At 64.5% G+C, this 57,671-nt stretch carries 49 protein-coding genes (2 of these 49 cut by a window edge); 37 read left to right on the forward strand and 12 right to left on the reverse strand.

Annotation, left to right across the window (positions count from 1 at the left end):
* Positions 1-299, reverse strand: the 5' end (the start) of a protein-coding gene (locus BTM36_RS17060) for a thiamine pyrophosphate-binding protein (protein ID WP_077237189.1). It extends 1,396 nt beyond the left edge of the window; 299 of the gene's 1,695 nt are visible here — the first part of the coding sequence; the start codon lies at positions 297-299; its stop codon lies off the left edge, out of view.
* A 208-nt stretch (positions 300-507) separates the two neighbouring features.
* Between BTM36_RS17060 and BTM36_RS17065 the strand changes: the two genes are divergently transcribed.
* The 4 genes from BTM36_RS17065 to BTM36_RS17080 all read left to right on the forward strand — a co-directional run bounded on the left by BTM36_RS17065 (position 508) and on the right by BTM36_RS17080 (position 7,112).
* Complete coding sequence (locus BTM36_RS17065; RefSeq protein WP_077237190.1) at positions 508-1,557, forward strand: Ku protein; 1,050 nt, start codon at positions 508-510, stop codon at positions 1,555-1,557.
* On the forward strand, positions 1,554-4,178 hold the full coding sequence (gene ligD / locus BTM36_RS17070; RefSeq protein ID WP_077237191.1) for a DNA ligase D: 2,625 nt from the start codon (positions 1,554-1,556) through the stop codon (positions 4,176-4,178). The genes BTM36_RS17065 and ligD overlap by 4 nt, the downstream gene beginning before the upstream one ends.
* Positions 4,179-4,359: 181 nt before the next feature.
* Complete coding sequence (locus BTM36_RS17075) at positions 4,360-5,478, forward strand: nucleotide excision repair endonuclease (RefSeq protein WP_077237192.1); 1,119 nt, start codon at positions 4,360-4,362, stop codon at positions 5,476-5,478.
* Positions 5,479-5,726: 248 nt separating this feature from the next.
* A complete protein-coding gene (locus BTM36_RS17080) occupies positions 5,727-7,112 on the forward strand; it encodes a hypothetical protein (RefSeq protein WP_174616866.1) in 1,386 nt (461 codons plus the stop codon).
* A gap of 73 nt (positions 7,113-7,185) precedes the next feature.
* Here the strand turns inward: BTM36_RS17080 and BTM36_RS17085 are convergent, their stop codons facing one another.
* The 5 genes from BTM36_RS17085 to BTM36_RS17105 form a co-directional block, all read right to left on the reverse strand.
* Positions 7,186-7,983, reverse strand: a complete 798-nt coding sequence (locus tag BTM36_RS17085; protein WP_077237193.1) for a transporter substrate-binding domain-containing protein — start codon at positions 7,981-7,983, stop codon at positions 7,186-7,188.
* A gap of 66 nt (positions 7,984-8,049) precedes the next feature.
* The gene (gene pdeM, locus BTM36_RS17090) at positions 8,050-8,706 is read right to left on the reverse strand and encodes a ligase-associated DNA damage response endonuclease PdeM (RefSeq protein ID WP_077237268.1); all 657 of its coding nucleotides are present in this window, start codon (positions 8,704-8,706) and stop codon (positions 8,050-8,052) included.
* Positions 8,706-11,312: a ligase-associated DNA damage response DEXH box helicase gene (locus BTM36_RS17095; RefSeq protein ID WP_254427025.1), complete on the reverse strand. Its 2,607-nt coding sequence runs from the start codon at positions 11,310-11,312 to the stop codon at positions 8,706-8,708. The genes pdeM and BTM36_RS17095 overlap by 1 nt, the downstream gene beginning before the upstream one ends.
* On the reverse strand, positions 11,284-12,981 hold the full coding sequence (locus BTM36_RS17100) for an ATP-dependent DNA ligase (protein ID WP_077237194.1): 1,698 nt from the start codon (positions 12,979-12,981) through the stop codon (positions 11,284-11,286). Before BTM36_RS17100 ends, BTM36_RS17095 begins: the two co-directional genes overlap by 29 nt.
* Entirely contained in the window at positions 12,974-14,035 is a 1,062-nt protein-coding gene (locus BTM36_RS17105) for a ligase-associated DNA damage response exonuclease (RefSeq protein WP_077237195.1), read from the reverse strand. Before BTM36_RS17105 ends, BTM36_RS17100 begins: the two co-directional genes overlap by 8 nt.
* A gap of 361 nt (positions 14,036-14,396) precedes the next feature.
* On the opposite strand from BTM36_RS17105, the gene BTM36_RS17110 reads away from it, so the two are divergent.
* The 3 genes from BTM36_RS17110 (at position 14,397) to BTM36_RS17120 (ending at position 16,928) form a co-directional block, all read left to right on the forward strand.
* The gene (locus BTM36_RS17110) at positions 14,397-15,338 is read left to right on the forward strand and encodes an HDOD domain-containing protein (protein WP_077237196.1); all 942 of its coding nucleotides are present in this window, start codon (positions 14,397-14,399) and stop codon (positions 15,336-15,338) included.
* Positions 15,339-15,848: 510 nt separating this feature from the next.
* The gene (locus BTM36_RS17115; RefSeq protein ID WP_077237197.1) at positions 15,849-16,589 is read left to right on the forward strand and encodes a transporter; all 741 of its coding nucleotides are present in this window, start codon (positions 15,849-15,851) and stop codon (positions 16,587-16,589) included.
* Between the two features lie 132 nt (positions 16,590-16,721).
* On the forward strand, positions 16,722-16,928 hold the full coding sequence (locus BTM36_RS17120) for a hypothetical protein (RefSeq protein ID WP_077237198.1): 207 nt from the start codon (positions 16,722-16,724) through the stop codon (positions 16,926-16,928).
* 362 nt (positions 16,929-17,290) lie between these two features.
* On the opposite strand, the gene BTM36_RS17125 is transcribed toward BTM36_RS17120, so the two are convergent.
* Positions 17,291-18,205 (reverse strand): LysR family transcriptional regulator, encoded by a 915-nt coding sequence (locus BTM36_RS17125; RefSeq protein ID WP_077237199.1) that lies wholly within the window; start codon positions 18,203-18,205, stop codon positions 17,291-17,293.
* Positions 18,206-18,411: 206 nt separating this feature from the next.
* On the opposite strand from BTM36_RS17125, the gene mdlC reads away from it, so the two are divergent.
* The 4 genes from mdlC to BTM36_RS17145 all read left to right on the forward strand — a co-directional run bounded on the left by mdlC (position 18,412) and on the right by BTM36_RS17145 (position 24,071).
* Positions 18,412-20,010 carry a benzoylformate decarboxylase gene (gene mdlC / locus BTM36_RS17130; protein WP_077237200.1) on the forward strand — a complete coding sequence of 533 codons (1,599 nt, stop codon included), beginning with the start codon at positions 18,412-18,414 and terminating at the stop codon, positions 20,008-20,010.
* 82 nt (positions 20,011-20,092) lie between these two features.
* Positions 20,093-21,544 (forward strand): aldehyde dehydrogenase, encoded by a 1,452-nt coding sequence (locus tag BTM36_RS17135; RefSeq protein ID WP_077237201.1) that lies wholly within the window; start codon positions 20,093-20,095, stop codon positions 21,542-21,544.
* 209 nt (positions 21,545-21,753) lie between these two features.
* Positions 21,754-23,133 carry an MFS transporter gene (locus tag BTM36_RS17140; RefSeq protein ID WP_077237202.1) on the forward strand — a complete coding sequence of 460 codons (1,380 nt, stop codon included), beginning with the start codon at positions 21,754-21,756 and terminating at the stop codon, positions 23,131-23,133.
* Positions 23,130-24,071, forward strand: coding sequence for a ketopantoate reductase family protein (locus tag BTM36_RS17145; protein WP_077237203.1), 942 nt, complete (start codon positions 23,130-23,132; stop codon positions 24,069-24,071). Before BTM36_RS17140 ends, BTM36_RS17145 begins: the two co-directional genes overlap by 4 nt.
* A 99-nt stretch (positions 24,072-24,170) precedes the next feature.
* On the opposite strand, the gene BTM36_RS17150 is transcribed toward BTM36_RS17145, so the two are convergent.
* On the reverse strand, positions 24,171-24,923 hold the full coding sequence (locus BTM36_RS17150; RefSeq protein WP_077237204.1) for an SDR family NAD(P)-dependent oxidoreductase: 753 nt from the start codon (positions 24,921-24,923) through the stop codon (positions 24,171-24,173).
* A gap of 182 nt (positions 24,924-25,105) precedes the next feature.
* On the opposite strand from BTM36_RS17150, the gene BTM36_RS17155 reads away from it, so the two are divergent.
* The 9 genes from BTM36_RS17155 to dld all read left to right on the forward strand — a co-directional run bounded on the left by BTM36_RS17155 (position 25,106) and on the right by dld (position 36,058).
* Positions 25,106-26,572, forward strand: a complete 1,467-nt coding sequence (locus BTM36_RS17155; RefSeq protein ID WP_077237205.1) for an aldehyde dehydrogenase — start codon at positions 25,106-25,108, stop codon at positions 26,570-26,572.
* A gap of 2 nt (positions 26,573-26,574) precedes the next feature.
* Entirely contained in the window at positions 26,575-28,101 is a 1,527-nt protein-coding gene (gene xylB / locus BTM36_RS17160; protein WP_077237206.1) for a xylulokinase, read from the forward strand.
* Positions 28,098-28,814, forward strand: coding sequence for a phosphoglycolate phosphatase (gph, locus tag BTM36_RS17165; protein ID WP_077237207.1), 717 nt, complete (start codon positions 28,098-28,100; stop codon positions 28,812-28,814). The genes xylB and gph overlap by 4 nt, the downstream gene beginning before the upstream one ends.
* The gene (locus BTM36_RS17170) at positions 28,811-29,650 is read left to right on the forward strand and encodes a MurR/RpiR family transcriptional regulator (protein ID WP_077237208.1); all 840 of its coding nucleotides are present in this window, start codon (positions 28,811-28,813) and stop codon (positions 29,648-29,650) included. Before gph ends, BTM36_RS17170 begins: the two co-directional genes overlap by 4 nt.
* 49 nt (positions 29,651-29,699) lie before the next feature.
* A complete protein-coding gene (gene rpiA / locus BTM36_RS17175) occupies positions 29,700-30,413 on the forward strand; it encodes a ribose-5-phosphate isomerase RpiA (RefSeq protein ID WP_077237209.1) in 714 nt (237 codons plus the stop codon).
* Positions 30,414-30,588: 175 nt separating this feature from the next.
* Complete coding sequence (locus BTM36_RS17180) at positions 30,589-31,668, forward strand: sugar ABC transporter substrate-binding protein (protein WP_077237210.1); 1,080 nt, start codon at positions 30,589-30,591, stop codon at positions 31,666-31,668.
* Between the two features lie 79 nt (positions 31,669-31,747).
* On the forward strand, positions 31,748-33,268 hold the full coding sequence (locus BTM36_RS17185) for a sugar ABC transporter ATP-binding protein (protein WP_077237211.1): 1,521 nt from the start codon (positions 31,748-31,750) through the stop codon (positions 33,266-33,268).
* Between the two features lie 40 nt (positions 33,269-33,308).
* On the forward strand, positions 33,309-34,343 hold the full coding sequence (locus BTM36_RS17190) for an ABC transporter permease (protein WP_077237212.1): 1,035 nt from the start codon (positions 33,309-33,311) through the stop codon (positions 34,341-34,343).
* Positions 34,344-34,351: 8 nt separating this feature from the next.
* Positions 34,352-36,058, forward strand: coding sequence for a D-lactate dehydrogenase (gene dld / locus BTM36_RS17195; RefSeq protein ID WP_174616867.1), 1,707 nt, complete (start codon positions 34,352-34,354; stop codon positions 36,056-36,058).
* 16 nt (positions 36,059-36,074) lie between these two features.
* Here dld and prpF read toward each other — a convergent pair whose 3' ends face one another.
* From prpF to BTM36_RS17210, 3 genes are all read right to left on the reverse strand, one after another.
* Positions 36,075-37,265: a 2-methylaconitate cis-trans isomerase PrpF gene (gene prpF / locus BTM36_RS17200; protein WP_077237213.1), complete on the reverse strand. Its 1,191-nt coding sequence runs from the start codon at positions 37,263-37,265 to the stop codon at positions 36,075-36,077.
* Positions 37,262-39,883: a Fe/S-dependent 2-methylisocitrate dehydratase AcnD gene (acnD, locus tag BTM36_RS17205; protein WP_077237214.1), complete on the reverse strand. Its 2,622-nt coding sequence runs from the start codon at positions 39,881-39,883 to the stop codon at positions 37,262-37,264. Before acnD ends, prpF begins: the two co-directional genes overlap by 4 nt.
* 73 nt (positions 39,884-39,956) lie before the next feature.
* Positions 39,957-40,679, reverse strand: coding sequence for a GntR family transcriptional regulator (locus tag BTM36_RS17210; protein WP_006464854.1), 723 nt, complete (start codon positions 40,677-40,679; stop codon positions 39,957-39,959).
* A gap of 262 nt (positions 40,680-40,941) precedes the next feature.
* Here BTM36_RS17210 and BTM36_RS17215 point away from each other — a divergent pair, with 262 nt between their 5' ends.
* From BTM36_RS17215 to nhaA, 9 genes are all read left to right on the forward strand, one after another.
* Positions 40,942-41,679, forward strand: a complete 738-nt coding sequence (locus BTM36_RS17215) for an IclR family transcriptional regulator (RefSeq protein ID WP_039876652.1) — start codon at positions 40,942-40,944, stop codon at positions 41,677-41,679.
* A gap of 119 nt (positions 41,680-41,798) precedes the next feature.
* A complete protein-coding gene (locus tag BTM36_RS17220; RefSeq protein WP_039876649.1) occupies positions 41,799-42,554 on the forward strand; it encodes a glutamine ABC transporter substrate-binding protein in 756 nt (251 codons plus the stop codon).
* A 194-nt stretch (positions 42,555-42,748) separates the two neighbouring features.
* The gene (locus BTM36_RS17225; protein WP_006464851.1) at positions 42,749-43,414 is read left to right on the forward strand and encodes an amino acid ABC transporter permease; all 666 of its coding nucleotides are present in this window, start codon (positions 42,749-42,751) and stop codon (positions 43,412-43,414) included.
* Complete coding sequence (locus BTM36_RS17230) at positions 43,414-44,187, forward strand: amino acid ABC transporter ATP-binding protein (protein WP_077237215.1); 774 nt, start codon at positions 43,414-43,416, stop codon at positions 44,185-44,187. The genes BTM36_RS17225 and BTM36_RS17230 overlap by 1 nt, the downstream gene beginning before the upstream one ends.
* Positions 44,177-44,839, forward strand: a complete 663-nt coding sequence (locus BTM36_RS17235; protein WP_077237216.1) for a HutD family protein — start codon at positions 44,177-44,179, stop codon at positions 44,837-44,839. The genes BTM36_RS17230 and BTM36_RS17235 overlap by 11 nt, the downstream gene beginning before the upstream one ends.
* 98 nt (positions 44,840-44,937) lie before the next feature.
* Positions 44,938-46,371, forward strand: coding sequence for a formimidoylglutamate deiminase (locus tag BTM36_RS17240; RefSeq protein WP_077237217.1), 1,434 nt, complete (start codon positions 44,938-44,940; stop codon positions 46,369-46,371).
* Positions 46,372-46,381: 10 nt separating this feature from the next.
* Complete coding sequence (hutG, locus tag BTM36_RS17245) at positions 46,382-47,182, forward strand: N-formylglutamate deformylase (protein ID WP_006464847.1); 801 nt, start codon at positions 46,382-46,384, stop codon at positions 47,180-47,182.
* A gap of 253 nt (positions 47,183-47,435) precedes the next feature.
* Positions 47,436-47,873 carry a universal stress protein gene (locus tag BTM36_RS17250; RefSeq protein ID WP_006464846.1) on the forward strand — a complete coding sequence of 146 codons (438 nt, stop codon included), beginning with the start codon at positions 47,436-47,438 and terminating at the stop codon, positions 47,871-47,873.
* Positions 47,874-48,091: 218 nt separating this feature from the next.
* Positions 48,092-49,276, forward strand: a complete 1,185-nt coding sequence (nhaA, locus tag BTM36_RS17255; protein ID WP_077237218.1) for a Na+/H+ antiporter NhaA — start codon at positions 48,092-48,094, stop codon at positions 49,274-49,276.
* A 91-nt stretch (positions 49,277-49,367) separates the two neighbouring features.
* On the opposite strand, the gene BTM36_RS27865 is transcribed toward nhaA, so the two are convergent.
* Positions 49,368-49,664 carry a hypothetical protein gene (locus tag BTM36_RS27865; protein WP_139347175.1) on the reverse strand — a complete coding sequence of 99 codons (297 nt, stop codon included), beginning with the start codon at positions 49,662-49,664 and terminating at the stop codon, positions 49,368-49,370.
* Positions 49,665-49,766: 102 nt separating this feature from the next.
* On the opposite strand from BTM36_RS27865, the gene BTM36_RS29275 reads away from it, so the two are divergent.
* The 8 genes from BTM36_RS29275 to BTM36_RS17290 all read left to right on the forward strand — a co-directional run.
* Positions 49,767-49,892, forward strand: coding sequence for a hypothetical protein (locus BTM36_RS29275; RefSeq protein ID WP_255411877.1), 126 nt, complete (start codon positions 49,767-49,769; stop codon positions 49,890-49,892).
* A 511-nt stretch (positions 49,893-50,403) separates the two neighbouring features.
* Complete coding sequence (locus BTM36_RS17260; RefSeq protein ID WP_006464843.1) at positions 50,404-51,348, forward strand: sugar ABC transporter substrate-binding protein; 945 nt, start codon at positions 50,404-50,406, stop codon at positions 51,346-51,348.
* Between the two features lie 148 nt (positions 51,349-51,496).
* The gene (locus BTM36_RS17265; protein ID WP_077237219.1) at positions 51,497-53,065 is read left to right on the forward strand and encodes a sugar ABC transporter ATP-binding protein; all 1,569 of its coding nucleotides are present in this window, start codon (positions 51,497-51,499) and stop codon (positions 53,063-53,065) included.
* 53 nt (positions 53,066-53,118) lie between these two features.
* Positions 53,119-54,108 (forward strand): ABC transporter permease, encoded by a 990-nt coding sequence (locus BTM36_RS17270; protein ID WP_006464841.1) that lies wholly within the window; start codon positions 53,119-53,121, stop codon positions 54,106-54,108.
* A 16-nt stretch (positions 54,109-54,124) separates the two neighbouring features.
* Positions 54,125-55,144 carry a LacI family DNA-binding transcriptional regulator gene (locus BTM36_RS17275; protein ID WP_077237270.1) on the forward strand — a complete coding sequence of 340 codons (1,020 nt, stop codon included), beginning with the start codon at positions 54,125-54,127 and terminating at the stop codon, positions 55,142-55,144.
* 10 nt (positions 55,145-55,154) lie between these two features.
* Positions 55,155-56,066, forward strand: coding sequence for a ribokinase (gene rbsK, locus BTM36_RS17280; protein WP_077237220.1), 912 nt, complete (start codon positions 55,155-55,157; stop codon positions 56,064-56,066).
* Between the two features lie 27 nt (positions 56,067-56,093).
* Positions 56,094-56,486, forward strand: a complete 393-nt coding sequence (gene rbsD / locus BTM36_RS17285; protein WP_077237221.1) for a D-ribose pyranase — start codon at positions 56,094-56,096, stop codon at positions 56,484-56,486.
* A gap of 138 nt (positions 56,487-56,624) precedes the next feature.
* Positions 56,625-57,671 carry the 5' portion of an AsmA family protein gene (locus BTM36_RS17290; protein ID WP_077237222.1) on the forward strand. Its footprint extends 1,020 nt past the window's final position, so only the first 1,047 of its 2,067 coding nucleotides appear in the window; the start codon lies at positions 56,625-56,627; its stop codon lies beyond the right edge, outside the window.

Raw genomic sequence — 57,671 nt, forward strand, 5'->3', positions numbered from 1 at the left:
CCGGAGATGGCCAGGACCGGGGCGTGGTCCTTGCGGGCTTCATACAGGCCCGCCACCAGGTGGTTGGCGCCGGGGCCGGTGGTGCCGCAGCAGACCGCCAGGCAGCCGGTCAGCTTGGCCTGGCCGGCGGCGGCCAGGGCCGCACCTTCTTCGTGGCGCACGCCTATCCATTCGATGCGCTTGTCGCGACGGATGGCATCGGTGAGGGGATTCAGGGCGTCACCGACGACGCCGAAGATCTGGCGCACCCCGATCTGGTACAGGGTGTCGATGAGGATTTCTGCAACGGTGGCGGACATGTCGGCTCCATGGACGAGGATGAGTCGTTCAAGGGTAAGACGCCATCCGGTGCTGCTGTATCGGTCTATCCGGTAAATCCGTGTAGGAGAAGGAGGAGAAGGGCGCGCGGCTGCGGCACATTCCTACGCCGGCTTCATCCGCCGGCCGACTGCGGCAGCGGGGCCGGGCACGCATAATCGGCGCATCAGCAAGACTGTGGAGGAAGCGATGCGACGCGCACTATGGAAGGGGGCGATCAGCTTCGGGCTGATCAATATCCCGGTCGAACTCTATACCGCCGAGAAGCACGATGAACTGGACTTCACGCTGCTGGACAAGCGTGATCTGTCACCGGTGGGCTACAAGCGCTACAACAAGAAATCCGGCCGTGAAGTGCCGTGGGAAAACATCATCAAGGGCTATGAATACGAGGACGGCAAGTTCGTCCTCATGTCCGACGAAGACCTGCGCCGCGCCAATGTGGAGGCGACCCAGAGCATCGACATCCAGAGCTTCGTGGAGCGCGAGCAGGTCCCCATCCTGTATTACGAGCAACCTTACTTCCTGGCCCCGGCCAAGGGGGGCGACAAGGCCTATGCGCTGCTGCGCGAGACCCTGCTGGCCAGCGACAAGATGGCCATTGCCCAGATCGTCATCCGCACCCGCCAGCACCTGGCAGCCCTCATTCCGCAGGGCGACATGCTGCAACTGATCACCTTGCGCTACCCCAGCGAATTGCGCGCACCGGACGACCTGCCGGTGCCGTCGCGCCAGTCGAAGAAGGCGGCGGTGACCCGGCAGGAAGTGGAGATGGCGCGCGCCCTGGTGGATCACATGTCCGCCGAGTGGGAGCCCGAGCAGTTCCATGACACCTATCGCGATGACGTGCTGGGCCTGATCAAGAAGAAGATCAAGAGCCGGCAGCCCCATGAGGTTGCCGAACCCGACGAAGCCGCCGCGCCCGCCCGCAGCGGGGCCAAGGTGGTGGACCTGATGGCGCTGCTCAAGAGCAGTCTGGACGGGCGCGGCAAGGCGTCGGCCAAGGCGCGCAAGAGCGGTCGCGACGATGCGGATGAAGAAGAGGGAAAGGAAGAGGACCAAGATAAGCCGACCCAGGGCGCCAAAGTCCACAAGCTGGCTGACCGCAAGCCTGCTGCCAAGCGTAGCAGCACCCGCAATGGCACCAAGGCCGCCGCTGGCACCACGAGCGCCAAGAGCGGCAGCAAAAGCAGTAAAAGCGCCAAAAGCAGCGGCCCCTCGCGGAGGGCACAGGCATGAGTGCTTCGTCCCTGGATCGCTATCATGCCAAGCGCGACTTCACGCTCACTCCGGAACCCTCCGGCAAAGGCCGCCGGTCAGCCCGGGCGGCCGAGGGCGGCTTGCACTTCTTCATCCAGCGCCACCATGCACGGCGCCTGCACTACGACTTCCGCCTGGAACTGGATGGCGTACTCAAGAGCTGGGCCGTTCCCAAGGGACCGAGCCTGGATCCGCATGACAAGCGGCTGGCCGTGCGGGTGGAAGACCATCCGCTGGACTATGGCACTTTCGAAGGCGACATTCCGGAACATCAGTACGGCGCAGGCCATGTGCTGCTGTGGGACCGCGGCCAGTGGCTGCCGCAGGGCGACGTGCACGCCGGCCTGAAGAAGGGCCATCTCAGTTTCGAACTCCAGGGCGACAAGCTGCAGGGTCGCTGGGCGCTAGTCCGCATGGGCAAGCCGGCGGCCGATGGCAAGGAAAACTGGTTGCTCATCAAGGACGATGACGATGCCGCCCGCAGCGGCAAGGCAGCCGCGATCACCGAATTGCGGCCGGAAAGCGTCAAGGATCGCGGTGACGAGGCTGGCGCAGGTGACAAAGGGCAGGAGAACCAGCGAGCGGCCCGGCCGAAGAAAGCATCCAAGTCCTCCAGGCAGCCACCATCCCGCGCAGAGGCAGCAGACGCCCAGCCACGCCCAAGCAAGCTGCCGGAGGTCATGGATGCGCAACTGGCGACGCTGGTGGATCAGGCGCCGCAGGGTGATGAATGGCTCAGCGAACTGAAGTTCGATGGCTATCGCGGCCTGTGCCGCATCGACGCCGGTCGGGCTGCCATCTTCACCCGCGAAGGTCTGGACTGGAGCCATCGCTGGCCGATCCTGGTCAAGGCCCTGGAACGACTGCCGGTGGACGACGCCTGGATCGACGGCGAAGTGGTGGCGCTGGACGAGAACGGGCGGATCAGCTTCGAGGCCTTGCAGACCCTGGCGCGCGGCGACCGGCAGCAGGCCAATGGCATCCGCCTGGCGCTGTATGCCTTCGATCTGCTGTTCCTGAATGGTCACGACCTGCGGGAGGTTCCGCTCCTGCAGCGCAAGGAATTGCTGCGCACCCTGATTCCCGGCGCGGATGAAGACGGACTGCTGCTCTACAGCGAGCACATCGTCGGTCATACCGATGAGGTGTTCCAGCACGCCTGCCAGCATGGCATGGAGGGCATCGTGGTCAAGCGCGCCGATGCCCCTTATACCGGACGTCGCGACCGCAACTGGCTCAAGCTCAAGTGCGAGCATCGCCAGGAATTCGTGATCGCCGGCTATACCGAGCCGGCTGGCCAGCGCAGCGGATTCGGTGCCATTCTGGTGGGCGTCCATGACGACAAGGGACAGTTGCAGTATGCCGGGCGGGTCGGCACCGGTTTCGATGATCGCCTGCTGGAGCAGCTGTTGAAGCAGTTCCGCAAGCTGGAGCAGAACCAGCCGGCCTTCGTCAACCCGCCGACGGGGCAGCAACGGCGCGGCGTACATTGGCTGGCCCCCAAGCTGGTGGCCGAAGTCAGGTTCGCGCAGTGGACCCGCTCGGGGATTCTGCGACACGGCAGTTTCCTGGCGCTGCGGGAAGACAAGCAGGCCCGTGACATCGTGCGCGAGACGGAGCAAGCCCTGGCGCAGCCGGCCGATGGCGGCGGTGACAACGATGAGGCCAGCAGCAACGCTGCGAGCAAGGCGGACCTCTCCCGACCCGTGACGGTCGCAGGGGTGAAGTTGACGCATCCTGGCAAGATCATCTTCCCCGATACCGGCCTGACCAAGCTGGAACTGGCCCGCTACTACCAGAGTGTGGCCGGGTTCATCCTGCCTGAACTGAAGCAACGGCCCTTGTCGCTGGTGCGCTGTCCGGACGGGCAGGGCGGCCAATGCTTCTTCCAGAAGCACATCGGTCAGGGGATGCCCGAGGCGATTGACGCCATCGAGGTCCCGGAAGGCGAGGGCAGCGCCCGATACATGATGGTCAACGATGTTGCCGGCCTGGTTGCGACGGTGCAGATGGGCGTGCTCGAACTGCATGCCTGGGGCGCCACCGGCCGTGCGCTGGCCAAACCGGACCGGGTGGTGTTCGACCTCGATCCAGCACCGGATGTGCCCTGGGCTGCGGTAGTGGAGGGCGCACAACTGGTGCGCGGCCTGCTGCAGGAGATAGGCCTGGCGTGTTACCTGAAGACTTCCGGGGGCAAGGGCCTGCATGTGATGGTGCCGATCCGTCCTGATCATCGCTGGGACGTGGTCAAGGACTGGGCGCACCGGGTGGCTGCCCATCTGGCCCGGGTGCTGCCGGACCGTTTCATTGCCCGCATGAGCAAGGCGGCGCGTCAGGGCAGGATTTTCATCGATTACCTGCGCAATGCCCCGGGAGCGACCACCGTGGTCGCCTATTCGGTACGCGCCCGGGCGGGGGCACCGGTGTCGGTGCCGATCACCTGGGAAGAGCTGGAACAGGGCATCACGGCCGATCATTTCAAGGTCGCCACCATGCCGCAGCGACTCAAGGACCTCCAGGACCATGATCCCTGGGCCGGCTTCGGCAAGGCCAGGCAGCGGCTGAGCAAGGCCATGCTGGACGCCTTCGAGCCCGTCTGAACCGGGTTCGTGCGGTGGCGGCGCTGTGGCCGCCAAGCTGGGCAGGGCGGCAATGTCCTACACGATCTTCATCTTCCTGCCGACTGTGGGCGCGGCGGGCCAACTTCATAATTCACTTTAACTTCAAGGCCTGGTGCATCCGGGCCTTTTGCAAAACCCGTCGAGCACGTCCAGACGTGCCATGAATACCAAGAAGGAATTGGCCCACGCCATGAATACCCTCAGCCACCGCACTTCGCTGACCCAGCTCTTTACCCGTCCCCTGCAGGCCGCCATGCCTTCCCTGATGCCACACGCGAGCGCCGTGGCGCCGGGTGGTGCCGCGCCGCGCAAGCTGCCGGCAGCACTGGTGGAGCGCCTGCTGGTCCAGGAAGGACAGCGCGGCATGGGATCGCCCGGTCATCCGCTGGCCACCTTCAATGCGCCCCAGCCGGCGGCGCATCGGGCGGCGACCTTCAGCTATCCCCTGCATATCGAGCGTGCCAGCATCGAGGCCTTGCCCAATGCCTGCGGCGTCTACATCTTCCGTGGCGTGGACGATGCCCCGCTGTACGTGGGGCGTAGCGTCAACCTGCGCAGCCGCGTGCTGGCGCATCTGCACAACCATGAAGACCAGTTCCTGATCGGCCAAACCCGTCGCATCGAGTGCCGCCGCACGGCCGGCGAACTGGGCGCGGCCCTGCTGGAAAACTCTCTGCTGCGCGACCTGCGCCCGGCTCACAACAAGAAGCAACGCAGCAAGCGCGGCCTGTTCACCCTGCGCCTGAGCGCGGAGGGCCAGCCACAGGTCACGCAGGTGGCCGAGCGTGAATTCAGCCGCGCCGAAAACCTGTTCGGCATCTTCACCAGCGAACGGGCGGCGCAGGAAGCGCTGCACAAGCTGGTGCAGGGACATGGTCTGTGTTCCATCGTCACTGGGCTGGAGCAGCCGGGCGGTTTCGGCATGGCCTGTTTCGGTCGCCAGATCCGTCGCTGCCGCGGCGCCTGCACCGGCGAGGAATCCCCCGAGCAGCACCAGCAGCGCCTGATGCAGGCGCTGGAAGACCTGCGCATCCTGCCCTGGCCGTATGCCGGCCCCATGGGCATCGTCGAACAGGGCGAGGGCTGGCAGCAGGTGCATGTGATCGATCACTGGCGCTATCTGGGTTCGCTGGATCGCGACCACCGCCAGCTGCCGACCCGTCCGGCGGCCAGCCTCAAGGGTTTTGACCTGGACAGCTACAAGCTGGTGATCCAGCCCTACCTGCTGGGCCAGCTGGACCTGCGTCCGCTGCCGGGACTGCCGCTGTCGGCCGGCTGAAGCGGCGGGTCTGGCGCTCGCTGGTGATTCTCGGGTGATCCCAGGTCATCTTCGGTCATATTTCGTACTTCCTGGCAATTCCCGGGCGCTCCGTGTCCGTTCCAGCCGGTCCCATGCTGCTGGAAGCTTTCTTCCGTTTTCCTTGCGCGGTGCAGTCGTTCTTTTCTGGTGCCGCACTGTCCCTGTTTTCTCGTTCTCCCCGTTCTGTCCGTTCTCCCAATCCCTTGACTGCTCTTTCCTTCCACTCCATGCGACGACGACTCCCACGCTATGCGGCCACCCTGGTGCTGGCCGCGCCTGTCTCCCTCTCGCTGGCCCAGGCGGCCGAGCTTACCGGCCTGTGTCGCAACGACCTGACACTGGACAAGGATCAACTGGCCGCCAGCCTGATCCGCACCTATCCGGTCAGCACGGCCTATCTGTCGGTGGGCAAGGAGCCCGCACCGCTGTCCTCGCCACGGGCGCTGGTGGCCTGGCTACTGCAGAAGCGCGCCGCTGAAAAAGCCACTGGACAGGCCTGTCAGGGCGATAGCTGCAACGTCGATCACATGGCCGAAGAAGTGCAACGACTGCTGGATGGCAAGGATTCCCAGATCAAGCCGAGCGGCCGCAGTGATGTGGCCGCCTTTTTCCGCGACAACAGCCGGGCAGGGCTGAGCTGCACCACGGCCCAGGCTGCGCCTGCCATGGCTTATGCCGGCTCCGCCCTGGCCATGGGGGTGGCGCCAACGGCGGCGGGTGGTGCTGCCACGCCGGCGGCCGGTCCGGCCGCGTCGGCAACAGCGGCAACGTCGGCACCGGCTGGCGCGCAACAGGCCGGCTGGATGGATCACGTGCGCGTGCGCGGCAATCCTGACCAGCTCTCCATCGATCACCGCGACAAGGCCGGCTTTGCCTCGGTGGACCGTGCCCGGCTGGCGCTGGCCAATGACGACGTGGCGCAGTCGCGGACCAATGATGTGGTGGTCTACACCGGTTATTCGCTGGACAAGCGCCCCATGGGCGAGCCGGGCAGTACCTATGAGGCGGTGCCCTATGTCGGTTTCAAGCAGAACCGGGTGACCACTTATGATGCCGGCAATCGCGACGTCACCACCACGCGTACCACCCAGGTCGGGATGCTGTCGGCCTTCCACTTCGCCCATGCCGATACGGCCAATACCGAAGACCTGACCGCGCGTCCCGACTACCTGGTCAACAACACCGATGGCAGCCGCCTGCTGACGGTCAACTTCACCCTCACGCCGGTGCGGCCGGGTGGGCTCAATGATTTCCTGCGCTGGGGCAATGGCCTGGCGTTCAAGCCCATCCTGATAGGCCAGAGCCGTAACGGTATCTACATCAATCGCGGTGACCCGGATGTGTATGACCAGCATCGCGACTTCATCCGCCTGGGCGCCCAGGCGGGGTTCACGCTGTCCTCGACCAATCCGGCGCTGCCCTTCGATTTCACCACGACCTTTACCGGCCTGAAGGCGTTGCAGGGAAACCGCAGCATCCATTACTGGAAGTCGGTGCTGACCTACAACTTCAACCAGAACGTCGGCCTGAGCCTGGATTATTCCAATGGCCTGCTGCCCGATACCGGCGATGCGGAGCGCAAGTGGGGCCTGGCGGTGTCCTCGAAGTTCTGATGCCGATCCGGCGTTGCCATGCAAAACGGCGGGAATCCCGCCGTTTTTTGTTTTTTCCGGGTGGTCGTCCGTGTCAGTGGTAGGTGTTGGCCATCTTCTCCGGCAGCGGCACGCTGAGCCACTTCTGGACGATGCCGTTGAGCTCGCCGCTCTTCTTGGCCGCGGTCAGGATCTCGTTGACCTTGTTGAGCAGCGCCGGTTCGCCCTTGTTCAGGCCGACGGCGCAGGCCGACTCCTGGATGATGTACTTCAGCACGGGCTTGTTGTCGGCCACCCGTTCGGCCAGCGCATGGGCGACGAAGTCACCGGTGCCGACCAGCTGGATCTGACCGGAGGTATAGGCGGAGATGAGGGCATTGTTGTCCTCGTAACGCTTGATGTTGGCACTGGTGGGAGCGCTCAGGGTCAGCTGCAGATCCTGGAAGGTGCCACGCGCCACGCCGATAGTCTTGCCGGCCAGGTCGGCGGCGTTGCTGACCTTGATGCTGGCCACGCCGAACACGCTGTTGTTGTAGGGCGCATAGGGCTGTGAAAAATCGATCACTTTTTCGCGATCCGAATTCTTGCCCAGGGTTGAAATGATCAGGTCGGTCTTGTGGGTCTGCAGGTAGGCAATGCGGTTGGCACTGGCCACCGGTACCAGTTGCACCCTCACGCCCATCTTGTCGGCGATGAGTCGGGCGACGTCGATATCCAGGCCTTGCAGGTGCATGTCACCGTCGATCGAGCCGAAGGGAGCAAAGTCCTGCGGTACGCCGATGCGCACCACGCCGGCCTTGTGGATGGCGGCCAGGCCGTCGGCGTGCGCGGCGACGGAGCTAAGTGCAGTCAGGCCGAACGTCAGGGCCAGCAGGCTAGTCTTGAATTTCATCTCCGGATTCTCCTTGTAATGGACGTGTCATTGCGCGGCCGATGATACGTCACATCGCAGCAAGGTTCAGTCAGGTAAGGGCAACACGCAATCGTCTGCAGCAAGAAAAATGCGCTGCCCGGGTTGGGCATGTATACGATAGCCCCCGGTAAAGTCGCCGAAAGCCGGCAACATGGCCCATTGGCCATCCACCACGAAACAGGGCAGGCGCAAGGCGTCGCCTGCGGCAGCGAGCCGGTAGACCGGATGCACATGGCCGACGATGGCAAAGGCGCCGTCGACCGTCTGGGGGTGATGGCAGAACGCCAGGGGACCGACCCGCCAGGGTTCGTCCACGACCTCCATCGCCAGTGCTTCCGGCGGATCGCCGGCATGGTGGTCATGGTTGCCGCGCACCAGCGTGAGGCTCAGACCGGCATTGCAACTGCGCCAGCGGGCCAGTGCCTGCAGGGTGCCCGCCACCCGCCCGGCGCGTGCGTGCAGGAAGTCACCCAGGAAAACCACATGGCGCACCGCATGCCGCTGCACCAGCGTATCGATCAGGTCCAGGTTGGCCCGGGTGGTGCCGTGCGGAACCGGGATGCCTCCGACGCGGAAGGCAGCCGCCTTGCCGAAGTGGACATCGGCCAGGATCAGCATGGCGCGCTCGCGCCAGAGCAGGGCGCGTTCGGGCAGCATGGTCAGGGTCGCGCCGGCGGCGTCGAAGCTGGGGTATGGGCTCATCATCCTGTCTGGTTGCGGGGGCTGGATTGGGGACGCGCTCGCGGCTGTGGCCTGGCCTGGGCGCTGGTCTTGTCGGCGGCACCTTCCAGCTCGCGCAGCATGCGCGCCACACGGTCGGCCAGCTTTTCGGTCGAGAGTTTTTCGCGGAAGCGCTCCACCATCAGCGGCAAGGCAAACGGCGTGGCCCGCTCCAGTGGCACCAGCGTGAGCGTGCGTGCGCGCAGTTCGGCCAGGGTGCTGCGCAGTCGTTCCAGTTCCAGCTCCTGTTCCAATACTTCGCGCTGGGCCTGGGTCAGCAAGAGGTTGCCGGCGTCGTGCTTGCGGAAGACCTCGAAGAACAGGGCCGACGATGCCTGCAGCTGGCGTGCGCTCTTGCGCTGCCCGGGATGTCCCTGCGATACCAGCCCGGCGATACGGGCGATTTCACGGAAGCGCCGTTGCGACAGCTCGGTGGCATTCAGGCTGGCCAGGACGTCATCCAGCAGCCGCTCTTCGCTGAACAGGACCAGGGCCTGCTGCGGTTCCAGGCGGTGCGCTTCGACCTTGTCCGCGCCCAGCAATTCGAACCCGTAGTCGTTGACGGCGATGGAGAAGGTGGCGGCACGCTCCCTGCTGAGGCGCCAGGCCAGCAGCGAGGCCAGTCCCATGTGCACCAGGCGGCCGGCAAAGGGATAGAAGAAGAGGTGATGTCCTTCACGGCTCTTGAGCGTTTCCACCACCAGCCGCTGCGCCGTGGGCAGGGCCGACCAGGCGTGCTGCAGATCCAGTAGCGGTCGCACGGCCTGCATTTCGGGACCGTCGAAGCGACCTTGCGCGGCTTGTTCCAGGCGATCCAGTACGGCGTGCGCCAGGGTCGAGGACAAGGGCATGCGGCCGCCTTGCCAGCGCGGCACGGCACCGCTGCCGGCGCTGCTGCGGCGGACCCAGGCCGTCATCTCGTGCACGCGGACGAACTCCAGCACGCGCCCGCCGAAGAGGAAGCGATCGCCCGGTCGCAGGCGGGCGATGAAACCTTCTTCGATGGTGCCGATGCGTCCCCCCTTCATGTACTGCACATGCAGGCTGGCATCGGCAACGATGGTGCCGATGTTCATGCGGTGGCGGCGCGCGATGGCCGGCAGCTCGACCCGATAGACACCATCCTCGCCGGCCCGCACGCGGTGATATTCCGGATAGGCACCCAGGCTCTGGCCACCACGCACCACGAAGTCCAGCGCCCACTGCCATTGATCCTCGCGCAGATGGCGGTAGGACCAGGCCTGGCGCACTTCGGCCAGCAGCTCGTCGGCACGGAAACCACCGCCCAGGGCGATGGTCACCAGATGCTGTACCAGCACGTCCAGGGGCGTGTCCGGCACCGGACGCTGTTCCACCCGGCCGGCAGCGACGGCATCCTGGGCGGCGGCGGCTTCCACCAGTTCCAGGCTGTTGGTCGGTACCAGCGTGGCGCGCGAACTGCGTCCAGGCGAATGGCCGGAGCGGCCGGCCCGCTGCAGCAGTCGCGCCACGCCGCGCGGGCTGCCGATCTGCAGCACCCGCTCCACCGGGGTGAAGTCCACCCCCAGGTCCAGGCTGGAGGTGCAGACCACGGCCTTGAGGCGGTCGTCGCGCAGGCCTTGTTCCACCCATTCACGGACTTCGCGATCAAGTGAGCCATGGTGTAAGGCGATGATGCCGGCCCAGTCGGGGCGGGCCTCCAGCAGGTTCTGGTACCACAGCTCGGCCTGGGAGCGGGTATTGGTGAAGACCAGGGTACTGCCGCTGGCATCGATCTCGGCCACCACCGCCGGCAGCATCTGCAGGCCCAGGTGCCCGGCCCAGGCGAAGCGGGTGGCCTGTGGCGGCAGCAGGGTATCGATGAGGATGCGCTTGCGCTGTTCGCCGCGCACCAGCACGCCGTGTTCGGCGGCTTCGGGGCCCAGCAGGGCCTGCTGCGACTGCTCCAGGTTGCCGAGAGTAGCCGACAATCCCCACACCACCATCCCGGGCCGCCAACGGCGCAGGCGCGCCAGGGCCAGTTGCACCTGCACGCCGCGCTTGTTGCCCATGAGCTCGTGCCATTCGTCGACGATGACCGCGTCCAGCTTGCTGAAACGCTGGTGGGCATCCGCCTGGGACAGCAGCAGTGACAGGCTTTCTGGCGTGGTCACCAGGGCCTGCGGCAAGGACTTCATCTGGCGCGCACGCTCGCCGGAACCGGTGTCGCCGGTGCGCATGCCGGCTTGCCAGTGTGGCAGCAGATCGGCCAGCGGGGCTTGCAGGGCACGCAGGGTGTCGGCCGCCAGGGCGCGCATGGGGGCGATCCACAGGATGCGCAAGCCCTGGGTCGTGGTGGGCGCGTCGATACGATCCAGGCCGGGTTCGGCATGCAGCAGCGCGCCGAACCAGACCGCATAGGTCTTGCCTGCACCGGTGCCGGCGTGCAGCAGGCCGCTGCGACCTTGCTGCGCGGCTTGCCAGACCTGGCGCTGGAAATCGAATATCTCCCAGCGGCGCTGGGCGAACCAGTCCTCGACGGCGGCAGGGATGACCGCCGCCTTTGGCGGGCTGGCGCTGCGCCGTCTGGGCGGGCGCTGGCTAGTGGTCTTGCTGGGCGGGCTGGGCATCTTCCTCGCTCTCGTTGACTGGGGACGACGGCAGCAGGGCGCGCAGGTTGTCCAGGGTATCGGCCTGGTCGACGGTCTTGTCGACGCGCTGGCGCAGGATGCGCGGGAAGCGCACGGCAATGCCGGCCTTGTGGCGCGTGGACAGGGCAATGCCCTCGAAGCCGATCTCGAACACCATGGACGGCCGCACGCTGCGTACCGGGCCGAATTTTTCTATCGTGGTCTTGCGAATGGTCTGGTCGACCACGGCGATCTCGGCATCGGTCAAGCCCGAATAAGCCTTGGCGAAGGGCACCAGCTTGCGCTCGCCGCCGGCTTCAGCGGGCGTGTCCCAGACCGCGAAGGTGTAGTCGGTGTAGAGCGAGGCGCGCCGGCCGTGACCGGCCTGGGCATAGATCAGGACAGCATCGATGGAATAGGGATCGACCTTCCACTTCCACCAGGTGCCGACGTTGCGGGTACGGCCGATGCCATAGTGGGCCTCGACCTGCTTGAGCATCATGCCCTCCACGCCACGCTGGCGCGAGGTGGCGCGCAGTTGTTCCAGCGCATCCCAGTCCGCTGCCACGATCTGCGGCGCCAGCATCAGGGCCGGTGCGGCGTGGCGCTGGACCAGTTGTTCCAGCCGGGCGCGGCGTTCTTGCTGAGGCAGGCCGCGCAGATCATGCCCATCCTGCTCCAGCAGGTCATAGGCGATCAGTCCTGCGGGCAGCTCGCCCAGCATACTTGCAGTGAGATTCTTGCGACCGATGCGTTTTTGCAGGTCGGCGAAGGGCGCCACACGTTCGGCCTGTTGCCCGGAATCAGGCAGGCGGATCACGATCTCGCCGTCGATGACGGTAGCGTCCGGCAGGTCCAGCGCGGCCAGTTCGGGGAAACGTTCGGTGATCAGCTCTTCCCCGCGTGACCACAGCCAGTTGCTGCCGTGCCGGCGCACCAGCTGGGCGCGGATGCCGTCGTATTTCCATTCGATCTGCCACTGACCGACCGGCCCCAGCTGGCGCGGATGCTCTATCAGCGGATGGGCCAGGAAAAAGGGGTAGGGCTGGCCGCCCTGCAGGCGATGATCCTGGCCGTCATCGGGGCCTATCAGGCGGGCGAAGCGTTCGGCGTCGGGGCGGGCGCGGCCATCGGTCCAGCCGACCATGCGCTGGGCCAGCAGCTTGGGGTCCAGCTGCGCCACGGCGGCCAGCGCACGGGTGACCAGCAGGCGCGAGACGCCCACCCGGAAGCCGCCACCGATGAGCTTGGCGAGCAGGAAGCGGCCCTGCCAGTCCAGTTCATCCCAGGCCGCGAAGAGGGCGCTGCGGATCACTTCCGGTTCGGCACCGCGCAGGGGGGCGATGCGTTCCAGCATCCAGTAGGCCAGACCGAAGTCGCTGGTGCGGGTCGGTGGCGGCAGGATGTGGGCAATGGTTTCGGCCAGATCGCCCACGCTGTGATAGCACTCTTCGAAGAGCCACTCATCAATCTGCGCATAGGCCATTGCGCATTTCTTGAGCAGGCCGGTCGGCACCGCCTGGCGAGGCTTGCCGCCTGCCAGGAGATACACCGCCCAGGCGGCGTCGGCGGCATCGGCACGCTGGAAATAGTCCTGCAAGGCGGCCAGCTTGCGGGTGGTGGAGGTGGTGGCATCCAGTTCGGCGTAGAGCCGCGAGAATTCACGCATGGCCGGGCTGTTCCTGCGCAGTGGCCGGTGGTGCCGCGCTGCTGTCGTCGGCATCGTCGTCACCGTATTCGGTGGTGAAGGCCCCGGCATCGAGACCGTTCTGCCGCAGCCAGCGCACCATGGTGGCGACCTGGCCGTGGGTGACGATGACCCGCTCGGCGCTGCTGGCAGCAATCGCTTCCTGCAGGGCCGGCCAGTCGGCATGATCCGACAGCACGAAGCCCCGGTCCACGCCGCGCCGCCGCCGGGTGCCGCGCAGGCGCATCCAGCCGCTGGCGAAGGCATCGCTGTAGTCGCCGAAGCGGCGCATCCAGGGTGAGCCGGCAGCCGAGGGTGGGGCAATGATCAGGCTGCCGGCATAGGCGTTGGACTTGCCGCGCCTGGTGGCTTCGGCTTCGCCGACCGTCGCGGTCGGCGGCAGGAAGACGCCGGCTTCGCGATAGAGCCGGTTCAGGGGTTCCACCGCGCCGTGGCAGACGATGGGGCCGATGCCGGGGTCGATGCCGTGCAGGATGCGCTGTGCCTTGCCGAAGGAGTAGCAGAACAGCACGCTGGCCCGGCCCTCGGCGGCGTTGGCGCGCCACCAGCGGTTGATGTCCTCGAAAATCTCCGCCTGCGGTTGCCAGCGGTAGATGGGCATGCCGAAGGTGGATTCGGTGATGAAGGTGTGGCAGCGCACCGGGGCGAAGGCGGTACAGGTGCCGTCGGCTTCGAGCTTGTAGTCGCCCGAGGCGACCCAGATGCATCCCTGCCACTCCATGCGCAATTGGGCCGAACCCAGGACATGGCCGGCCGGGTGCAGCGACAGGCGCACGCCGTTGTGGATGATGCTTTCTTCGTAGTCCAGGGCCTGCAGGTGGATGTCCGCACCCAGGCGGGCACGCAGGATGCCGGCGCCGGGCGCGGCCGCCAGGTAGTGGGCATGACCCATGCGGGCGTGGTCGGCATGGGCGTGAGTGATCACGGCGCGCGCCACCGGTCGCCACGGGTCTATGTAGAAATCGCCGGGTACGCAGTACAGGCCTTCCTTGCGTACCACTACCATGTCTTCCATGTCTGCTTTTTTCCTTGCGCTGTGCTTGGGCTCAATGTGCAGCCTGGGCCCGGATGCTTGTACCGGCTTTGAGCCGCTTTGTCTGTGCTTGTTTGTCCTTGTCTTCGCTTTGCCTCAGGTTTTGATGATGCATTCATCGCTGAGGCCCGCTGAATCCGGACCGGATCAGCTTACCCGCACGCGCTTGTGCAGGATGTCGGCGTGCGTCTTGCCGCCTTGTCAGCGAGAATGAAAAAAGAGACATTCCTTGTGCGTGGAGTTTGCAATGGCGCAACGCACAACGGTCATTAATTGGGTATCCTTGTGGCCATCGCATCTGGCCTTGCGCCAGGCTCATCACCCGAGAACCCCACGAATCCTCATGTCTACCTACGTCGATCCCCTGATTTTCCGCGAACTGCAGGACTCCGAAGTCTTGCCCGCCCCGTCCGGGGTGCGTCTGCGGATCATGCAGATGTGCCAGCAGGAAGACATCGCCCTGCCTGACCTGGTGGCCCAGATCCAGGGTGACCCGGTACTGGCCGGGCGACTGATCCAGATCGCCAATATCCCCAACCTCAACAAGGGGCGGATGGTCGCTTCCGTCAATGTCGACCTGCTGTTGATGGTGGGCCTGCAGGCCGTGCGCCAGATGGCGCTGGCGATTTCCCTGACCGAATCGGCGCGCCGTGGCGATTGTGCCGAGTTCGACTATGACGCCTTCTGGAGCCGTTCCACCGCCATGGCCTGCGCCAGCCAGGCCCTGGCTGACCTGATCCCGGTCGCGCCGCCGGCGGAGATGTTCACCATCGGCCTGCTGGCGGATATCGGACGGCTGGCGCTGGCCTCGGCGCGTCCCAAGCGCTATGGCGAGATCCTGCGCGGCGTCGGGACGGATGCTCCCGCTGCCGCCCTGCGCCAGGAAGAGAAGCAGGCCTTCAGCTTCGACCACCTGGAACTGGCCGCCGCAATGATGCAGGACTGGCTGTTCCCCAAGCTGTTCTGCGAAACCGTCCTTCACCACGAGGCGGCCGATAGCACCGGGCTGGACGAGGAAGACCGCCAGCAGCGCCTGATCCGCCTGCTGGAACTGGCCGCCTGCGTGGCCGATATCTGCGTGGCAGACGATGCCACCCGCGCCGCCTTGCTGCCGCACCTGCTGCAACTGGGCGAGCGTTTCGAACTGCCCAGTTCCAGCCTGGAATACCTCTGCGCCCGCGTCTCCTGGGACTGGAGCGAGTGGGGTGCGATGCTCAAGATCCCCACTCGGGTGCTGCGCGAACTCGGATCGGCACTGGCCGCCGCGACCGAACAACCGGGCTGATCCAGGTTTCGTTGCGGGGCAGATTTTGTCAGCAAATATCGAAGCTTTTTGTTGCTGATTTGTCAGGCACCGATGGTACTATCCCCCTCGCTCTGGAAATGCAGTTCGCCTGCTGCGGCCTTGTGGCCTGGCCCCTGAAGTCTGGCCATCGCCACTTGGCGTCACACGGCGGGTGTTCATGAACCGCGCTTCCAGACGCCTGCAAGGCCAGCTGAAGCCAGCCCGATGATGTTCCTTCCGTAAAAGCCACGGCATTTACCGCAGCCATCCATCAGGACATATTCATCAAATAGGCCTTGTCAGCGCTCTTTCTGTTCGGAATGCGCGATTTGCGCCTTTGGTATCGTGTTCTGAACATGCAACGGCGCGCTTTCCCTTCGGTTCGCTCCGACCACGTCTCTGTACTCCCCGCCTGCGGTGTGCGCTGTCACGTCCGTACGGGCGTGGCTGTGTCATCGTGGTGGCCGGGTAGCAATGCCGTACTGATCACAGCAAAAAATGGGGTCCACCATGAACAAGAAAATTCTGAGTCTTTCCTGGCTGTTGCTGGCGGCCAGCCAGTCGGCCTTCGCCGCGCACCCGCTGGTCACCGATGATGCCGGCGTGCAAGGCGCTGGCGGTATCCAGCTTGAAATGAATACCGACTGGAGCAAACAGAGTGGCGACGCCAGTCATGTCGGCGCCTTCACCTTCACCTATGGCGTCACTGACAAGCTGGACCTGTTCTTCAACCTGCCGCAGACCTTCCAGTCGCCCACCGGCACGGGTGTGGGGGACGTCTCGCTGGGCGCCAAGTGGCGCTATTACGAGGCCGATGGCCTGGCGCTGGCCTTGAAGCCGGAATTCTTCATGCCCAGCGGCGACGAAGAGAAGGGCCTGGGCAATGGCAAGAGCAGCGCCGCCCTGACCGGTATCGCGTCCTACGAAACCGGCCCCTGGACCTTGCACGGCAACCTGGGTGTGCGCGTGAACCGCTTCAAGCTCGACAGTGACCAGCAGTCGCAGCGCAAGACCCTGTGGCGCGCCTCGGCCGCAGTCTGGTACGGCCTGGATGAACAATGGCGCCTGGTGGCCGATACCGGCGTTGCCCAGAACCCGGATGCATCCAGCCGCAAGCTGCCTTCCTATGCGCTGGTGGGCGTGATCTGGTCGCCCAACAAGACGGTCGATCTGGATGCCGGCGCCAAGTTCGGGCTCAACAAGGCCGAGGTGACGCGGCAGTTCGGCGTCGGGGTGACCTTGCATTACTGATCGTTGATCGCGCTGGGCTGCAGCCCAACCCGCGTGCCGTTGCTGTGCGCTGCAACATGCAATGCGCTGGAAAGCACGATCAAATCTGCTATCTTTGTCCTTGGCGCAAGGCCACGACTAAGGAGACGACATATGGATCTGGTGGAAAAATTCGATGCCAAGGGCAAGACCGGCGCACCTTACCACGTAGAGGTGTATCAGACTCAGCAGGACGAAGCCGATACTGCAGTACTGGCGTTCAGCCGTAGCTACAAGCTGGCCGATGGTCGCGCGCTGGACCCGCTGACCAATGAGAAATTCAGGATCGTCCAGACCGGAGAGAAGATCTACCGGGTCTGATCCCGGGCCACCATCCCGATAGCAAGCCGATGAAGAGATGATTACCCACCCTGCAGGCAGTGACGCTGCAGGGTGTTTTCATTTGATGTGGGGCCTAGGGCCTGTTCACACTAAATCTGTGAGTGCGAGAGGTCGTCAAGCGTTGACTGCCTAGGCGCAGCGACGCGCCGTAGTGGTGCTACGGCAAGGAGCTGCAACAACGGCAGGCGACGCTTGCCGGCCTCTCCCGGAGGGTTGCGCCCAGAAGGCGCGCTGGCGGCGTTGCACGGCAAGGCTGGTGGCACCACCACCAGCCTTGCCGCGCGCCTTGCCACCACGCCTTCTGGGCGCAACGCATCTCGCAGGTTTAGTGCGAACAGGCCCTAGCTGGAGGGCAGGGAACCGGTCAGATGCCGCAATTCGTCGAGCAAGCGGATCGCCGGCGCCGGCAATATCCCTTGCCGCCTGCGGAATGCGGTCAACGTACGCGGTGCATTCAGGCCCTCTACCGCAAGGGCATTGATCACTCCCGCCTTGCTTTCGGTATCGAACATCGGACCGGACATCCACCCCACGAATCCACAACGCGCGACCAGGCCCTTGAGCACCGTGACCGAACGCGATTCGACAGCGATCTCGGGCATGGGCAAGTCGGCCCGGGCGAATGTTTCCTTCACGTGCAAATACGGTCCCGTACCCCGGGGTGTCAAGGCCCAGCGCTGCGTCAGGGTATCGGCCAGGCTGATCTTGCCGCGTTCACGCAGTGGATGGTCGCGCCCGGCCACCACGTAGCTCAGGTCGCTCCAGCGACAGTCGGAGATGGCTGCCACGCCATCGCTTTCGGCACCGGAGGTACCGAGAGCCAAGTCGATCTCATGCGTGAGCAGGCCCTCGACCAGACGGTCCCATACCCCCTCCATGATCTCCACCCGCAGGTTGGGCCACTTGTCCAGCACCCCACGCACCGCCAGTGGCAGCACCAGACTGGCAATGCTGCCCACCGCACCCACCTTGATGACACCCTTTGCCAGGCCGCGGATGGCGTCCAGTTCTTCGCGGGCCTGCCGGGCTTCACGCTGCAACGACATCGCGTGCGGCAATAGCGCCTTGCCCAGCGGTGTCAGGTGCATACCCTTGGTGTGACGCTCGAAGAGCGCCCCGCCGATGGACTCTTCCAGACGTTTGATCGCGCGACTCAAGGCCGGCTGGGTCAGGTCGAGGACGGCGGCCGCGCGCCCCAGGCTCCCTGCAGCGACGATGGCATTGAACATTTCCAGCTGCTGCAGGTTGAAACTCAATGATGTCTCCTGGTGATAGCGCGGATAGCGCGGACAGTGCAGATACGGTGGGTGAGGGCAGCACGATGACTCACCGACAGGTCAGCTACACATTACCAAATGTCATGACTTTTATCCAATTTGGCAATTTTCAAAGACATCACGTGCTTACATACTGCCTCCCATCATCCACCCGGCCCAGCCATGAGGCCTTCCACAGGATCTGTATGCAGGAGACCCCCTTGCCCGCCATCACCGTGCGTGATGCCGTATTCGACCTCATGCGTCGACTCGACATGAGCGCCGTCTTCGCCAATCCCGGCTCCACCGAATTGCCGATGTTCCGCGACTTTCCCGCCGACTTCCGCTACGTCTTGGGCTTGCAGGAAGCCGTGGTGGTCGGCATGGCCGATGGCTACGCCCAGGCCAGTGGCAAGGCCGCCATGGTCAACCTGCATTCGGCGGCCGGGGTCGGCAATGCCATGGGCAATATCTTCACCGCCTTTCGCAACCGTACCCCGCTGATCATCACCGCCGGCCAGCAGGCACGCTCCATCCTGCCTTTGGACCCGTTCCTGGCGGCCTCGCAGGCAACCGAACTGGCCAAGCCCTACGTCAAGTGGAGCATCGAACCGGCGCGCGCGGCCGACGTTCCCCGTGCGCTGGCGCGGGCCTATCACATCGCCATGCAGGAGCCGCGTGGCCCGGTCTTCGTTTCCATACCCGTGGATGACTGGGAGCAACCGGCCGAGCTGCTTGCCGCTACAGAAGTCACCACCCGCAGCCGGCCCGAAGCGGGTGCCATCGCAGCGCTGGCTGCCGCGCTGGGCAGTAGTCGGCGCCCGGCCATGGTGGTCGGTGCGGAACTGGACCGCGCCGGGGCCTGGGATGAGGCCATCCGTCTGGCCGAGTCCTGTCACGCACGGGTGTTCGTCGCACCGATGTCCTCGCGCTGCAGCTTCCCCGAAGACCATCGTCTGTTTGCCGGTTTCCTGCCGGCCATGCGCGAGAAGATCGTGCAGCTGCTGGAGGGCCACGATCTGGTCTTCGTGGCAGGGGCGCCGGCTTTCACCTATCACGTCGAAGGCAGCGGCCCGTATCTGCCGCCTGGGGCGACGCTGTACCAGCTCATCGATGATCCGATGACCGCTTCCTGGACCCCGCAAGGCAGCGCCATCGTCGGCAATATCCGTCTGGGCCTGCAAGACCTGCTGGCGCAGATGGCGCAGCACCCGCCCGCGACCCGCCTGCAGCCGGCCCGGCGTGAACCGCGCACACGCGCAGCGCCGGAGACGCCGATGTCCGCCGCCTTTGCGATGCAGACCCTGGCCGACGTGCGCGCTGCGGAGGACATCGTGGTCGAGGAAGCCCCCGGTTCGCGGCCGACCATGCAAGCCTACTTGCCCTTCACCCGCCCCGGCAGCTTCTACACCATGGCCAGCGGTGGTCTGGGCTATGGGATGCCGGCGGCAGTGGGTGTGGCGTTGGCACGGCCGCACCAGCGCGTGATCGGGCTCATCGGCGATGGCTCGGCGATGTACTCGCCGCAAGCCATCTACAGCGCGGTACAACTGGGCCTACCCATTACCTTCGTGATCATCAACAATGGCCGCTACGCCGCGCTGCAGGACTTCGCACCGGCCTTCGGCTTCGGCGCCGACGATGTGGTCCAGGGCACCGACCTGCCTGGACTGGATTTCGTCGCGTTGGCCCAGTCCATGGGATGCCAGGGCGTGCGCGTGAGCGATCCTGCCGAACTGGCCGGCGCGCTGCAAGCGGCCTTGTCTGCCAACGCACCGCGCCTGGTGGAAGTGCTGGTGCGATGAGCTTTCTGCCTTGCTGCGCCAAGATGGCGCTGAACCGGACATCGTGAACTGAACCCCGAGATAAAGAAAACAGGAGGAGACCATGCAGGAAGTCAACATGCTCATCAATGGCCAGCGCCGTTTCGCCGCCGATGCTGCCTACTTCGAGCGGCGCAATCCGCTTGACCACAGCGTGGCCTCGCGCGCACCAGCGGCCACCGTGGCCGACGCCCGCGCGGCGGTGCAGGCAGCGGCCGACGCCTTTCCCGCCTGGGCAGCCATGGGCCCGGGCGAGCGCCGCAGCTTGCTCACCCGCGCGGCCGATGCGTTGCAGGCCCGCGCCGAGGCGTTTGCAGACGCCATGGCCGCCGAAACCGGGGCCTCGCACCACTGGGCTGCCTTCAACGTGCATCTGGCCGCCGACGGCTTGCGCGAAGCCGCGGCCATGACGACCCAGATTGCCGGTGAGATCATCCCCTCGGACGTCCCCGGCAACCTTGCCATGGGTCTGCGCCAGGCCGCTGGCGTGGTGCTGGGCATCGCTCCCTGGAATGCGCCGGTGATCCTGGGCGTACGTGCGATCGCCTTGCCGCTGGCTTGCGGCAATACCGTCGTCTTCAAGGGCTCCGAAATCTGTCCGGCCACGCATGGCCTCATCATCGAAGCCATCCAGGATGCCGGCCTGCCTGCGGGCGTGGTCAACTTCATTACCAACGCACCGCAAGACGCCGGGCAAATTGTCGAGGCCATCATCGCCAACCCGGCGGTGCGACGGGTCAATTTCACCGGGTCGACCCGTGTGGGCCGCCTCATCGCCTCGCAATGCGCCAGGCACCTCAAGCCCGCCGTGCTGGAACTGGGCGGCAAGGCGCCTTTCATCGTCCTGCACGATGCCGACATCGAGGCGGCCGTACAGGCCGCAGCCTTTGGTGCCTTCGCCAATTCTGGGCAGATCTGCATGTCCACCGAGCGCATCATCGTCGACGAGCGCGTCGCCGATGACTTCGTCGCGCGTCTGGCCGCCAAGGCGCGCAGCCTGCCGCTGGGCGATCCGCGCCAGGGACCGGTGGTATTGGGTTCGGTGGTGGATCTGGCCACCGTACAGCGCTGCAACGCCCTCATCGACGATGCCCTGGCCAAGGGCGCAACGCTGGTCTGCGGCGGCAAGGCCGAGAGCACGTTGATGCCGGCGACGCTGCTGGACCACGTAACGGCGCAGATGAATATCTACCACGAAGAGTCCTTCGGACCGGTCAAGCCCATCGTGCGGGTCAAGGATGATGAGGCCGCCATCGCCGGTGCCAACGACAACGAATATGGCTTGTCGGCAGCGCTGTTCAGCCGCGATGTCGCCCGCGCCCTGAGCCTGGCGCGCCGTATCGAATCGGGCATCTGCCACATCAATGGCGCCACCGTCCACGATGAAGCGCAGATGCCCTTCGGCGGCGTCAAGTCGAGTGGCTTCGGCCATTTCGGCGGCAAGGCCGGCATCGCCGAATTCACCGACCTGCGCTGGGTCACGGTGCAAACCACGCCACGTCATTACCCGTTCTGAGCCGGACGGCATCAGGCACGCACAGATCCGGCCTGACCGAACACCACAACAATAATCGCAACAGCGGGCCGATCCGCATCGGACCCGTGCGATATCAACGAGGAGACCGCCATGACAACGACATCCTGGCTCTTGCAGCACGACTGCGCGCCCGCGCGCTTTGCTTCACCCACACCCGCGATCACCGTCGGCAACGCCCGGGAGCGCGCATGAGCACCCACACCGTAGAACAAGCCAAGACCGTCGATATCGGACGCGTGCTGGATGAGGGCGCATTTACCGGTTTCCAGAAGCTGGTGGTGTGCCTGGCGGCGCTGTCGATCGTCATGGACGGCTTCGATGGGCAACTGATCGGTTTCGCCATCCCCAGCCTGATCAAGGAATGGGGGATCACGCGCAACGCCTTCGCTCCGGCGGTCGCGGCCGGCCTGGTGGGTATGGGCATCGGCAGCGCCTTCGCCGGCCTGTTCGCGGATCGTTTCGGGCGTCGTCTGGCCATCATCGGCAGTGTCTTCGTCTTCGGCCTGGCCACCAGCCTCATCTCACTCTCGCCGGACATCACCACCATTGCCATCCTGCGCTTCTTCGCCGGCCTGGGCATCGGCGGGGCCTTGCCGACCTCGACCACCATGACGGCCGAATTCAGCCCGGCCCGCAGACGCACGCTGGCAGTCACGGCCACCATCGTCTGCGTTCCGCTGGGCGGCATGCTGGCGGGATTGTTCGCCAACCTGGTGTTGCCGCATTACGGCTGGCGTGGCCTGTTCCTGCTGGGCGGTCTGCTGCCGGTCGCATTTTCGGTGCTGCTGTGGTTCGTCATCCCGGAGTCGCCGCGTTACCTGGCGCGCCAGCCGCATCGCTGGGATGAATTGCGACGCCTGCTGCTGCGCATGTCACGCGCGGTGGCAGCCGACATGCGCTTCAGCGACGCGCGTGAACAGACCACCCACCCGCGCGCGGGATTCGGCGCGCTGTTTGCCCCTGGGCAGGCTCGCGACACCATGGCGCTGTGGATCGCCTTCTTCATGAACCTGCTGGCTGTCTACAGTGCATTCAGCTGGCTTCCCACGATGCTGGCCGGAGAGGGCCTGAGTCCCTCGGTGGCCGGCAGCGGCCTGACGGCCTACAACGTCGGTGGCGTCCTCGGGGCATTGCTGTGCGCGCTGATCATCGGCCGCTTTGGCTCACGGGTGCCGATGTTGCTGTGCTGCCTGGCCGCTGCGGCGACCGCATTGCTGCTGCGCAGCCTGGACGTGGCCAGCCAGACCACGCTGCTGGTGGTGGGAATAGGCTTGCACGGGCTCTTCGTCAATGCCGTCCAATGCACGATGTACGCGCTGTGCGCCTATATCTATCCGACCCAGGTGCGCGCCACCGGCACTGCCGCAGCACTGGCCTTCGGTCGGCTGGGTGCCATCCTGAGCGCCTTTGCCGGCGCCATCGTGATCACTCAGGGCGGTGCCTCAGGTTATCTGGCGATGTTGGCAGGGGCGATGCTGTTCGTCTTTGTCGCGTTGCTGTCGGTACGCAAGCATATTCCCCGCGCTACGGTAGCCCCTGCGCATCTGAAGAAGGAACATTCAGCATGAACATTGCCATCGTCGGCGCTGGCGCCATGGGAGGCCTGTTTGGTGCGCGTCTCGCACTGAGTGGACAGCAGGTCAGTTTCATCGAAGTCACCCCCGTTACGATCGCTGCGATCAGCAGTAACGGCCTGTCCCTGAGCGATGACAAGGGCGTGCATACGGTGAGGGTGCCGGTCGGGACGGCCGACACCTTCTCCGAACCGTTTGATCTGATCGTCTTTTTTACCAAGGGCTTCCATACCCACGGCGCCGCCCATGCCCTGGGTCATCTGGTGGGGCCGGGAACCTGGGCGCTATCGGTGCAAAATGGCCTGGGGAATGCGGAAATCATTGCCGAAGTGATTCCGCGCGAACGCATCATCGTCGGCATGACCAACCTGCCCGCCGACCTCAGGTCTGCCGGGGTGGTGCACAGCCATGGCGATGGCCAGGTCAGGATCTGGACGCTGTCGGGGCTGCTCCGCCCGGAGGTGAGCCAGATCGCCGAAATCTTCAGCCTCGCCGGCCTCCATTGCAGCGCCGACCCGCAGGTACAACAAGCCATCTGGGAAAAGATCGCTTTCAATGCAGCGTTGAATTCGGTCTGTGCCGTCAGCGGCTGCAATGTGGGTACGGTCGGATCAAGCGGTGAAGGCCGCAGCCTGGCATTGCGCATCGCCACCGAAACGGTGGCCGTGGCCCATGCACTGCAGATTCCGGTCAGTCTGCCTCAGGTAGAGCAGGCGATAGATCATGCGTTCAGGATGCACACAAACCACAAGCCATCGATGCTGCAAGATATCGAAGCCGGACGGCAGACCGAAATCGACTTCATCAATGGCGCCGTGATCAGGCACGGCGTCGAGCAGGGGGTGCCGACGCCGACCGTGACGGCGCTGTATCAGTTGGTCAAAATGATGGAGGCCAATGCCAGGTTGAAGAAAAGTGGTGATCCCATCTGAGAGGTCTTGCCCCAAGGTCGGTAAGAAAGCCGATGGCGGCAGAAACCGTCAATGTCGCGGACTACCGAACCTTGGCAAGGTGGCCAAGAGTTTGAAGCCTCAGAGGCAGGTATAGCCACCGTCGGCCTGGATGACGGCGCCAGTGATGAGGCTGGCCGCCTCCGAGGCCAGAAACGCCACCACTGCCGCGACTTCGTCCGGGCGCCCCATGCGCTGCTGGGGTGTGAGATCCATCCAGCGCGCGATCAAGGCCTTTTCCTTCTCCAGCTCCTGCAGCAGCGGCGTGGCGATATAGGTCGGCGCCACTGCATTGACCCTGATCCCGCGCGTCGCCCATTCCACCGCCAGCGAACGCGTCAGGTGGTGGACCGCCGCCTTGGAGGCGTTGTAGTGGCACTGCGGCTGCGGCACGTTGACGATCAGCCCCGACATGGAGCCGATGTTGATGATGCTGCCCCTGCCACGTTCCAGCATGCGCCGGCCAAAGGCTCGGCAGGTCTTGAAGACGCCGCCCAGGTTGATCGCCAGCACGCGATCCCATTCATCATCTTCCATTTCCTCGGCCGGTGTGTTGCTGACCACGCCGGCATTGCAGACCAGGATGTCCAGCGGTGGAATCCTGGCGGCCAGGGTATTCAAGGCCCTGCTGTCGGTCACATCCAGCGCGAAAGCCTGGCCCGGCCGCGCCAGTCCGGCGGCGATGGCGGTCGCACGATTCCCGTCAAGATCGGTGCAGACCACCGTGGCCCCTTGCTCGGCCAGTGCAGTCGCGCAGGCGGCGCCGATGCCTTGCCCGGCGCCGGTCACCAGGGCAAGTTTGCCAGTGAGGTCCTGGGGTGAGCGTGTGTTCATGTTTGTGTCTCCTTGAAATCATAAATGATAGTAATGCTACATAAATCAGGCCTATCTTTTGATGGGTGGAATCTTTTTGCACGTTTATCGTTAAATATATAGAAAAAATTCGACGCTTCTAAGTTGTCCACGGTGCATTTATCTAGTTATACTAGATTTTCCGTCGTTCGAGGAGGTGCATCATGCAGCACGTGTTGGCCCGGCTGTCGGGCAAGCTGTTTATCGCAGGCCAGTTCGTCGAGGGGCAGGGCGCGCGGCTGCAGGTGCGCAATCCCGCCCGTAACACGCCCATTGGCGACATTGCCGTGGCCACCTCTGCCGAGATCGATTCTGCCGTCGCGGCGGCCGAGCTTGCATGGCGCCCCTGGTCGCGCCAGCCGGCACGGGTCCGCGCCGATGCCTTGCACAGGCTGGGCAGCCTGATCCTCGATGACGCGTCCGCCATGGCCCAGGTGATGACGGCAGAACAGGGCAAGCCTCTCGGCGAGGCCCTGGGTGAGATCAAAAAGCTGGCTGAAGCCTGCCACTTCTATGCCGAAGAAGCCCTGCGGGTGCATGGCGAGATCATTCCCAATGACCAGCCCGGTTACCAGAGCCTGGTGATGCGCGAAGCCATCGGCGTGGTGGCGGCCATCACCCCCTGGAACTATCCGGCCGAACTGGTCGGCTGGAAGCTGTGCGCCGGCGTGGCCGCAGGCTGCGCGGTGATCGTCAAGCCCTCCGAATTCACTCCCTTCACGGCACTGTATATCGCCGAGAAAGCCCTGCAGGCGGGCATTCCGGCCGGTATCGTGACCGTGCTGACCGGCGATGGTGCCAGCGTCGGGCTGGCGCTGGTGCAACACCCGTCTGTCTCCAAGATCGCCTTTACCGGATCGAGCCAGACCGGCTTGCGCATCCAGCAATCCTGTCCTTCGATCAAGCGCCTGTCGCTGGAGCTGGGCGGCAATTGCCCCATGCTGGTGACCCGCCACGCCGATCTGGCACAAGCGGTACGGGGCGCCGTGCGGCGTTCCTTCCGCAACATGGGTCAGATCTGCATCGCCATCAATCGCATCTATGTCGAGCGCACCGTCTATGCGGACTTCCTGGAACAGTTCGCCACGGCCACGCGCGCGCTGGTCATCGGCGACGGGCTGTTGCATCCGCAGGCGGACGTAGGATCAATGGCGCAGCTTGCGCCCCTGCAGAAGACCCGGGTGCACCTGCAGGATGCGCTGGAGCAGGGCGCCAGGCCGGTAGCTGGTGGCACTGCCCCGGATGGCGAGCAGTTCGCGCAGGGCTTCTTCTTCCAGCCCACCATCGTGGCCGACTGCACCCACGCCATGCTGGTCATGCGCGAAGAGACCTTCGGCCCGCTGGTCGGCGTGGCGCCCTTCGATACGCTGGATGAGGCTATCGCGCTGGCCAACGACACGCCCTATGGCCTGGCCGCCTACGCCTATACCCAGAACCTGCAGGAAATCCATCGCTGCGCGGCTGAGCTGGACGTCGGCAATGTGGCCATCAACCATGTCGACGCCGGCATCATGAATGCGCCCTACGGTGGGCGCAAGCAGAGCGGGGTCGGCGTGGAGCACGGGCGCGAGGGCTTGCTGGAGTATTTCCAGTTCAAGCACGTGCGTCTGCATCACGGCGTGGGAGTCTGATCATGACGGCCTGCCTGTTGGGCATAGACCTCGGCACCTCCGCCTGCAAGGCCTTGCTGCTCTCGACCGATGCACGCATCCTCGCCAGCGCCAGCGCGGACTATCCGGTGTCGCAACCGCGCGAGCGCTGGGTCGAGCAGGAGCCGGCGCACTGGATAGCAGCGGCGCGCCAGGCCGTGGCCCAGGTGCTGCAGGCGGCAGGATCGGTCGAGGTGCTGTGCATCGGCCTGTCGGGCCAGATGCATGGCCTGACCGCGCTGGATCAACACTACCGGCCGCTGCGTCCGGCCATCCTGTGGAACGACCAGCGCAACCAGGCCGAGGCTGACCAGATCACGCAGGCGGCCGGTGGCTTGCCGTCCTTGCTGGCCCACACCGGCAACCGCATGCTGGTCGGCTATACCGGAGGCAAGCTGCTATGGATGCAGCAGCACGAGCCGCAATGGTATGAACAGCTGCGGGTCGCCCTCAATCCCAAGGATTATCTGCGTTACGTGCTCACCGGAGAGATCGCCACCGAGGTCTCCGACGCATCCGGCACGGGCCTGTTCGACGTACGGCGCAGGCAGTGGGCGACCGGGCTGATCGCCTTGGCCGGACTGGACTCCGCCCATTTGCCTGCCTGTTTCGAATCGCAGGTCGTCAGCGGCCATGTGCACGCACAGGCAGCCGCCATGTTTGGCATTGCAGCGGGGATTCCGGTCATCGGCGGCGGCGGCGACAGCGTGATCCAGTCGCTGGGTGCCGGCGTGGTGGCCCCCGGCACGCTGCAGACCACCATCGGTACCGCCGGCATCGTCGCCGCTGCGCTGGATCAACCCCTGTCCTCGCCGGATGGACGGATACAGGTCTTCTGCAACGTCGCTGACCAGCGCTGGCATGCCATGGGCGTGTCACTCAATGCGGGCGGGGCGCTGGCCTGGTTCCGCAATGTGCTGTGTGCCGGCGCGGGCGAGCCGCCATCCTTCGAGGCTATCGCCGCGGCCGCCGGGCGTAGCGTTCCCGGGGCACATGGCTTGCTGTTCCTGCCTTACCTCAACGGCGAGCGCTGCCCCCATCCCGATCCGTCAGCCCGTGCCGCCTTCATCGGCCTCCATGCCCGCCATGATCACGCCGACCTCTCGCGCAGCGTGCTGGAAGGCGTGGTGCATTCCCTGTGTGACATGCAGGACCTGATGCGCGCCATGGGCGTGTCCTCTGCGCAAGTCAGCACCTCCGGCGGCGGGGCGCGCTCGGCAGTATGGCGGCAGATCCAGGCCGACATGCTGGGTTGCGACGTCCTCACGCGCCAGGGCGCGGCCGAAGGAGCCGCCCTGGGTGCAGCGCTGCTGGCCGGCGTCAGCATGCAGGTATGGCCGGACATCGACCACGCCGCGAGCCTGCTGCCGGAACTGACGCGCGAGCGCCCCGACGCCACCCGGCACGAGCGCTATGGGCAGGCCCGCGCCATCTATCAGCAACTCTATCCGCTGCTCACCTGCAGCTTCGCCCGCCTGGGCGCATTGGCAGAGCTCGGGGAGGCGCCATGAACCAGCACGCACACGCCAGCTATGAGGCCCTCATCTTCGACCTCGACGGCACACTCATCGACAGTGCGCCCGACATCGCCGCCGCCGTCAATGCCTACCTGGCCGAACAAGGCCATGCCGCGCTGGAGGTGGCGCAGGTCGAACGCTTCATCGGCAATGGTCCGCGCCGCCTGATCGAGGACATCCTCGTTGAACAGGGTGTCGCGCTTGGCACGGCCGAACTGGATGCCGCCGTGGCGTGCTACATCGCTCACTACCGTCGCAATCCGGCCAGTCATACGCGCTTCTTTCCCCATGTGCGCGAAGACCTGGCCAAGCTGCGGGCGGCCGGCATCCGTCTGGGTATCTGCACCAACAAGCCGCATGCGCTGACACGGCAAATCCTCGATCTGCTGGAGCTGTCGCCGCTGGTGGAAGTGGCGTTGGGCGCCGATGCCGTACCGGCCTGCAAGCCCGATCCCGGCCATCTGCTGGCGGTGGCCGAACAGATGGCGCTGGCCGAGGGCGCCTGGGCCTACGTCGGCGATACTACGGTCGACCAGGCCACGGCCGCTGCGGCCGGCGTGCCGTTCTTCGTGGTGCCCTGGGGGGGCGGCAGCGATGTCAGGGTTGGTCAGGCGCAAAGGCTGCATCGTCTGGAGGACCTGCTGTCTTATAGAATCGCCCCCTGTGAAAAACCGACAATAAAAGCCGACAATAAAGGACAGTCATGAGCAATAGCCTGCTACAGCAGATACTGCGCGAGCAAGAGGAAATGAAGACCGCTGAGTTGCGCATCGCACGCTTCGTCAGCCAGGCGCCGGGCGAGGTGATCCACATGACCATGGCCGCGCTGGCCGAGCGTTGTGCCGTCAGCGACCCGACCATCGTGCGCTTCTGCCGCCGCTTCGGCTTCAACGGCTATCAGGACTTCAAGTTGGGACTGGCGCAAAGCCTGGTGCCCACGGCGCCCTTCGTCTACGAGCAGATCACCAAGCACGATGATATCGGCAACATCGTGCGCAAGACCTGCCGCAATTCCCTGTCCGCCATCCAGCGCGCGCTGGACGATCTGGTCCCGCGCCAGATCGAAGAGGCAGCGGCCCTGCTGCAGTCGGCCAACTGGATCGGCATCTATGCCAGCGGCATTTCCGAGATCACCGCGCTGGACGCCGAACACAAGTTCCAGCGCCTGGGCCTGCGTTGCTCGGCGGTGATGGAAGAAAAGAAGCAATGGATGCACGCCGAGCGCTCGCGCCCCAACGAAGTGGCGCTGATCTTCTCGCAATCGGGGCATACCAAGCGCATGGTGGAACTGGCCATGGCGGCCCGTACCGGCGGCGCCCGGGTGGTGTCGGTGACCGCAGCCAACAGCCCGCTGGCAGCGGTCACGGATGCCCTCATTGCCGTCTTGCCCTATGACCAGACCGAATTCATGACGCCGCTGGCTTCGCGTCTGAATCACCACCTGGTGGTCAACATGCTGGTGACCGCCATTGCCGTGGCCAGCAACAGCGAATTCCCCGATCAGTTGCCGGCGCTCGATTCCTGGATGACGGACAAGATCTAGCGCTTTGCCCAACCGCATCCGGGCCCGTGTTTTTCAAGAGGAGATATCCATGCAGTTGAACCAGAACGAAGCAAAGAAACTGGCCGGCCGCCGCGCCATCGAGGAATTCGTACGCAATGGCATGCGCCTGGGACTGGGCTCGGGAACCACGTCGCACTTCTTCGTGCGGGAACTGGCCAAGCACATCGCCGATGGCCTCGACGTCGCCTGCACCGCCACCTCGCGTTCCACCATCGACGTTGCCCGCGAGGTCGGCATCCCCATCATGGACCCCAATGAAATCGGCCAGCTCGACCTGACCATCGACGGTCCGGATGAAATCGACCGCGACTTCCAGATGATCAAGGGCGGCGGCGCCTGCCTGCTATGGGAAAAGATCATCGCCCATGCCTCCACCCAGATGATCACCATCTGCGACGAGAGCAAGATCGTCGACCGGCTGGGCGCTTTCCCGCTGCCGGTGGAGGTAGTGCAATTCGCCTGGAAACAGACCGAACGCATGATCGCCAGGCTGTTGCAAGGGCAGGGCGTCGAGGCGCGTATCGTCCGTCGCACCAGGGACGAGCGGCCGGTGGTGACCGATAGCGGCAATTTCATCCTGGACTGCCATTGCCAGAGCATCGCCAATGCCCCGCTGCTGGAGACCGAACTCAACCGCATCCCCGGCGTGGTCGAGAACGGACTGTTCACGCGTGAAGCCGCGGGCATGGTGGTGGGCTGCTTCGATGGCACTTCCCATGTTCGCTTGCGTGCAGAAATCTAGTAAAACTCCATCCATCTGGCACAAGCATTCTTTTGCCTTGCTTTACGTTTTTTCTTGTTGTGTTTTTCCCCGAGGATGGCCCCTGATGTAAGCAGTAGCATATTCACCGATAGTCGGCATGGCGTCGCTTGCATCATTTTTATAGCAAAACTATATAAATCATTTGGAGGTAGACATGAAGCACAATCACCCATCCACCCGTCGCCAGATCGTCCTGGGCAGCCTGGCACTGGGCGCCATGGCCACCACGCGCTGGGCGTCGGCGCAGCAGAAACTGCTGATCCCGTTCAGCAACAAGAGCCTGGACTATTACTTCTTCGTGATCGAGGAGGCGGCCGTGAAGCGCGCCGTCGAAGCCAACCAGGGCAGCTTCCAGGCCACCAATGCCAGCTTCGACAACACCCGCCAGCTGGAGCAATGGCAATCGCTGATGCTCTCGCGGCCGGCGGCGCTGGTGTCGGACCCGATCGACAGCCAGGCCATCGTCAGTGCGCTGCGCCGCTACAACCAGCAGAAGATCCCGGTGGCCATTATCGATACCCCGGCCGAAAGCGGCAACGTCGCCATCACCGTCAGTTTCGACAACCGCCTGGGCGGCGTCATGGCTGCCAGGGAAATCATCAACCGTCTGATCAAGAAGCACGGCAGCCCCAAGGGCAAGGTCCTCAACTGCTACGGCGCGCTGGCCAGCGTGGCCTGGCGCCAGCGCAAGGAGGGCATGGATGCCGAGTTCGCCAAGTATCCCGGCATCACCTACATTGCCCGACCCACCGAAGGCAAGCTGGACCAGATGCTGTCCGTCACCCTGGCCACGCTGTCCGAACATCCTGACCTGGACGCCGTGCACGCGCCCAGCGATTCGCCGGCACGCGGCATCGCCACCGCCCTGCAGCAGAAGAACCGCTGGAAGAAGGTTGATGAAAAGGACCACGTCATCTTCGTCACCATCGATGGCGAGCCGGTGGCGCTGCGCTGGATACAGGATGGCTACATGGACGCCTGCGTTTCGCAGGACCCGATCGCCTATGGCGAGGTGGCGGTGGAAATGCTGGTCAAGTATTCCATCCCCGGCAAGGAAGTCCCCATCGGGCCGTACGAGAACAAGAAATACTTCTGGGAGAAGGGCCAGATCGTCAAGGGCCAGACCGGTCCCACGCTGATCATTCCACCCTTCGTGATCGACCGCAGCAATGCCGCCGACCAGCGGCACTGGGGTTACGTGGCCGAGAAGGTCTGGGGCATCGCCTATACGTGATGACCTGATGGCCAGATGGCCTGCCGGCCGATGAGCCAATAGCGGCCAATAGCGGATCACCACACGCCAAGGAGGCGCCATGACGACTCAAGCAGCCCACCGTGCATCGGCACAGGCCCACCCGGACCTGGCCCTGCGCGTGGAAAACATCAGCAAGCGCTATGGCGCCTTCCATGCACTGCGTTCCATCAACCTGGGCATCCGCCGTGGCAGCATCCACGGCCTGCTCGGCGAAAACGGTGCCGGCAAGAGCACGCTGGTGGGCATCATTTCCGGCCAGCGCGCTCCCAGCGAAGGCCGCATCTTCCTGAACGGCGAGGAAATCCAGGGTGCCGACGTCAAGCGCATGGAAGCCGCCGGCGTCTTCCTGGTACCGCAGGAACCGATGATCATCGAGCACATGTCGGTGATGGAAAACCTGATGCTGGGCCTCTGGCCGGCCTCACGCGGTTTCATCGCCTGGCGCCGCATGCGCGAGAACGCCACGCGCATGCTGGCCGGCACCGGTATCGAGGCCGACCGCCTGGCCGGTAGCCTGGATGCCGTCGCCCGTCGCAAGCTCAATATCCTGCGGGCCATGTTTTCTGGCGGCAGCGTCATCATCCTGGATGAGCCGACGGCCTCACTCACGGTGCCGGACCGTCTGCAGCTGTTCGACTTCATGCGCCAGCTGCGCGCATCCGGCGTGACCTTTCTCTTCATTTCCCACTTCAACGATGAAATCCTCGACATCTGCGACGCCGTCACCGTACTGCGCGATGGCGAACTGGTGGCCAACTGCGAGGAGGTGGGCAGCCTGAATTCTTCCCGGCTTTCGGAGTTCGTCCTCGGGCGCGAACTGGACCTGTTCCAGCGCGATCGCAGTCTATCCCCCAAGGGCGAGGAAGGCATCCGCCTGAGCGGCGTGCGGGGAGAGCGGTTGGACGTGGCGCAGCTGGACATCCGCGCCGGCGAGATCGTCGGTTTCACCGGCTTGCCAGGGGAGGGGGCCAAGGAGCTGGCGCGCAGCCTGTTCGGCCTGGCAGCGCTGCAGGCCGGGCAGATCGCCTTTGCACGCGAGGCGACGGCCCGCGTGCCGCAGACGCCTGATCAGGCCTTCGCCATGGGGATCGCCTATCTTTCTGACGACCGCCGTCGCGACGGTGTGGTGGGGCATCTGTCGATCCGAGAAAACATCGCGCTGTCTTCACTGCGCCAGCGCATCCGGCGCGGCCTGGTGGATCGTGGACAGGAGCAGCAGGTCTGTTCCTCCTACTTCACCCGCATGGGCATCAAGGCCGGTAGCGCAGACGAGGCCGTCAATACCCTCAGCGGCGGCAACCAGCAAAAGGTCTGCCTGGGCCGCGTGCTGGCGACCATGCCGCGCCTGCTGATCCTGGATGAGCCGACCCGTGGCATCGACGTGGGCGTCAAGCAGGACGTCCTGCGCATCCTCGATCAGCTGAGCCGGGCCGGCGTGAGCGTGATCATCGTCTCCACCGATGTCGATGAACTGGCCCGGGCAGCGGACCGCGTCTGCATCTTCCAGCGCGGGCGTATCGCCCACGTGGTCGAGGGCGACGACATCAGTACCGACAGGCTGCGCCAGCTTTCGCAATGAGCGCCGCCTGGAACAGACCATGACAAAAGGAGACACCCGCATGACAAGCGCAACAGAAATCGGCGCCACGCAGTCCGCCAGCGGACAACCTGGCCCACAAGGCAGGCCACAGGGCAGTTCATCACACCGGCCCCGCCAGGTACTGGGCTGGGTACTGCGCAATGTGGTCTGGATCTGGCTGGTGGCCCTGGTGCTGGGCTTCGGCCTGTTCAGCCAGTTCTTCCTCAGCGTGATGAACCTGCAGAACATCTTGGTGCAGGCCACCGTGCTGGGCCTGCTGGCGCTGGCAGTGGCCCTGCCGTTGCTGGTGGGCGAGATCGATCTGTCGCTGCCGGCCAACCTGGGCTTTTCCTCGGCCATCGGCGCCTGGCTGTATGCCAGCGTCGGCGGGCCGTGGTGGATCACCATGCTGGCCGGCGTGGCGGTGGCCACCCTGATCGGCTGGTTCAACGGCCTGTGCATCACCCGACTGCGCATGGTCTCGCTGATCCAGACACTGTCCATGATGATCGTGCTGCAGGGCGCCTTGCTGGCGCTGACCCAGGGCAAGACCATCACCAACCTCGACGATGGCTACATCTGGATCGGATCGGCCACCCTGGGCGGCTGGCCGATCATGCCGGTGATCTTCGTGCTGGCCTTGCTGGCGATGTCGGTGCTGCTGCGCCGCACCGTGCTGGGCCGCTCCATCTACGCCGTGGGCGGCAATGCGCTGGCCTCGCATGCGGCCGGCATCCGGGTGCACCGGATCAAGATCATCTGCTACGCACTGGCCGGTTTCCTGGCGGGGGTTGCCGGTTATCTGCTGGCATCCTGGCAGATCGCCATCACCTCCAACCAGGGCGCGAGCTATCTGCTGTATGCGATCGCCGCCCCCATCATCGGCGGGGTGAGCGTATTTGGCGGGCGTGGCAGCGTACTGGGCATCCTCGGTGGCGTGCTGTTGCTGACGGTGATCCAGGTCGGCCTGGCCATCACCAACGTGCCCTCGTTCTATGTCGGCATGATTGGCGGGGTGATGATCTTCATCGCCGTTGCCATCGATGCCATCCGCGTGCGCTTCTTCGTCCAGTGAGCCCGACGATGGAAGCCTTGATCCGCAGTCTGCAGGACATCGTGGGCCCGCCCCACGTGCTGACCAGCGCCTCCGCCAAGCGCCGCTATTGCCGGGGCTATCGCTATGGCCAGGGCGACGCGGCTGCCGTGGTGCGCCCTGGCAGCCTGCGCCAGATGTGGCAGGTGCTGCAGGCCTGTCATGCGGCCGATACCATCGTCATCTGCCAGGCGGCCAACACCGGCCTGACGGGCGGCTCCAGTCCTGCCGAAGCAGGCTATGACCGGCCCGTGATCGTGCTCAACACCTTGCGCCTGCGTCGGCTGGAACTGCTGGCACAGGGACAGCAGGTGCTGACCCAGCCCGGCGTCACGCTGGACCAGCTGGAACGGACCCTGAAGCCGCTTGGGCGGGAGCCGCATTCAGTGATCGGATCAAGCTGCATGGGCGCCTCCGTCACCGGCGGCATCTGCAACAACTCCGGTGGCTCGCTGATACGCCGTGGTCCGGCCTACACCCAGTTGGCGCTGTATGCGCAGGTGGATAGCGACGGTCAACTGCGTCTGGTCAATCATCTGGGGCTGGAATTGGGAGAGACACCGGAAGAAATCCTCGACCGCCTGGACAGCGGCCAGTTGCCCAATACCGACGGTGGTGGCGTTGGCGCTGCTGCCGACTGCGACTGCGGTGGTCGCCATGCGTCCGATCATGAGTATGCCCAGCATGTGCGCGATGTCGACGCCGCCACGCCAGCCCGCTACAACGCCGACCCGCGCCGCCTCTATGAGGCCTCAGGCTCGGCCGGCCACGTGGTGGTATTCGCCCTGCGGCTGGACACCTTTGCGGCCGATGCCTCGTCCACCGTGTTCTACATCGGCAGCAACGACGCCGCCGAACTGGAAGACATCCGGCGCGGACTGTTGCAACAGTCGCCGCATCTGCCGATTGCCGGCGAATACATGCATCGTTCTGCCTTCGAGGCCAGCGAGCGCTACGGCAAGGACCTGTTCCTCTTCATCCATCACTTCGGCACGGAACGTCTGATGCAGGCCTTCGCCATGAAGAGCCGGGTCGACGCCTGGCTGGAGCGGCTGGGCCTGCGCCCCGGCTGCAGTGATCGCCTGCTGCAGCGGCTCTCCAGATGGTTGCCGCGACATTTGCCTGCGCGGCTGACGCAATATCGGGATCGTTACCAGCATCACCTGCTGCTGAAGATGAGCGAAGACGGCGCAGACTTTGCGCGGGGCTTCCTGCAGGCGCGCATGCCATCGGCGACGGGGGATTTCTTTGAATGTGATGCCGCCGAGGGCAGGGCGGCCTTCCTCAACCGCTTCGTGGTGGGCGCCGCCATCGTGCGCTATCGCGCCGTCCATGCGCAGGAAGTGGAAGACATCGTGGCGCTGGATATCGCGCTACCGCGCAATACCCGCGACTGGTTCGAGCAATTGCCGCCCGCGATCGCCGGGAAGATCCGCTTCACCATGTATTGCGGCCACTTTTTTTGCCACGTGATGCACCAGGAATACCTGGTCCGGAAGGGGGAAGACTGCGAGCAGGTCAAATCAGCCATCCTGGCCCTGCTCGACGCCAAGGGCGCCAAATACCCGGCCGAACATAACGTCGGCCATCAATACCGGGCCGAACACGCACTGGAAGATTTCTATCGCAGGCTCGACCCGACCAACAGCTTCAACCCAGGTATCGGCAAGACCTCGCGCCTGAAGCACTGGCGCTAGACGAGCGGTTGCCGGGTCAGAAAGCGTCCCCCGGCACCCGCACCCAACCTTCCATCAGCACTCGGGCACTGCGGCTCATGATGGCCTTGGTGACCACCCACTGGCCGTCTTCCAGCCTGGCCTCGGCACCCACGCGCAAGGTGCCGGAGGGGTGGCCGAAGCGCACGCTGGTGCGTTCGCCACCACCGGCGGCCAGGTTGACCAATGTCCCGGGAATGGCCGCAGCCGTGCCGATGGCCACCGCTGCGGTTCCCATCATGGCGTGGTGCAGCTTGCCCATGGACATGGCGCGCACCAGGACGTCGGTATCCTGCACGCCCACCGTCTTGCCGCTGGAGGAGACATATTCCTTGGGCTTGGCCACGAAGGCCACCTTGGGCGTGTGCTGGCGGGTGGCGGCTTCTTCTACCTTGGTGATCAAGCCCATGCGGATGGCGCCATGCGCGCGGATGGTCTCGAAACGGGCCAGTGCGGCCGGGTCGCTGTTGATGGCGTCCTGCAGCTCGGTGCCGGTGTAGCCGATCTCTTCCGCATTGAGGAAGATGGTCGGAATGCCGGCATTGATCATGGTGGCCTGGAAGCTGCCCACGCCGGGCACGTCCAGCGTATCGACGACGTTCCCGGTGGGGAACATGGCACCGCCGGCACCTTCTTCCTCGGCCGCCGGGTCCATGAATTCGAGTTGCACTTCGGCGGCCGGGAAGGTCACGCCGTCCAGTTCGAAGTCACCGGTTTCCTGCACCTGGCCGCCCCGGATCGGGACATGCGCCACGATGGTCTTGCCGATATTGGCTTGCCAGATGGTGATGACGGCCACGCCATCCTGCGGCAGCTTGGAGGGATCGACCAGGCCGGCGGCAATGGCAAACGGCCCGACTGCCGCCGACAGGTTGCCGCAATTGCCGCTCCAGTCCACGAAATCCTTGTCGATGGAGACCTGGCCGAACAGGTAGTCGACGTCATGGCCGGGACGGCTGCTGCGCGAGATGATGACCGTCTTGCTGGTGCTGGAGGTAGCGCCGCCCATGCCATCGATCTGCTTGCCATAGGGATCGGGGCTGCCGATGACGCGCTGGAGCAGCTTGTCACGGGCGCGACCCGGTACGCGGGCGGCTTCGGGCAGGTCGTCCAGCTTGAAGAAGACGCCCTTGCTGGTGCCGCCACGCAGGTAGGTGGCGGGGATACGGATCTGGGGGACTTGGCTCATGCTTGTTCCTTTGCGTTCTGGCCGGCACTGGCGGAGGCTTCCAGGAAGTCCTGGGCGAAGCGTTGCAGCACGCCGCCGGCTTCATAGATCGAGACTTCTTCGGCGGTATCGAGACGGCAGGTCACCGGCACTTCGACGCGTTCGCCGTTCTTGCGATGGATAACCAGGGTCAGGTCCGCGCGCGGGCGGCGCTGGCCGATGACGTCATAGGTTTCGGTACCGTCGATGGCATAGGTGTTGCGATTCTCGCCGGCCTTGAACTCCAGCGGCAGCACGCCCATGCCGATCAGATTGGTGCGGTGGATGCGTTCGAAGCCCTCGGCCACGATGGCTTCCACACCGGCCAGGCGCACGCCCTTGGCGGCCCAGTCGCGCGAAGAACCCTGGCCATAGTCGGCGCCGGCGATGATGATCAGCGGCTGCTTGCGTTCCATGTAGGCTTCGATGGTTTCCCACATGCGCATGACTTTGCCTTCCGGCTCCAGGCGCGCCAGCGAACCTTGCTGTACGCTGCCATCGGCTTTCTTCACCATCTCGTTGAACAGCTTGGGATTGGCGAAGGTGGCGCGCTGTGCGGTCAGGTGGTCGCCACGGTGGGTGGCGTAGGAATTGAAGTCTTCTTCCGGCAGGCCCATTTTGGCGAGGTATTCGCCGGCGGCGCTATCGAGCAGGATGGCGTTGGAGGGTGAGAGGTGGTCGGTGGTGATGTTGTCACCCAGCACGGCCAGGGGGCGCATGCCCGAGAGCGTGCGCTCGCCGGCCAGCGCGCCTTCCCAGTAGGGCGGACGGCGGATGTAGGTGCTCTGCGCGCGCCAGTTGTACAGCGGGCTGACCGACTGGCTGCGATCCACGCGGGCCGAAAACATCGGCGTGTAGACATTGCGGAACTGCTGTGGCTTGACGGCGCTGGCGACCACGGCGTCGATCTCCTCGTCGCTGGGCCAGATGTCCTTGAGACGGATCTCGCGGCCGTCAGCCGACTTGCCCAGCACATCCTGCTCGATGTCGAAGCGGATGGTGCCGGCAATGGCATAGGCCACCACCAGCGGCGGCGAGGCCAGGAATGCCTGTTTGGCATAGGGGTGGATGCGGCCGTCGAAGTTGCGGTTGCCGGACAGCACGGCAGTGCTATAGAGGTCGCGGTCGATGATTTCCTGCTGGATCTTGGGATCGAGCGCACCGGACATGCCGTTGCAGGTGGTGCAGGCGAAGGCCACGATGCCGAAGCCCAGTTTCTCCAGGTCGGCAGTCAGGCCGGCTTCGTCCAGGTACAGTTCGACCGCCTTGGAACCAGGCGCCAGCGAGCTCTTGACCCAGGGCTTGCGCGTCAGTCCCAGACGATTGGCGTTACGTGCCAGCAGGCCGGCGGCGATCACGTTGCGCGGATTGCTGGTGTTGGTGCAGCTGGTGATGGCGGCGATGATGACGGCGCCGTCGGGCATCTTGCCCGGTTCGTTCTCGACCTTGCCGGCGATGCCTTGAGCTGCCAGCTCGGAGACCGGCAGGCGCTTGTGCGGATTGCTGGGGCCGGCCAGGGTGCGCACCACGGTCGAGAGGTCGAAGTGCAGCACGCGCTCGTACTCGGCCTTGGCCAGGGTGTCGGACCACAGGCCGGCTTCCTTGGCATAGGTTTCCACCAGCTTGACCTGCTCGTCTTCACGACCGGTCAGCTTGAGATAGTCGATGGTCTGCTGGTCGATGGAGAACATGGCGGCAGTGGCGCCATATTCCGGGGCCATGTTGGAGATGGTGGCGCGGTCGCCCAGGGTCAGGCTGGCAGCGCCATCGCCATAGAATTCCAGATAGGCGCCCACCACCTTCTGCTTGCGCAGGAATTCGGTCAGCGAGAGCACGATGTCAGTGGCGGTAATGCCAGGCTGGCGCCGGCCGGTCAGCTCCACACCGATGATGTCGGGCAGGCGCATCCAGGAGGCGCGGCCCAGCATGACGTTCTCGGCTTCCAGGCCGCCCACGCCGATGGCGATGACGCCCAGGGCATCCACGTGCGGGGTATGGCTGTCGGTGCCGACCAGGGTGTCGGGGAAGGCTACGCCGTCCTTGGCGTGGATCACCGGCGACATCTTCTCCAGATTGATCTGGTGCATGATGCCGTTGCCGGGCGGGATCACGTCCACATTCTCGAAGGCCAGCTTGGTCCAGTCGATGAAGTGGAAACGGTCTTCATTGCGGCGATCCTCGATGGCACGGTTCTTCTCGAAAGCCTGCGGGTCGTCGCCGCCACATTCCACCGCCAGCGAATGGTCCACGATCAATTGCACCGGCACCACCGGGTTGACCTTGGCCGGATCGCCACCCATGTCGGCAATCGCATCGCGCAGGCCGGCCAGGTCCACCAGCGCGGTCTGGCCCAGGATGTCATGGCACACCACGCGGGCCGGGAACCAGGGGAAGTCCAGTTCGCGCTTGCGCTCGATGAGCTGACGCAGCGAATCGGTGAGGGTGGCGGGGTCGCAGCGGCGCACCAGGTTCTCGGCCAGCACGCGGGAAGTGTAGGGCAGTCCCTCCCAGGCGCCGGCGCGGATGGCCTCCACCGCAGCACGGGCGTCGAAGTAATCCAGGCGGGTGCCGGGCAGTGGCTTGCGGTATTGGGTATTCATGGCAGTTGGCTCGTGTCTCGTTGATGGAATTGGAATGATTGTGGGTTGGGCTGTTTCGTGGCGATGACTGCGCTCAGGCCTGATCGCGCCTGCTGTTCGCGCTGCCGCTCTCCCTTTGCGCGATCTGTTGTTCGATGTTGCGACGGGAGGCGCCGATGTGGCGCCGCATGAGCAGGTCGGCCAGTTCGCCGTCGCCATCGGCCAGGGCATCGAGAATGCGGTGGTGTTCGGCAAAGGCCTGGCGCGGGCGGTTGGGGGCGGCGGAATACTGGATGCGGTACATGCGGGCCAGCTGGTACAGCTCGCCGCAGAGGATGCGGGTCAGGATCTGGTTACCGCTGGCCTGGATGATCTTGTAATGGAAGTCGTAGTCGCCTTCCTGCTGGTAATAGCCGCGCCCGGCCTGGAAGGCTTCATCCTTCTCGTGGGTTTCCAGCACCCGGCGCAGTTCGTCGAGTTCGGCGCGGCTCATGCGTTGGGCGGCCAGGCGGCAGGCCATGCCTTCCAGGGATTCGCGGATCTGGAACAGTTCCACCAGCCCTTCCAGCGTCAGCGAGACCACCCGGGCCCCCACATGCGGAACCCGGACCAGCAGGTTCTGGCCTTCCAGCCGGTGGATGGCTTCGCGTAATGGTCCGCGGCTGATGCCATAGGTGCGGGCCAGTTCGGGTTCGGAAATCTTGCTGCCGGGCGCGATTTCGCCCTGCACGATGGCGCTCTGGATCTTGCGGAAAACGTGTTCGGACAGTGTTTCTCCTTCACGTTCGGCACTGGGCAACGCAATCAGCTCGCTCATCTCATTTTTACCGTGTCGACAATCCAAGGGATTTGATGCGGTTAATCATAGCACTTTGATTAAAAAAGGGAAGAAGTGTCGACACCATAACAATTTAAGCACTAGGCAGTTAAAAAATAGCATGAGGAAATTTTCGTTACAGGTGAGAAAATTCACCCGCCGCTTGGGAATACATGAAATGTCCTTCGAAATTTTTTCAAATTTTTTCCCTATATGCGGGAATCGTTCACCTAGAGTGAGAATTTAACCTTATATTTCCGTCATGGACTCTCCACAAACCTCTACCATTGTTGACCGCGTACTCCACGTCCTCGCCGGCGTGGCTCGTGCCGGCAAGCCCGTGAGCGCCAAGCAGATTGCTGCGATGGTGCAACAGCCGGTCAGTACCGTCTATCGCCACCTGGCCTCGCTGAAGAAGTGGGGATTGCTGCAGGAGCATATGAACTCGGGCACCTTCGAGCCTGGTCCGACCGGCGTGCAACTGGCCTGGGGCTTCGACCAGAATTCCAACCTGATCAGCCAGAGCCGGGAAGAGATCATCTCCCTGGTCCAGCGCAGCGGTGAGAGCGTGGGCCTGCTGGTGCCGATCAATGGCCAGATGGTGTGCATCGCCATGGAAGAAAGCGACCAGCCGCTGCGCTGTTCCTTCACCAAGGGCCGGGCGCATCCGCTGCTCAAGGGCGCTTCGGCCAAGAGCCTGCTGGCCTTCATGCCGCGCAAGCTGCAACAGAAACTGGTGGCCGACCAGCTCGTGGACAAGCCGGAAGAGGTCGCCGCGCTGGAAGCCCAGCTCGATGAAATCCGTCGCCGCGGCTACTGCATCAGCGAGAGCGAAGTCGACCTGGGCGTGTGGGGTGTCTCCGTTCCCATCATGACCTCCAATGGCCGTCTGGAAGGCACCATCACCCTGATGGCACCGGCGCTGCGCGTGGGCAATCGCGAGCAGGAACTGGTGCGCATGACGGTGGAAGCGGCACAGCGCATCTGTAATCGTTTTTGAACCTGCCCGGTCGCGCCGTCCTAGGGGCGTGACGGGCGGAATGCCCCAGGGATTTTGCAGTCCATCGCGCCGGAATACTCCGGCGTCCAGTCCATGTTGTCGTTTCTATTGAGGAACTCATGATGAAGATTTCCAAGCTTCTTTGCGCCTTCACCGCCAGCATTGCCATGCTGACTGCCGTCATGCCGGCCGCCCACGCCGCCGACAACGTGATCCGTGTAGGCACCGACGCCACCTTCCCGCCAATGGAATTCGTCAAGGACGGCAAGCGCACCGGCTTCGACATCGAACTCATCGAAGCCCTGGCCAAGACCATGGGCAAGAAGGTCCAGTGGGTCGATATCGATTTCAAGGGCCTCATTCCCGGCCTGATCTCCAACCGTTTCGACATCGCCGCATCGGCCATCTACATGACCGACGAGCGCCGCAAGGTGGTCAACTTCAGCGATCCCTACTACCGTGGCGGCCTGGCCGTGCTGGTGCGTCGTGACGACACCAGCATCAAGGTGCCGGACGACCTGAACAAGGGCAAGCGCGTCTCGGTCCAGGTGGGCACCAAGTCGGTCAGCTACCTGAAGGACAACTACCCGGGCGTGGAGCGCGTGGAAGTGGAAAAGAACCAGGCCATGTTCGACCTGCTGGCCACCGGCCGCGTCAATGCGGTGGTGACCGGCCGTCCCGCGGCGGTGGAATATGCCCGTACCCAGCCGCTGGTACGTGTGCTGGACAAGGGCCTGACCACCGAGCTCTATGGTTACGCCATGCGCAAGGGCGATACCGAGCTGGCCGAGCAACTCAACAAGGCCCTGCAGACCCTGCGCGTCAATGGCACCTATACCGCATTGACCGACAAGTGGTTCGGCAAGGCCGAGTAACCTACGCTTCAAGCACCGGCTTGGGCCGGGGTAGCGGCCGGCGTGAGCCGGTGAGGCCGACGGCCGCTGCCTTACGTGCATACTTTCCTGCATTTTTTCACGCAGTTTCACGCATCTTCCTTCCTTGAGACCGCACAAGGCCCGGCCCGTTGACGATCCGACCGGGAACGGGACCTCTTTTGCCGGAGCACTTCATGAATCTGGATTTTTCAGGCGTCTGGGATAGTTGGCCGGCGCTCTTTCACGGCACCCTGGTCACGGTTGAAATCACCGCCGCCTCGCTGGTGCTGGGCTGTGTACTGGGCCTGCTGGTGGGCCTGGGTCGTCTCAATCCGCAGCGCCGCTTCATCTATGGCATCTGTACCGTCTACCTGACCCTGGTCCGGGGTACACCGCTGCTGGTACAGCTGTTCCTGTGGTTCTTCGGGCTGCCGCACCTGGGCCTGCTGCTGCCGGCCTATGTCTGCGGCATTCTCGGGCTGGGCATCTATAGCGGGGCCTATGTCTCCGAGATCGTGCGCGGTTCCATCCAGTCCATCGAGCGCGGCCAGATGGAAGCGGCCCGCTCGCTGGGCCTGCCTTACCGCATGGCCATGCGCCGGGTGATCCTGCCGCAGGCCTTCGTGCGCATGATCCCGCCGCTGGGCAATGAATTCATCGCGCTGATCAAGAATTCGGCGCTGGTGTCGCTGCTGACCATCGCCGACCTGATGCACGAGGGCGAGAAGATCATCAGCGTGACCTACCGGTCGCTGGAGACCTATCTGGCCATCGCCGTCATCTATCTGGTTCTTACCAGCGCCACCACCCTGGTGTTGCGCCGGATCGAAAAAGTATTGCGTTCGGAAGGGAGGGTCTGATGTCGCAGCCCATCGTCGAAATCAAGGGATTGCAGAAATCCTTTGGCAGTCATGTCGTCCTCAAGAACATCGACTTTTCAGTCCAGCCCAGCCAGGTGGTGGTCATCATCGGCCCCAGTGGCAGTGGCAAGAGTACCTTCCTGCGCTGCCTGAACGGCCTGGAGACCGCCGAAGGCGGCACCGTGGTGGTCAGCGGCCATCCGGTGGTGGAGGGCGGTCGGATGATGCCCGAAACCAAGCTCGACGCCTTGCGCGCCGAAGTGGGCATGGTGTTCCAGTCCTTCAACCTGTTCCCCCACCTGAGCGTGCTGGACAACATCACACTGGCCCCCACCTGCCTGCGCGGCGTCCCGCGCAAGGAGGCACAGGAGAAGGGCCTGCGGCTGTTGAAGAAGGTCGGCCTGGAACACAAGGCCAAGGATTTCCCCGGCACGCTGTCCGGTGGCCAGAAGCAGCGCGTGGCGATCGCCCGTGCCCTGGCCATGGACCCCAAGGTCATGCTGTTCGACGAACCGACCTCGGCGCTTGACCCGGAGCTGGTCGGCGAAGTGCTGCAGGTGATGAAGGACCTGGCGGCCGAAGGCATGACCATGCTCATCGTCACCCATGAAATGGGCTTTGCCCGCGAAGTGGCCGATGTGGTGGTGGTGATGGATCACGGCAGCATCGTCGAATCCGGCCCGCCGTCGGCCATCTTCACTGCGCCGCGCGAAGCCCGTACCCGCAGCTTCCTGCAGACCATGCTGGCACGCGAGGTCGCCCATGGCGCTTGATCTGAGCCAGGCACAGGCCCCGGCCCGCGCGCAAAAACCGGCCAGCCCCATCCAGTTCGTGGGCGAACTGGGCCGCATCACTGCCGTCCCCTGGAAGAATGAGGGCGGGCAGACGCGTGAGCTCTGCGTGGAGCCACCGCAGTCGGATTTCGCCGGTTTCCTGTGGCGGGTCAGCGTGGCCGACGTGGGTGCCGATGGTGCGTTCTCGACCTTTAATGGCATCGACCGCACCATCGTCTTGCTCGAAGGGGGTGGCTTTGGCATGTATACCGACGGAGCGCACGTCCACGATCTGGCAGAATGCTTCGTACCGCATGAGTTCCCGGGTGAACAGGCCATCAATGTCCAGCTGCATGGCGCGCCGACGCTGGACTTCAACCTGATGGTCCGGCGCGAACGTGCAAGCGGCAAGGTGGTGGTCTTGCGCGAGCAGAATTCCCGCTGCCTGCCGGCTGATACCGCATTGCTGTATGTAGCGCGTGGCGCGGCCTGCCTGTCGGACGAAAGCGGTCTGCAGCAAGCCCTGCGTTGCGGTGAATTCGCCCGCCTGCGTGACGGTCACGGCACGCGCCAGCCGGATCTGCTGTGCACGCCCGGCAGCGTGGTGCTGGCGGTCTGCATCCGCCTCACCCCTGAAGGAACGCAGAGCTAGTCCTTCGAGTGCCGGCATGGTCATCTTCCACCCGCCCCAAGCGGTATGGCCTTGCCCGGCATCCATTTTCAAGAAACGTCAATAATAAAGGTGAGCACATGGCATCGCCTCGCGAACTAGACCCACAACACCTCACTCCCTCTGCCGGCGGCACGATATTCTGCCCACTGGCCCTGCTGCCGGAAGGCTGGCGCCGCGATGTCATGCTGCGCTGGGACGAGACCGGCGCGCTCATCGAAGCCCGCCCCGACCAGGCCCCCGGGCAAGCTGCTGTCGCCAGAGGCCCGGTGATCGCCGGCATGCCCAATCTGCACTCGCATGCCTTCCAGCGCGCCATGGCCGGGCTGACCGAAGTCATGGGCAGCCCCTCCGACTCCTTCTGGAGCTGGCGCAAGCTGATGTACCGCTTCGCCCAGCGCCTGCAACCGGAACATCTGGAAGCCATCGCCCGCCATCTCTACATCGAGATGCTCAAGGCAGGCTATACCTCGGTCTGTGAATTCCATTACCTGCATCACGCCCCCGGCGGCGCGGCCTATGCCGATCCGGCCGAACTGGGGCTGCGGGTGATGCAGGCGGCCGGCGATGTCGGCATCGGCATGACCTTGCTGCCGGTGCTGTACCAGTACGGCGGCTTCGGCAGCCAGCCGACCTCGGCCGAGCAGGCGCGCTTCATCGGCACGGCGCAGAGCCTGCTGGCCCTGCGCGAACGTCTGCTGCACGCCTTGCCGGAAAACCCCATGCGCCGCTATGGCGTGGCGCCGCATTCGCTGCGGGCAGTATCGCCGGCAGGACTGGAGGAGCTGGTCAGCGGCTTGCAGCACCAGTCCGGCGGACAGGATGCCCCGGTGCATATTCATATCGCCGAACAGGAACGTGAAGTCCAGGACTGCCTGGCCTGGTGCGGCCAACGACCGGTGCAGTTGCTGCACTCGCTGCAGGCCATCGACGCACGCTGGTGCCTGGTGCATGCCACCCACATGGATGCTGCCGAATACCAGGCCGTCGCCGCCAGCGGTGCCGTCGTGGGGCTATGCCCGACGACCGAAGCCAATCTGGGCGACGGTATCATCGATGCGGCCCGCCTGCTGGAGTCCAATACGCGCTGGGGTATCGGCTCGGACAGCAATATCGCCATCAACCTGCGCTCCGAACTGCGCCTGCTGGAGTATGGGCAGCGCCTGCACCATCGCCGCCGCAACGTGCTGGCTTCCGAAGCCGAGCCCATCGTCGGCGAGCGCCTGTATGCCCGTGCCGTGGCGGGTGGTGCCGCTGCCAGCGGACGCCCTGTGGCGGGGCTGGCCGTGGGCCAGCGTGCCGATTTCATCGTCCTCGACGGCGAGGACATCAACCTGGCCGACCGTAGCCCGGAGCAACTGCTGTCGGCGCTGGTCTTCTGCGAACATGACGGCCAGCCCATCCGCGATGTCTACGTCGGCGGCCGCCAGGTGGTCGCGGCCGGTCATCATGCGCTGGAAGACAGCGCCCGTCGCGCCTATCGCAGCGCCGTTGCCGAACTATTGAAGGACTGAGGAAGAAACCATGTCGAACGATATCTACCAGTTGCATCAGGGCAGCACCCCCTTGCTGATTTCCATGCCGCACGTCGGCACGCAATTGCCGCAGGACCTGCAATCGTCCTTCAGCGAGACCGGCCTGCAGGTCGACGATACCGACTGGCACATCGCCGAGCTCTATGACTTCGCCAGTACCCTGGGCGTTTCGGTGCTGCGACCTTTCCACTCGCGCTACACCATCGACCTGAACCGCCCGGCCGATGGGCAGAGCCTGTATCCGGGGCAGAACACCACGGGCCTGTGCCCCTTGACCACCTTCGACAACGTCGCCCTGTATCGTCCCGGCTGCGAGCCGGATGAGGCCGAGATCGCGCGCCGCCTGCAGATCTACTGGCATCCCTATCATGCCGCCCTGCAGGGCGAACTGGCGCGGCTCAAGGCCATCCACGGATACGCCTTGCTATGGGATGCGCATTCGATCCGTTCGCTCATCCCGCACCTGTTCGAGGGCGAACTGCCGGTCTTCAATTTCGGCAACGCCAGTGGTGCGGCCTGCGCGCCGGGCCTGGGCGAAGATCTACTGGCGCTGGCGCAGCAACTGGCGCCGCACTATCCGGCGGTGCTCAATGGCCGCTTCAAGGGCGGCTATATCACGCGCCACTACGGACAGCCGGCGCAGCAGGTCCACGCCATGCAGCTGGAACTGGCCCAGCGCAGCTACATGCAGGAAGAGGCCCCGTACGCCCTGGATGACACCCTGGCCGGCCAGCTCAAGCCGGTGCTGCAGCGACTGGTAGAGCGCTTCCTGGCATTTCGTCCGACATAGACGAGCCCCCTGGATGCCAGCGGACGGCCTGCCATTGCGCAGGCCGTTTTTGCATCCGCAGCTCCCGGGCAGGGCGCCATTTGATCCAGCGCAAATGCGCACAGGACGGACCTGGCGAGCCCGTGGCGCTTGATGCATGTCAAGTCGCTTCAGATGGCGCGGCCTTAGTATGCAGTCATACGAGCTCGACGCAATACGCAAGGCGAAATGCACAACGAGTCCGACGCCATTCCTGTCACCCCCTGAGGTCATCATGTTCAAGAATATACTGCTGGCAACCGATGGTTCCCGTCTGTGTAACGAGTCCGTGAAGGCGGCCATCGCACTGGCGAAAAGCTGCGGCAGCAATCTGGTGGGGCTGTCGGTGGCCGGCAATCTGCGAGCACTGTCCATCCCCGAAGTCAGCGTAGGCGTGGACGTGGCCCGTACCGACGAAGCCGGCCGCGCACGTGCCATGGCCAGCGTGGAAATGATCACTGAAATGGCGCGCGAGCAGGGCGTTCCCTGCTCGGTGCAGGTGGCCCAGGGCGGCCGCCCCTACGAAGAAATCATGCGCGTGGCCGAACGCGAACACTGCGACGCCATCTTCATGGCCTCCAAGGCGCGTTCGACGCTGGGCCGGCTGCTCATGGGCAGCCAGACGCAGAAGCTGCTGGCACGCAGCAAGGTGCCAGTCCTGGTGTTCCGTTGATCCATCAAGGCGCGTCCCTGTAGCGGGGCGTACCGTATAAGGTTTGTGGTGTGGAGGGTCGGGCCGTTCCTGTGGAGAGGGACGGCCCTTTTTTTGTTCATTTTGTTTGTTCCTGATGTATCGGTGGGAGCCGTCCCCGCCATCGTCAAGACTTGGAGAATGGGCGCTGCCTTGTTACAGTCTGGCCTGGTTCATGAAACGACAACAAGGAGCAGCCATTGGCCCACACCCCTCACCAATCCCAGGGCGGTAACGCCTTTACCCGATTCTTCGCGCATGAGGCGGCCGGTGGCATCGTGCTCGCCATTGCCGCCGTACTGGCGCTGCTGGTCAGCAACAGTGGCTGGCGTCAGGCCTACGAGTCCTTTACGCGCATCCAGGGCACGGTCGATATCGGTGGACTGGTGGTCTTGTCCAAGCCCTTGCTGCTGTGGGTCAATGATTTGTGGATGGCGGTGTTCTTCTTCCTGGTCGGGCTGGAGATCAAGCGCGAATTCGTGGAAGGCGAACTGGCCTCGCGCAAGAAGGCCATCCTGCCCGCCGCCGCAGCCCTGGGCGGCATGGTCGTGCCGGCCGCGATCTATGCCCTGATCAATCTCGGCGACCCGGTCGCCTTGCGCGGCTGGGCCATCCCGGCCGCCACCGATATCGCCTTTGCCATCGGCATCGTCATGCTGCTGGGCTCACGGGTACCGACTTCGCTCAAGGTGTTCCTGACGGCCGTGGCCATCATCGACGATCTGGGCGCCATCGTCGTCATCGCCCTGTTCTATACCGACAACCTCTCACTGGGCATGCTGGCCGGCGCCGGCGTGGGCACGCTGGTGCTGTTGCTGCTCAATCGCAGCGGCGTGCGCCGCGCCGACGTCTATCTGCTGGTGGGCCTGGTGATCTGGGTCTGCGTACTCAAGTCTGGCATCCATGCCACGCTGGCCGGGGTAGTGACGGCGCTGGCCATTCCCATGCGCGATGCCGACGAGCAGCCGCTGGCCGGCGCACTGGAACACGGGCTACACCCTTGGGTGGCGTTCCTGGTGTTGCCGATGTTCGCCTTTGCCAATGCCGGCGTTTCGCTGCAGGGGATGTCGCTGGGCAGCCTGTTCGAGCCGATTCCACTGGGGATTGCTGCCGGCCTTGTGCTGGGCAAGACCATCGGCGTCTTCGGTGCCGCCTGGCTGATGGTGCGCAGCGGACTGGCCGATGCACCGGCCGGCGCCAGCACGCGCCAGTTCATCGGCGTGTGCATGCTGTGCGGGATCGGTTTCACCATGAGCCTGTTCATCGGCGGCCTGGCCTTCCAGGGCCTGGGCGCCGATTTCGAAGCCAAGCTCAAGCTCGGCGTGTTGGGCGGCTCCATGCTGGCGGGCCTGTGCGGAACGCTGGTGTTGTGGCGCAAGATATAAGCAGCGTGAACATCAGGCCATCGTGACATGTCGGGGCGGCAAGCAGGGCGGATGCCGCCTAAAAGCGTCCCAATCCCGCGTCAAATTCGCATCACGTCGTCGTTTGGCGACTAATCAACAACTTTCGGTTTTGCAACGCAAAAGATTGATCAAAAATTAAGTTTTTGCACACCGTTAGTGCATATCCGCCCTGCAATGGGCTTATGTGCTCATCCGTGAGAATGCGCACTACTGCTTGGTTCCATTGATGCAGGGCAGGGCGGGCGCCAAATGCTGCTGCGCGGAATAATGGATTCTTTACATCATCATTTGGCAGTAGGAAGATATTTGCACGGGCCTTTATCGGCGCGGCGTGGAAGGGCGCCGGGCCGTTTTCGGGTGACAGCAAGGCCCGCAGCAAGTGGGGGATGTTGTTGTTTCGACATTTTCATCCCTTGGGACGATAAGCTGCGCGAATAACAGCGCAGCAGTCATATCAGAGGAGACAGACATGAACCTGATGGAAATGTTGATGGCCTATGGTGGCCAGATGCTGGCGTGGTATGCCTTGTATGTGGTGATCGGCAGTTGCGCCTTTGGTGCTTACGTCTGGCGCCGTACCCATTTCGGTCACTGATCCCCGTACAGGATTGCCAGGGCGCGCGCCGGCTTCGATCCGGTGCGTCGCAGTCGGCGGGTTGCGTGCAACATGCAGCACCTGCCTGAAGCGTAGACGAGAGCGCAGACGAGCGTTAAACCAGTCGCCGGCCTGAAGCATGCCGTCTTCCATCCCGGGCAGGGGCCTGGACATGGGGACGGTGCTGCGCTGGTCTTCGCTCGGCTGCCTGAATTTCGTATCTCCAGTTCCTCCGTACTTTCATCACGGCGGAAGGTGCCATGCCGGCGCTTCCCGCCGTATGCATTGGCCCTCCGACTGCGCTCCTACTGTGCGCAGAGCCACGCTGAGTGAGGTATCCAGCCCTTCCTCGACCTTCCGTTGTCGTCCCCGCAAAATGAAAAAAAAAGCTGCACTGCAGCTTTATTTTCTTATTTTGCGGTGCTATTCTCCAACTCGCGCAAACGTTTGCGCAACGATAACGGCGTCTATCTTCTAGGAAACGCCGGCAACATCAATACTGGAGACCCAGATGAACAAATTCACCCGCCGCCATTTCGCCATTGCTACCCTGGCTTGTGCAGTCCTCCCCGGCGCCGCCCTGGCGCAGACCCCGGCCAAGCCCAAGGTGGCGCTGGTCATGAAGTCGCTGGCCAACGAGTTCTTCCTGAACATGGAGAACGGCGCCCGCGAATACCAGAAGGCCAATGCCGGCAAGTTCGACCTGATCGCCAACGGCATCAAGGATGAGCAGGACACCGCCAACCAGATCAAGATCGTCGAGCAGATGATCGTCTCCAAGGTCAACGCCCTGGTCATCGCCCCGGCCGATTCGAAGGCGCTGGTGCCGGTGGTCAAGAAGGCCATCGACGCCGGCATCATCGTGGTCAACATCGATAACAAGCTTGATGACGCGGCGCTGAAGGAAAAGGGCATCACCGTGCCCTTCGTCGGCCCGGACAACCGCAAGGGCGCCAAGCTGGCCGGCGATTACCTGGGCAAGCAACTGCAGAAGGGTGACAAGGTCGCCATCATCGAAGGCGTCTCCACCACCTTCAATGCGCAGCAGCGCACCCTGGGCTTCCAGGATGCGATGAAGGACGTCGGTGCCAATGTGGTGACCGTGCAGTCCGGTCAATGGGAAATCGACCAGGGTAACAAGGTTGCTGCCTCCATCCTGAACGCCCATCCGGACATCAAGGCCATCCTGGCCGGCAATGACAATATGGCGCTGGGCGCCGTGGCCGCCATCCGCGCCGCTGGCAAGACCGGCAAGGTGCAACTGGTCGGCTACGACAACATCAACGCCATCAAGCCGATGTTGAAGGATGGCCGCGTGCTGGCCACTGTTGACCAGTTCGCCCAGCAGCAGGCCGTGTTCGGCATCGAAACCGCCCTGAAGGCGGTCTCCGAGAAGAAGCCGCAAAGCGCCCTGGGCGGCGTGGTCGAGACCAAGGTCTCGCTGGTCACCAAGTAAGCTGGCGGCAAGCGCGGCGCAGGCCTGCACTAGTGCGCTAGTGCAGCCACCCGCGTCTCACTTGCAAGGTACCTGCGCCCGTTCTGCGGCGCAGGCCTTTGTTTCCTCATCGTCCTTTCTGCCGCCGCTTCATGCGCGCCAAAGACCCATGCAGCCCAACGACTCCCCCTCCCGAACCGCCGCCTTGCTGACCCTGTCCGGCATCGGCAAGAGCTACGCCGCACCGGTACTGGACGGCATCGACCTGGATCTGCATCCAGGCCAGGTGCTGGCCCTGACCGGCGAAAACGGTGCCGGCAAGAGTACGCTGTCCAAGATCATCTGCGGCCTGGTCGATGCCAGTGCCGGCCAGATGACACTGGATGGCCAAGCCTATCAACCGGTGTCGCGCACCCAGGCCGAGGCGCTGGGCATCCGCATGGTGATGCAGGAACTGAACCTGATCCCCACGCTGTCGATTGCCGAAAACCTGTTCCTGGAAAAGCTGCCGCGTTGCTTTGGCTGGATCGACCGCAAGAAACTGGCCGAGGCCGCCCGTACCCAGATGGAAGTGGTCGGCCTGGGCGAGCTGGATCCGTGGACACCGGTCGGCGACCTGGGTCTGGGCCATCAGCAGATGGTCGAGATCGCCCGCAACCTGATCGGCAGCTGCCGTTGCCTGATCCTGGACGAACCCACGGCCATGCTGACCAACCGCGAGGTGGAACTGCTGTTCTCGCGCATCGAGCGCCTGCGCGCCGAAGGCGTGGCCATCATCTATATCTCGCACCGGCTGGAAGAACTGAAACGCATCGCCGACCGCATCGTGGTGCTGCGTGACGGCAAGCTGGTCTGCAACGACGACATCGGCCGTTACTCCACCGAGCAACTGGTGCAACTGATGGCCGGCGAACTGACCAAGGTTGACCTGGACGCCGGCCATCGCCGTATCGGCGCGCCCCTGCTGCGCGTGCGCGGTCTGGGTCGGGCCGGCGTGGTACAGCCGGCCAGCTTCGCCCTGCATGCCGGCGAGGTGCTGGGCATCGCCGGGCTGATCGGCTCGGGCCGCACCGAACTGCTGCGCCTGATCTTCGGCGCCGATCGCGCCGACCAGGGTGAAGTCTTCATCGGCGAGGGCCAGCAACCGGCCCGCATCCGCAGTCCCAAGGATGCGGTCAAGGCCGGCATCGCCATGGTCACCGAAGACCGCAAAGGGCAGGGCCTGCTGCTGCCGCAAGCCATCAGCGTGAACACCTCGCTGGCCCATCTGGGCCGCGTCAGCCGGGGCGGCATGCTGGACCACGCGGCCGAAGCCGACGTCGCTCGCGACTATGTGAAGAAACTGCGCATCCGCAGTGCCGGCGTGGTGCAGGCTGCCGGTGAACTTTCCGGTGGCAACCAGCAGAAGGTGGTGATCGCACGCTGGCTGTACCGCGATTGCCCGATCATGCTCTTCGACGAGCCCACCCGGGGCATCGACATCGGCGCCAAGTCCGATATCTACCGCCTCTTCGCCGAACTGGCGGCACAGGGCAAGGGCCTGCTGGTGGTCTCCAGCGACCTGCGCGAACTGATGCAGATCTGCGACCGCATCGCCGTCATGAGCGCCGGCCGCATCGCCGACACCTTCAGCCGTGACGACTGGTCGCAGGAGCGCATCCTGGCGGCTGCCTTCAGTGGCTATGTCGGACGCCAGGAAGCCGCCGAAGCGGCCCATGTGGCCGGCAACACGGCCTGAGCGGGCCGCCTGTGCCCAGCCAGAACTTCAACTGCCAAGAATTGACGAGACAGATGCAAACTTCCTCTACCTCCACTCCTGCCGCCAGCCGGCAAGCGGCCTACCTGGCCGGTTTCAAGAACTACCTGGGTCTCATCGCCGCGCTGTTGGCGATGTGCGTGATGTTCGCCTTCCTGAGTGAAAACTTCCTCAGTGCGGCCACCTTCATCACGCTCTCCAATGACATCCCGCCGCTGGTGGTGATGTCGGTGGGCATGACCTTCATCCTCATCATCGGTGGCATCGACCTGTCGGTCGGCTCGGTGATGGCACTGGCGGCCTCCATGCTGTCCATGGCCATGGTGCGCTGGGGCTGGCCGCTGTACGCCGCCGCCCCCCTGGGCGTGGTGGTGGCGGCCCTGTGCGGCACGCTGACCGGTCTGGTGTCGGTGCACTGGCGCATCCCGTCCTTCATCGTTTCGCTGGGCGTGCTGGAAATCGCCCGCGGCCTGGCCTACCAAGTCACCAACTCGCGCACCGAATACATCGGCAGCGCCGTGGACGTGATCAGCTCGCCGGTGCTGTTTGGCATGTCGCCGGCCTTCCTCTCGGCCATCGCCATCGTCATCATTGCGCAACTGGTGCTCACGCGGACCGTCCTGGGGCGCTACTGGATCGGTATCGGCACCAACGAAGAAGCGGTGCGCCTGTCCGGGGTCAATCCCAACCCCAGCAAGATCCTGGCCTTCGCCCTGATGGGCGGGCTGGCCGGCATCGCGGCGCTGTTCCAGGTGTCGCGCCTGGAAGCGGCCGATCCCAACGGCGGCGTGGGCATGGAACTGCAGGTGATCGCGGCCGTGGTCATCGGCGGCACCAGCCTCATGGGCGGGCGTGGCTCCATCGTCAGCACCTTCATCGGCGTGCTGATCATCTCGGTACTGGAAGCCGGCCTGGCGCAGGTGGGCGTGAGCGAGCCGATGAAGCGCATCATCACCGGCGCGGTCATCGTGGTGGCCGTGATCCTGGACACCTATCGTCGTCGTGGCCAGCGCCACGCACGCTGACGGCAGCACCCACGCCATGTCTACCATCAAGGATGTCGCCAGGCTGGCCGGGGTGTCCTACACCACGGTCTCGCACGTGCTCAACCAGACCCGTCCGGTCAGTCCGGAGGCCAAGGAGCGCGTGCTGGCCGCGGTCAAGGAACTGGACTACGTGCCCAGTGCGCTGGCGCGTTCGCTGCGCAGCAAGGTCACCGGCAGTATCGGCCTGATCATCCCCAACAACACCAACCCGTACTTTTCGGAGCTGGCGCGGGGCATCGAAGACCACTGCTATGGCGCCGGCTACAGCGTCATCCTGTGCAATTCCGACGATGACCCGGCCAAGCAGCGCGACTACCTGCTGGTGTTGCAGACCAAGCGCTGCGACGGTCTCATTCTTGCCACGCTGAACCAGTCCGACCTGAACCCGGCCGGCAAGCTGGACATCCCCACCGTGCTGCTGGACCGAGCGCCCAGGGAACTGGACATCGACCTGGTCAGCACCGACAACGCCCTCGGCGGCAGCCTGGCAGCCCGCCATCTGCTGGACCTGAAGCGGCGCCACGTGGCCTGCATCGCCGGACCGGAGGGGCTGGACCTGTCCGACGAGCGGGTGCAGGGTTTCCGCCAGACGCTGGAGGAGGGCGGTGGCAAGCTTGCGCCCAGTGACCTGCTGCATGCCGACTTCAGCGGCATCGGCGGCTACCAGGCGGCCATGCGACTGCTGCAGGAGCGTCCCACCGATGCGCGTCCCGACGCCATCTTCTGCTGCAACGACATGATGGCCATCGGCGTGCTGCGCGCCGCCGGTGAACTGCAGATCGAAGTGCCGGGCCAGCTGTCGGTGGTCGGCTTCGATGACATCGAACTGGCCCAGTTCGTCCATCCGCCCCTGACCACGGTGGCCCAGAACACCCGCAGGCTGGGCAACCTGACGGCGCAATTCCTGCTGGAACGCATCGCCGACCCGGACCTGCCGGCGCGCCGCGAGACGGTAGCGCCACAATTGCAACTGCGGGGCTCGACCGCCCCGTTCGACAACAAGATAAAGAAATAAGAGAAAGCACATGATCGTCATCATCGGCAGCGTCAACATGGACCTGGTTTTGCGCGTGCCTCGCATGCCCATGCCGGGAGAAACCCTGGCGGGCGACAAATTCATGACCATCCCCGGCGGCAAGGGCGCCAACCAGGCCGTGGCCTGCGCCCGCCTGGCCGCGCCCGACACCGCAGTGGCCATGGTGGCCTGCGTGGGCGACGATGCCTTCGGCGCCCAGATGCGCCAGTCCATTACTGCCTGCGGCATCGATGACCGTTACCTCGACGAAGTGGCTGGCGAAGCCACCGGCATTGCCTCCATCATGGTCGATGCCAACGCCCAGAACAGCATCGTCATCGCCGCTGGCGCCAATGGCCGCCTGGACGTGGAACGCATCGAACGCGCCCGCCCGCTGATAGAACAGGCCTCCATCGTGCTGCTGCAACTGGAAGTCCCGATCCCCACCGTGATCCACGCCATCGAGCTGGCCCACTCCCTGGGCAAGACCGTGGTGCTGAACCCGGCGCCGGCGCAGGCGCTGCCTCGCGAACTGCTGCAGAAGGTCGATTACCTGATCCTCAATGAGATCGAAGCTGCCATGTTGGCCGAAGAGCGTGCCGTGGCCAACTCCGACGACATCCCGCAACTGGCCGCGCGCCTGCATGCGCTGGGCGCACGCAATGTGGTGGTCACGCTGGGTGAGAAGGGCGTCTACGGCGCCTTCGCCGATGGCCGGCAAGACCATCTGCCGGCGCGCAAGGTGCAGGCGGTCGATACCACGGCTGCAGGCGACACCTTTATCGGCGGCTTCATCGGCGCCATCGCCCAGGGGCGCGACCCGTTCGACGCCATCGCCTACGCCCAGGCCGCTGCTGCCCTGAGCGTGACGCGCATCGGCGCCCAGACCTCCATCCCGACACGCGACGAAGTCGTGCTCTGATCATTTGATTTCTCTGCCAGGAATGCCATGAAAAAGACCGCCTTGCTCAACGCCGCCATCTCCCAGCTGATTGCCACCATGGGGCATGGCGACACCGTGGTCATCGGCGACGTCGGCTTGCCGGCACCGGCCGGCGTCCCTGTGATCGACCTTGCGGTCACGCGCGGCGTGCCGGACTTCATGACCGTGCTGCAGACGGTGCTGAGCGAACTGCAGGTCGAGTTCCACGTCGTCGCCGACGAAATGCAGACCGTCAGTCCCGCCCTGGCCGCCCAGGTCGAAGCGCTGGGACTGGCCGGCAAGCGCAGCGTCCCGCATGAAGATTTCAAGCGCCAGAGTGCCCGCGCCAAGGCCTTGATCCGCACCGGCGAATGCACCCCCTACGCCAATATCATCCTCGGTTCCGGCGTGGTGTTCTAAGCCCTGGGCCTGCCATCCCTCTGACAAGCGGCCGGCCGCTTCTCCTATAGCCAGCAAGGGTCCTACAGCTGATACTGTCGCGTTTGGATGAAACCTAAGCGGTCAGGACAGAACCATGCAAAGTGAAGGAGGGCGGAGATGCGCGTGCACTCGGTGAGGCTGCCTGGGAGGCCACTGCTGGCCAGGCTGGGCCGCCTGCTGACCTGGTGCGTGGCCGCGCTGGTGGTGCTGGCGGCCTTGCTGGCCCTGCTGGTGGCGCTGTTCGACTGGAACCTGGCCAAGCCCTGGATCAGCCGCCAGCTCTCCACCATGCTGGCCCGGGAAATACGGGTCGATGGCCCGATCAGCCTGTCCTGGTCGCTGGCCCCGGCCACCCCCCAAAGCGACAGATCCTGGCTGCCGCAATTGCACTTTACCGCACGCGACCTGCAGATCGGCAACCCGGACTGGGCGCGGAGCGCCGACCATCTGGTCCGGGCCAGTCTGCTGGACCTGCATTTTTCCCCACTCCCGCTATTGCACTGGCACTGGCATATCACCGACATGCGCGTGACCGGCCTGGACCTGATCATGGAACGGGCCGACGAGCGCCGCAAGAACTGGCGCTTCTCCGACCAGCCACGTTCGCGCTGGAGCTTCGACATCCACCAGATCGTCTTCGACCATGCCCAGATCCGCTATGTGGACCAGCCGCTGGACTTGGACCTGCGCTTCGACGCCCGCCCCCTGAGTGCAGCCGCCATGCGCACCGCCGAGGGCAGCGGCAGCCCGCCTGGACTGGTCCTGCAGGCAGCGGTGTCGGGCCGCTACGGTGAGGCTGAGATACGGGGCCAATTGCGCGGCGGCCCCTTGCCCGACCTGCTCAACGAGGGCAGCGTCTATCCCCTGCAGGCGCAGGGCGACGTGGGTGAAGTCCACGCCGTGATCAGCGGCAATCTCGTCAATCCTCATCAGCTGCGGCGTGCCGACCTGCAGATCCGCCTGAGTGGCGACAGCCTGGACCGGCTCTATGCCGCCAGCGGCGTTCCTCTGCCGGCCACGCGTGCGTTCAGTACCCAGGGCAGCCTGACCATCCAGCGGGCCGAGGCTGCGGGCGCGGGCAAAACCGATCGCGATAACGCCACCAAGGCCTGGGACTGGCGCTATGAACGCTTCACCGGCAAGGTCGGTGAGAGTGATTTCGCC

It is taken from the genome of Herbaspirillum sp. VT-16-41 (assembly GCF_001994935.1).
GTDB lineage: Bacteria > Pseudomonadota > Gammaproteobacteria > Burkholderiales > Burkholderiaceae_D > Herbaspirillum > Herbaspirillum frisingense.

Excerpts from the sequence above, each read along its gene's own strand:
- BTM36_RS17065 (WP_077237190.1), top strand. The coding sequence starts at position 508 with ATGCGACGCGCACTATGGAAGGGGGCGATCAGCTTCGGGCTGATCAAT.
- ligD (WP_077237191.1), top strand. The coding sequence starts at position 1,554 with ATGAGTGCTTCGTCCCTGGATCGCTATCATGCCAAGCGCGACTTCACG.
- BTM36_RS17075 (WP_077237192.1), top strand. The coding sequence starts at position 4,360 with ATGAATACCAAGAAGGAATTGGCCCACGCCATGAATACCCTCAGCCAC.
- BTM36_RS17080 (WP_174616866.1), top strand. The coding sequence starts at position 5,727 with ATGCGACGACGACTCCCACGCTATGCGGCCACCCTGGTGCTGGCCGCG.
- BTM36_RS17085 (WP_077237193.1), bottom strand. The coding sequence starts at position 7,983 with ATGAAATTCAAGACTAGCCTGCTGGCCCTGACGTTCGGCCTGACTGCA.
- pdeM (WP_077237268.1), bottom strand. The coding sequence starts at position 8,706 with ATGAGCCCATACCCCAGCTTCGACGCCGCCGGCGCGACCCTGACCATG.
- BTM36_RS17095 (WP_254427025.1), bottom strand. The coding sequence starts at position 11,312 with ATGCCCAGCCCGCCCAGCAAGACCACTAGCCAGCGCCCGCCCAGACGG.
- BTM36_RS17100 (WP_077237194.1), bottom strand. The coding sequence starts at position 12,981 with ATGCGTGAATTCTCGCGGCTCTACGCCGAACTGGATGCCACCACCTCC.
- BTM36_RS17105 (WP_077237195.1), bottom strand. The coding sequence starts at position 14,035 with ATGGAAGACATGGTAGTGGTACGCAAGGAAGGCCTGTACTGCGTACCC.
- BTM36_RS17110 (WP_077237196.1), top strand. The coding sequence starts at position 14,397 with ATGTCTACCTACGTCGATCCCCTGATTTTCCGCGAACTGCAGGACTCC.
- BTM36_RS17115 (WP_077237197.1), top strand. The coding sequence starts at position 15,849 with ATGAACAAGAAAATTCTGAGTCTTTCCTGGCTGTTGCTGGCGGCCAGC.
- BTM36_RS17120 (WP_077237198.1), top strand. The coding sequence starts at position 16,722 with ATGGATCTGGTGGAAAAATTCGATGCCAAGGGCAAGACCGGCGCACCT.
- mdlC (WP_077237200.1), top strand. The coding sequence starts at position 18,412 with ATGCAGGAGACCCCCTTGCCCGCCATCACCGTGCGTGATGCCGTATTC.
- BTM36_RS17135 (WP_077237201.1), top strand. The coding sequence starts at position 20,093 with ATGCAGGAAGTCAACATGCTCATCAATGGCCAGCGCCGTTTCGCCGCC.
- BTM36_RS17140 (WP_077237202.1), top strand. The coding sequence starts at position 21,754 with ATGAGCACCCACACCGTAGAACAAGCCAAGACCGTCGATATCGGACGC.
- BTM36_RS17145 (WP_077237203.1), top strand. The coding sequence starts at position 23,130 with ATGAACATTGCCATCGTCGGCGCTGGCGCCATGGGAGGCCTGTTTGGT.
- BTM36_RS17150 (WP_077237204.1), bottom strand. The coding sequence starts at position 24,923 with ATGAACACACGCTCACCCCAGGACCTCACTGGCAAACTTGCCCTGGTG.
- BTM36_RS17155 (WP_077237205.1), top strand. The coding sequence starts at position 25,106 with ATGCAGCACGTGTTGGCCCGGCTGTCGGGCAAGCTGTTTATCGCAGGC.
- xylB (WP_077237206.1), top strand. The coding sequence starts at position 26,575 with ATGACGGCCTGCCTGTTGGGCATAGACCTCGGCACCTCCGCCTGCAAG.
- gph (WP_077237207.1), top strand. The coding sequence starts at position 28,098 with ATGAACCAGCACGCACACGCCAGCTATGAGGCCCTCATCTTCGACCTC.
- BTM36_RS17170 (WP_077237208.1), top strand. The coding sequence starts at position 28,811 with ATGAGCAATAGCCTGCTACAGCAGATACTGCGCGAGCAAGAGGAAATG.
- rpiA (WP_077237209.1), top strand. The coding sequence starts at position 29,700 with ATGCAGTTGAACCAGAACGAAGCAAAGAAACTGGCCGGCCGCCGCGCC.
- BTM36_RS17180 (WP_077237210.1), top strand. The coding sequence starts at position 30,589 with ATGAAGCACAATCACCCATCCACCCGTCGCCAGATCGTCCTGGGCAGC.
- BTM36_RS17185 (WP_077237211.1), top strand. The coding sequence starts at position 31,748 with ATGACGACTCAAGCAGCCCACCGTGCATCGGCACAGGCCCACCCGGAC.
- BTM36_RS17190 (WP_077237212.1), top strand. The coding sequence starts at position 33,309 with ATGACAAGCGCAACAGAAATCGGCGCCACGCAGTCCGCCAGCGGACAA.
- dld (WP_174616867.1), top strand. The coding sequence starts at position 34,352 with ATGGAAGCCTTGATCCGCAGTCTGCAGGACATCGTGGGCCCGCCCCAC.
- prpF (WP_077237213.1), bottom strand. The coding sequence starts at position 37,265 with ATGAGCCAAGTCCCCCAGATCCGTATCCCCGCCACCTACCTGCGTGGC.
- acnD (WP_077237214.1), bottom strand. The coding sequence starts at position 39,883 with ATGAATACCCAATACCGCAAGCCACTGCCCGGCACCCGCCTGGATTAC.
- BTM36_RS17210 (WP_006464854.1), bottom strand. The coding sequence starts at position 40,679 with ATGAGCGAGCTGATTGCGTTGCCCAGTGCCGAACGTGAAGGAGAAACA.
- BTM36_RS17215 (WP_039876652.1), top strand. The coding sequence starts at position 40,942 with ATGGACTCTCCACAAACCTCTACCATTGTTGACCGCGTACTCCACGTC.
- BTM36_RS17220 (WP_039876649.1), top strand. The coding sequence starts at position 41,799 with ATGATGAAGATTTCCAAGCTTCTTTGCGCCTTCACCGCCAGCATTGCC.
- BTM36_RS17225 (WP_006464851.1), top strand. The coding sequence starts at position 42,749 with ATGAATCTGGATTTTTCAGGCGTCTGGGATAGTTGGCCGGCGCTCTTT.
- BTM36_RS17230 (WP_077237215.1), top strand. The coding sequence starts at position 43,414 with ATGTCGCAGCCCATCGTCGAAATCAAGGGATTGCAGAAATCCTTTGGC.
- BTM36_RS17235 (WP_077237216.1), top strand. The coding sequence starts at position 44,177 with ATGGCGCTTGATCTGAGCCAGGCACAGGCCCCGGCCCGCGCGCAAAAA.
- BTM36_RS17240 (WP_077237217.1), top strand. The coding sequence starts at position 44,938 with ATGGCATCGCCTCGCGAACTAGACCCACAACACCTCACTCCCTCTGCC.
- hutG (WP_006464847.1), top strand. The coding sequence starts at position 46,382 with ATGTCGAACGATATCTACCAGTTGCATCAGGGCAGCACCCCCTTGCTG.
- BTM36_RS17250 (WP_006464846.1), top strand. The coding sequence starts at position 47,436 with ATGTTCAAGAATATACTGCTGGCAACCGATGGTTCCCGTCTGTGTAAC.
- BTM36_RS29275 (WP_255411877.1), top strand. The coding sequence starts at position 49,767 with ATGAACCTGATGGAAATGTTGATGGCCTATGGTGGCCAGATGCTGGCG.
- BTM36_RS17260 (WP_006464843.1), top strand. The coding sequence starts at position 50,404 with ATGAACAAATTCACCCGCCGCCATTTCGCCATTGCTACCCTGGCTTGT.
- BTM36_RS17265 (WP_077237219.1), top strand. The coding sequence starts at position 51,497 with ATGCAGCCCAACGACTCCCCCTCCCGAACCGCCGCCTTGCTGACCCTG.
- BTM36_RS17270 (WP_006464841.1), top strand. The coding sequence starts at position 53,119 with ATGCAAACTTCCTCTACCTCCACTCCTGCCGCCAGCCGGCAAGCGGCC.
- BTM36_RS17275 (WP_077237270.1), top strand. The coding sequence starts at position 54,125 with ATGTCTACCATCAAGGATGTCGCCAGGCTGGCCGGGGTGTCCTACACC.
- rbsK (WP_077237220.1), top strand. The coding sequence starts at position 55,155 with ATGATCGTCATCATCGGCAGCGTCAACATGGACCTGGTTTTGCGCGTG.
- rbsD (WP_077237221.1), top strand. The coding sequence starts at position 56,094 with ATGAAAAAGACCGCCTTGCTCAACGCCGCCATCTCCCAGCTGATTGCC.